At 61.0% G+C, this 54,163-nt stretch carries 59 protein-coding genes (2 of these 59 cut by a window edge); 30 read left to right on the top strand and 29 right to left on the bottom strand.

The window, feature by feature from the left end; translation table 11 throughout:
• On the top strand, positions 1-102 hold the final stretch of the coding sequence (gene guaA, locus GA0061103_RS21620) for a glutamine-hydrolyzing GMP synthase (protein WP_075856636.1). Its footprint begins 1,461 nt before the window's first position; the window shows 102 of its 1,563 coding nt (coding positions 1,462-1,563); its start codon lies off the left edge, out of view; it ends in the stop codon at positions 100-102.
• Here the strand turns inward: guaA and GA0061103_RS21615 are convergent.
• The 3 genes from GA0061103_RS21615 to GA0061103_RS21605 are packed head-to-tail and all read right to left on the bottom strand — an operon-like array spanning position 57 to position 2,300.
• The gene (locus GA0061103_RS21615) at positions 57-461 is read right to left on the bottom strand and encodes a CHAD domain-containing protein (RefSeq protein WP_425349527.1); all 405 of its coding nucleotides are present in this window, start codon (positions 459-461) and stop codon (positions 57-59) included. The genes guaA and GA0061103_RS21615 overlap by 46 nt on opposite strands.
• Positions 389-1,339, bottom strand: a complete 951-nt coding sequence (locus GA0061103_RS21610) for an RNA polymerase sigma factor (RefSeq protein WP_208603548.1) — start codon at positions 1,337-1,339, stop codon at positions 389-391. Before GA0061103_RS21610 ends, GA0061103_RS21615 begins: the two co-directional genes overlap by 73 nt.
• A gap of 28 nt (positions 1,340-1,367) precedes the next feature.
• On the bottom strand, positions 1,368-2,300 hold the full coding sequence (locus GA0061103_RS21605) for an alpha/beta hydrolase (RefSeq protein ID WP_092714830.1): 933 nt from the start codon (positions 2,298-2,300) through the stop codon (positions 1,368-1,370).
• A 165-nt stretch (positions 2,301-2,465) separates the two neighbouring features.
• Here GA0061103_RS21605 and GA0061103_RS35680 point away from each other — a divergent pair, with 165 nt between their 5' ends.
• Positions 2,466-2,657: a hypothetical protein gene (locus GA0061103_RS35680; protein WP_425349526.1), complete on the top strand. Its 192-nt coding sequence runs from the start codon at positions 2,466-2,468 to the stop codon at positions 2,655-2,657.
• Between the two features lie 303 nt (positions 2,658-2,960).
• Here the strand turns inward: GA0061103_RS35680 and GA0061103_RS21595 are convergent, their stop codons facing one another.
• A complete protein-coding gene (locus GA0061103_RS21595) occupies positions 2,961-3,401 on the bottom strand; it encodes a lipid-binding SYLF domain-containing protein (RefSeq protein WP_092714826.1) in 441 nt (146 codons plus the stop codon).
• 305 nt (positions 3,402-3,706) lie between these two features.
• On the opposite strand from GA0061103_RS21595, the gene mug reads away from it, so the two are divergent.
• The gene (gene mug, locus GA0061103_RS21590) at positions 3,707-4,288 is read left to right on the top strand and encodes a G/U mismatch-specific DNA glycosylase (RefSeq protein ID WP_092714825.1); all 582 of its coding nucleotides are present in this window, start codon (positions 3,707-3,709) and stop codon (positions 4,286-4,288) included.
• Between the two features lie 47 nt (positions 4,289-4,335).
• On the opposite strand, the gene GA0061103_RS21585 is transcribed toward mug, so the two are convergent.
• Positions 4,336-4,653, bottom strand: coding sequence for an alpha/beta hydrolase family protein (locus GA0061103_RS21585; RefSeq protein WP_208603547.1), 318 nt, complete (start codon positions 4,651-4,653; stop codon positions 4,336-4,338).
• Positions 4,654-4,700: 47 nt separating this feature from the next.
• On the bottom strand, positions 4,701-5,249 hold the full coding sequence (locus GA0061103_RS21580; RefSeq protein ID WP_208603546.1) for an NADPH-dependent FMN reductase: 549 nt from the start codon (positions 5,247-5,249) through the stop codon (positions 4,701-4,703).
• Positions 5,250-5,520: 271 nt separating this feature from the next.
• On the opposite strand from GA0061103_RS21580, the gene GA0061103_RS21575 reads away from it, so the two are divergent.
• Positions 5,521-5,895, top strand: a complete 375-nt coding sequence (locus GA0061103_RS21575) for a DUF4180 domain-containing protein (protein ID WP_092714821.1) — start codon at positions 5,521-5,523, stop codon at positions 5,893-5,895.
• A 17-nt stretch (positions 5,896-5,912) separates the two neighbouring features.
• Positions 5,913-6,464: a GNAT family N-acetyltransferase gene (locus tag GA0061103_RS21570; protein ID WP_092714819.1), complete on the top strand. Its 552-nt coding sequence runs from the start codon at positions 5,913-5,915 to the stop codon at positions 6,462-6,464.
• 36 nt (positions 6,465-6,500) lie between these two features.
• On the opposite strand, the gene GA0061103_RS21565 is transcribed toward GA0061103_RS21570, so the two are convergent.
• Both GA0061103_RS21565 and GA0061103_RS35090 read right to left on the bottom strand, forming a co-directional pair.
• On the bottom strand, positions 6,501-7,064 hold the full coding sequence (locus GA0061103_RS21565) for a methylated-DNA--[protein]-cysteine S-methyltransferase (protein WP_092714817.1): 564 nt from the start codon (positions 7,062-7,064) through the stop codon (positions 6,501-6,503).
• A gap of 139 nt (positions 7,065-7,203) precedes the next feature.
• Positions 7,204-7,341 (bottom strand): hypothetical protein, encoded by a 138-nt coding sequence (locus GA0061103_RS35090; RefSeq protein ID WP_162747748.1) that lies wholly within the window; start codon positions 7,339-7,341, stop codon positions 7,204-7,206.
• 222 nt (positions 7,342-7,563) lie between these two features.
• Here GA0061103_RS35090 and GA0061103_RS21560 point away from each other — a divergent pair, with 222 nt between their 5' ends.
• The gene (locus GA0061103_RS21560) at positions 7,564-8,181 is read left to right on the top strand and encodes a 2'-5' RNA ligase family protein (protein WP_092714815.1); all 618 of its coding nucleotides are present in this window, start codon (positions 7,564-7,566) and stop codon (positions 8,179-8,181) included.
• Between the two features lie 9 nt (positions 8,182-8,190).
• Here GA0061103_RS21560 and GA0061103_RS21555 read toward each other — a convergent pair whose 3' ends face one another.
• On the bottom strand, positions 8,191-9,831 hold the full coding sequence (locus GA0061103_RS21555) for a SulP family inorganic anion transporter (RefSeq protein WP_092714813.1): 1,641 nt from the start codon (positions 9,829-9,831) through the stop codon (positions 8,191-8,193).
• 87 nt (positions 9,832-9,918) lie between these two features.
• Positions 9,919-10,800 (bottom strand): LysR family transcriptional regulator, encoded by an 882-nt coding sequence (locus GA0061103_RS21550; RefSeq protein ID WP_092714811.1) that lies wholly within the window; start codon positions 10,798-10,800, stop codon positions 9,919-9,921.
• A gap of 91 nt (positions 10,801-10,891) precedes the next feature.
• On the opposite strand from GA0061103_RS21550, the gene GA0061103_RS21545 reads away from it, so the two are divergent.
• The 3 genes from GA0061103_RS21545 (at position 10,892) to GA0061103_RS21535 (ending at position 14,487) form a co-directional block, all read left to right on the top strand.
• Positions 10,892-11,866 carry a quinone oxidoreductase family protein gene (locus GA0061103_RS21545; RefSeq protein ID WP_092715178.1) on the top strand — a complete coding sequence of 325 codons (975 nt, stop codon included), beginning with the start codon at positions 10,892-10,894 and terminating at the stop codon, positions 11,864-11,866.
• A 262-nt stretch (positions 11,867-12,128) separates the two neighbouring features.
• Positions 12,129-13,310 carry an MFS transporter gene (locus GA0061103_RS21540; protein ID WP_092715177.1) on the top strand — a complete coding sequence of 394 codons (1,182 nt, stop codon included), beginning with the start codon at positions 12,129-12,131 and terminating at the stop codon, positions 13,308-13,310.
• A 115-nt stretch (positions 13,311-13,425) separates the two neighbouring features.
• On the top strand, positions 13,426-14,487 hold the full coding sequence (locus tag GA0061103_RS21535) for a M14 family zinc carboxypeptidase (protein WP_092714810.1): 1,062 nt from the start codon (positions 13,426-13,428) through the stop codon (positions 14,485-14,487).
• 6 nt (positions 14,488-14,493) lie between these two features.
• On the opposite strand, the gene GA0061103_RS35085 is transcribed toward GA0061103_RS21535, so the two are convergent.
• Both GA0061103_RS35085 and GA0061103_RS21530 read right to left on the bottom strand, forming a co-directional pair.
• The gene (locus tag GA0061103_RS35085; protein ID WP_167376626.1) at positions 14,494-14,646 is read right to left on the bottom strand and encodes a hypothetical protein; all 153 of its coding nucleotides are present in this window, start codon (positions 14,644-14,646) and stop codon (positions 14,494-14,496) included.
• A gap of 131 nt (positions 14,647-14,777) precedes the next feature.
• Positions 14,778-15,278 carry a MarR family winged helix-turn-helix transcriptional regulator gene (locus GA0061103_RS21530; RefSeq protein ID WP_245304839.1) on the bottom strand — a complete coding sequence of 167 codons (501 nt, stop codon included), beginning with the start codon at positions 15,276-15,278 and terminating at the stop codon, positions 14,778-14,780.
• 175 nt (positions 15,279-15,453) lie between these two features.
• On the opposite strand from GA0061103_RS21530, the gene GA0061103_RS21525 reads away from it, so the two are divergent.
• The 5 genes from GA0061103_RS21525 (at position 15,454) to GA0061103_RS21505 (ending at position 18,358) form a co-directional block, all read left to right on the top strand.
• Complete coding sequence (locus GA0061103_RS21525; protein ID WP_092714806.1) at positions 15,454-15,807, top strand: ArsC family reductase; 354 nt, start codon at positions 15,454-15,456, stop codon at positions 15,805-15,807.
• 48 nt (positions 15,808-15,855) lie between these two features.
• Positions 15,856-16,281: a putative toxin-antitoxin system toxin component, PIN family gene (locus GA0061103_RS21520; RefSeq protein WP_092714804.1), complete on the top strand. Its 426-nt coding sequence runs from the start codon at positions 15,856-15,858 to the stop codon at positions 16,279-16,281.
• 1 nt (position 16,282) lies between these two features.
• Positions 16,283-16,510: a toxin-antitoxin system HicB family antitoxin gene (locus GA0061103_RS21515; protein WP_092714802.1), complete on the top strand. Its 228-nt coding sequence runs from the start codon at positions 16,283-16,285 to the stop codon at positions 16,508-16,510.
• Between the two features lie 27 nt (positions 16,511-16,537).
• The gene (gene ybaK, locus GA0061103_RS21510) at positions 16,538-17,011 is read left to right on the top strand and encodes a Cys-tRNA(Pro) deacylase (protein WP_092714800.1); all 474 of its coding nucleotides are present in this window, start codon (positions 16,538-16,540) and stop codon (positions 17,009-17,011) included.
• A 93-nt stretch (positions 17,012-17,104) separates the two neighbouring features.
• Positions 17,105-18,358 carry an aminopeptidase gene (locus GA0061103_RS21505; RefSeq protein ID WP_092714798.1) on the top strand — a complete coding sequence of 418 codons (1,254 nt, stop codon included), beginning with the start codon at positions 17,105-17,107 and terminating at the stop codon, positions 18,356-18,358.
• A gap of 60 nt (positions 18,359-18,418) precedes the next feature.
• On the opposite strand, the gene GA0061103_RS21500 is transcribed toward GA0061103_RS21505, so the two are convergent.
• From GA0061103_RS21500 to xseA, 3 genes are all read right to left on the bottom strand, one after another.
• Positions 18,419-18,841: a VOC family protein gene (locus tag GA0061103_RS21500; RefSeq protein ID WP_092714796.1), complete on the bottom strand. Its 423-nt coding sequence runs from the start codon at positions 18,839-18,841 to the stop codon at positions 18,419-18,421.
• Between the two features lie 217 nt (positions 18,842-19,058).
• On the bottom strand, positions 19,059-19,649 hold the full coding sequence (locus tag GA0061103_RS21495; protein ID WP_092714794.1) for an NAD(P)H-dependent oxidoreductase: 591 nt from the start codon (positions 19,647-19,649) through the stop codon (positions 19,059-19,061).
• Entirely contained in the window at positions 19,649-21,265 is a 1,617-nt protein-coding gene (gene xseA, locus GA0061103_RS21490) for an exodeoxyribonuclease VII large subunit (RefSeq protein WP_092714792.1), read from the bottom strand. Before xseA ends, GA0061103_RS21495 begins: the two co-directional genes overlap by 1 nt.
• A gap of 237 nt (positions 21,266-21,502) precedes the next feature.
• Here xseA and GA0061103_RS21485 point away from each other — a divergent pair, with 237 nt between their 5' ends.
• Positions 21,503-21,730 carry a homogentisate export protein gene (locus tag GA0061103_RS21485; RefSeq protein ID WP_092714790.1) on the top strand — a complete coding sequence of 76 codons (228 nt, stop codon included), beginning with the start codon at positions 21,503-21,505 and terminating at the stop codon, positions 21,728-21,730.
• An 89-nt stretch (positions 21,731-21,819) separates the two neighbouring features.
• On the opposite strand, the gene GA0061103_RS21480 is transcribed toward GA0061103_RS21485, so the two are convergent.
• A complete protein-coding gene (locus GA0061103_RS21480) occupies positions 21,820-23,658 on the bottom strand; it encodes a hypothetical protein (protein ID WP_092715175.1) in 1,839 nt (612 codons plus the stop codon).
• Between the two features lie 237 nt (positions 23,659-23,895).
• On the opposite strand from GA0061103_RS21480, the gene GA0061103_RS21475 reads away from it, so the two are divergent.
• Both GA0061103_RS21475 and GA0061103_RS21470 read left to right on the top strand, forming a co-directional pair.
• Positions 23,896-24,909, top strand: a complete 1,014-nt coding sequence (locus GA0061103_RS21475) for a glycosyltransferase (RefSeq protein WP_092714788.1) — start codon at positions 23,896-23,898, stop codon at positions 24,907-24,909.
• On the top strand, positions 24,906-25,292 hold the full coding sequence (locus GA0061103_RS21470) for a GtrA family protein (protein ID WP_092714786.1): 387 nt from the start codon (positions 24,906-24,908) through the stop codon (positions 25,290-25,292). The genes GA0061103_RS21475 and GA0061103_RS21470 overlap by 4 nt, the downstream gene beginning before the upstream one ends.
• Before the next feature lie 66 nt (positions 25,293-25,358).
• On the opposite strand, the gene GA0061103_RS21465 is transcribed toward GA0061103_RS21470, so the two are convergent.
• Positions 25,359-26,345 carry a Gfo/Idh/MocA family protein gene (locus GA0061103_RS21465; RefSeq protein ID WP_092714784.1) on the bottom strand — a complete coding sequence of 329 codons (987 nt, stop codon included), beginning with the start codon at positions 26,343-26,345 and terminating at the stop codon, positions 25,359-25,361.
• Between the two features lie 317 nt (positions 26,346-26,662).
• Here GA0061103_RS21465 and GA0061103_RS21460 point away from each other — a divergent pair, with 317 nt between their 5' ends.
• The 4 genes from GA0061103_RS21460 to GA0061103_RS21445 all read left to right on the top strand — a co-directional run bounded on the left by GA0061103_RS21460 (position 26,663) and on the right by GA0061103_RS21445 (position 29,740).
• The gene (locus GA0061103_RS21460; protein WP_092714783.1) at positions 26,663-27,232 is read left to right on the top strand and encodes an isochorismatase family protein; all 570 of its coding nucleotides are present in this window, start codon (positions 26,663-26,665) and stop codon (positions 27,230-27,232) included.
• Positions 27,229-28,227, top strand: coding sequence for a GlxA family transcriptional regulator (locus GA0061103_RS21455; protein WP_092714781.1), 999 nt, complete (start codon positions 27,229-27,231; stop codon positions 28,225-28,227). Before GA0061103_RS21460 ends, GA0061103_RS21455 begins: the two co-directional genes overlap by 4 nt.
• Before the next feature lie 104 nt (positions 28,228-28,331).
• The gene (locus tag GA0061103_RS21450) at positions 28,332-29,282 is read left to right on the top strand and encodes an aldo/keto reductase (RefSeq protein WP_092714779.1); all 951 of its coding nucleotides are present in this window, start codon (positions 28,332-28,334) and stop codon (positions 29,280-29,282) included.
• A gap of 14 nt (positions 29,283-29,296) precedes the next feature.
• Positions 29,297-29,740 (top strand): GNAT family N-acetyltransferase, encoded by a 444-nt coding sequence (locus GA0061103_RS21445; protein WP_092714777.1) that lies wholly within the window; start codon positions 29,297-29,299, stop codon positions 29,738-29,740.
• Here the strand turns inward: GA0061103_RS21445 and GA0061103_RS21440 are convergent.
• Both GA0061103_RS21440 and GA0061103_RS21435 read right to left on the bottom strand, forming a co-directional pair.
• Positions 29,730-30,347: a hypothetical protein gene (locus GA0061103_RS21440; RefSeq protein WP_092714775.1), complete on the bottom strand. Its 618-nt coding sequence runs from the start codon at positions 30,345-30,347 to the stop codon at positions 29,730-29,732. The genes GA0061103_RS21445 and GA0061103_RS21440 overlap by 11 nt on opposite strands.
• Before the next feature lie 114 nt (positions 30,348-30,461).
• Positions 30,462-31,355: a LysR family transcriptional regulator gene (locus GA0061103_RS21435; RefSeq protein WP_092714773.1), complete on the bottom strand. Its 894-nt coding sequence runs from the start codon at positions 31,353-31,355 to the stop codon at positions 30,462-30,464.
• Between the two features lie 128 nt (positions 31,356-31,483).
• On the opposite strand from GA0061103_RS21435, the gene GA0061103_RS21430 reads away from it, so the two are divergent.
• The 4 genes from GA0061103_RS21430 to GA0061103_RS21415 all read left to right on the top strand — a co-directional run bounded on the left by GA0061103_RS21430 (position 31,484) and on the right by GA0061103_RS21415 (position 40,803).
• Positions 31,484-32,479: an aldo/keto reductase gene (locus GA0061103_RS21430; RefSeq protein ID WP_092714771.1), complete on the top strand. Its 996-nt coding sequence runs from the start codon at positions 31,484-31,486 to the stop codon at positions 32,477-32,479.
• Between the two features lie 254 nt (positions 32,480-32,733).
• Positions 32,734-38,253, top strand: a complete 5,520-nt coding sequence (locus GA0061103_RS21425; RefSeq protein ID WP_092714769.1) for an alpha-2-macroglobulin family protein — start codon at positions 32,734-32,736, stop codon at positions 38,251-38,253.
• A 9-nt stretch (positions 38,254-38,262) separates the two neighbouring features.
• Positions 38,263-40,350 carry a penicillin-binding protein 1C gene (pbpC, locus tag GA0061103_RS21420; RefSeq protein WP_092714768.1) on the top strand — a complete coding sequence of 696 codons (2,088 nt, stop codon included), beginning with the start codon at positions 38,263-38,265 and terminating at the stop codon, positions 40,348-40,350.
• 93 nt (positions 40,351-40,443) lie between these two features.
• On the top strand, positions 40,444-40,803 hold the full coding sequence (locus GA0061103_RS21415; RefSeq protein WP_092714767.1) for a nuclear transport factor 2 family protein: 360 nt from the start codon (positions 40,444-40,446) through the stop codon (positions 40,801-40,803).
• A 267-nt stretch (positions 40,804-41,070) separates the two neighbouring features.
• Here the strand turns inward: GA0061103_RS21415 and pheT are convergent, their stop codons facing one another.
• From pheT to infC, 5 genes are all read right to left on the bottom strand, one after another.
• The gene (gene pheT / locus GA0061103_RS21410; protein ID WP_092714765.1) at positions 41,071-43,494 is read right to left on the bottom strand and encodes a phenylalanine--tRNA ligase subunit beta; all 2,424 of its coding nucleotides are present in this window, start codon (positions 43,492-43,494) and stop codon (positions 41,071-41,073) included.
• Positions 43,495-43,510: 16 nt separating this feature from the next.
• Positions 43,511-44,593, bottom strand: a complete 1,083-nt coding sequence (gene pheS, locus GA0061103_RS21405) for a phenylalanine--tRNA ligase subunit alpha (protein WP_092715173.1) — start codon at positions 44,591-44,593, stop codon at positions 43,511-43,513.
• Between the two features lie 326 nt (positions 44,594-44,919).
• Positions 44,920-45,324 (bottom strand): 50S ribosomal protein L20, encoded by a 405-nt coding sequence (gene rplT, locus GA0061103_RS21395; protein WP_092714763.1) that lies wholly within the window; start codon positions 45,322-45,324, stop codon positions 44,920-44,922.
• Positions 45,325-45,361: 37 nt separating this feature from the next.
• Entirely contained in the window at positions 45,362-45,565 is a 204-nt protein-coding gene (rpmI, locus tag GA0061103_RS21390; RefSeq protein ID WP_069611026.1) for a 50S ribosomal protein L35, read from the bottom strand.
• A 322-nt stretch (positions 45,566-45,887) separates the two neighbouring features.
• The gene (gene infC, locus GA0061103_RS21380) at positions 45,888-46,424 is read right to left on the bottom strand and encodes a translation initiation factor IF-3 (RefSeq protein ID WP_174176104.1); all 537 of its coding nucleotides are present in this window, start codon (positions 46,422-46,424) and stop codon (positions 45,888-45,890) included.
• A gap of 278 nt (positions 46,425-46,702) precedes the next feature.
• On the opposite strand from infC, the gene GA0061103_RS21375 reads away from it, so the two are divergent.
• A complete protein-coding gene (locus GA0061103_RS21375; RefSeq protein WP_092714759.1) occupies positions 46,703-47,515 on the top strand; it encodes an alpha/beta hydrolase in 813 nt (270 codons plus the stop codon).
• A 235-nt stretch (positions 47,516-47,750) separates the two neighbouring features.
• Positions 47,751-48,350, top strand: a complete 600-nt coding sequence (locus GA0061103_RS21370) for a transglutaminase-like cysteine peptidase (RefSeq protein WP_092714758.1) — start codon at positions 47,751-47,753, stop codon at positions 48,348-48,350.
• 122 nt (positions 48,351-48,472) lie between these two features.
• Here the strand turns inward: GA0061103_RS21370 and GA0061103_RS21365 are convergent, their stop codons facing one another.
• Entirely contained in the window at positions 48,473-48,661 is a 189-nt protein-coding gene (locus GA0061103_RS21365; protein WP_092714756.1) for a hypothetical protein, read from the bottom strand.
• A gap of 145 nt (positions 48,662-48,806) precedes the next feature.
• The gene (gene mbfA / locus GA0061103_RS21360) at positions 48,807-49,790 is read right to left on the bottom strand and encodes an iron exporter MbfA (protein ID WP_092714754.1); all 984 of its coding nucleotides are present in this window, start codon (positions 49,788-49,790) and stop codon (positions 48,807-48,809) included.
• A gap of 263 nt (positions 49,791-50,053) precedes the next feature.
• Here mbfA and GA0061103_RS21350 point away from each other — a divergent pair, with 263 nt between their 5' ends.
• Complete coding sequence (locus tag GA0061103_RS21350; RefSeq protein WP_092714750.1) at positions 50,054-50,521, top strand: group III truncated hemoglobin; 468 nt, start codon at positions 50,054-50,056, stop codon at positions 50,519-50,521.
• A 65-nt stretch (positions 50,522-50,586) separates the two neighbouring features.
• Here the strand turns inward: GA0061103_RS21350 and GA0061103_RS21345 are convergent, their stop codons facing one another.
• A complete protein-coding gene (locus GA0061103_RS21345; RefSeq protein WP_092714749.1) occupies positions 50,587-51,144 on the bottom strand; it encodes a DUF308 domain-containing protein in 558 nt (185 codons plus the stop codon).
• Positions 51,145-51,284: 140 nt separating this feature from the next.
• Between GA0061103_RS21345 and GA0061103_RS21340 the strand changes: the two genes are divergently transcribed.
• Positions 51,285-51,869: a TetR/AcrR family transcriptional regulator gene (locus GA0061103_RS21340; RefSeq protein WP_092714747.1), complete on the top strand. Its 585-nt coding sequence runs from the start codon at positions 51,285-51,287 to the stop codon at positions 51,867-51,869.
• Between the two features lie 54 nt (positions 51,870-51,923).
• Here GA0061103_RS21340 and GA0061103_RS21335 read toward each other — a convergent pair whose 3' ends face one another.
• Both GA0061103_RS21335 and GA0061103_RS21330 read right to left on the bottom strand, forming a co-directional pair.
• Positions 51,924-52,838 (bottom strand): EamA family transporter, encoded by a 915-nt coding sequence (locus tag GA0061103_RS21335; protein ID WP_208603545.1) that lies wholly within the window; start codon positions 52,836-52,838, stop codon positions 51,924-51,926.
• 98 nt (positions 52,839-52,936) lie between these two features.
• Positions 52,937-53,962, bottom strand: coding sequence for a histone deacetylase family protein (locus GA0061103_RS21330; protein WP_092715167.1), 1,026 nt, complete (start codon positions 53,960-53,962; stop codon positions 52,937-52,939).
• A gap of 137 nt (positions 53,963-54,099) precedes the next feature.
• Between GA0061103_RS21330 and GA0061103_RS21325 the strand changes: the two genes are divergently transcribed.
• Positions 54,100-54,163, top strand: the beginning of a protein-coding gene (locus GA0061103_RS21325) for an HAD-IA family hydrolase (protein WP_092714745.1). Its footprint extends 542 nt past the window's final position; the window shows 64 of its 606 coding nt (coding positions 1-64); its start codon is at positions 54,100-54,102; its stop codon lies beyond the right edge, outside the window.

Genomic DNA, 54,163 nt, shown 5'->3' with positions numbered 1-54,163 from the left:
CTCGGCCGCGCCGCGACCCGCATCATCAACGAAGTGCGCGGCATCAACCGAGTGGTCTACGACGTCACGTCGAAGCCGCCCGGCACGATCGAGTGGGAGTAAAGGGTGTGGGATACCGTAGAGAGCTCTCGAGGGAAACAGCCTAGGAGAAATAGGGGGCTACCCTGAAGCTCCTCCATTGAGGAGATGAAACGCGTATGTCTCCGCACACCATGCGTGTCGTCAAACAGCGACGCGAAGAACTCGGCGGCATAGCGAAGTTTCTTGGCCTCCTTGCGGACTTGGTAGCGGTGTTCATCGTCGACCTCCGCCAGGGCGTGGCCATGCTTCGTCAAGGACTTCGAGGCCACTATCGCTACCACCGAGACTTTTCTCAGCGCCGCCTCCGTCATCCTCCTCCCAAGATGACCGGCTCGGTTGTGAGTTTTAAGTTGGAGTCCGCGCTGTCTCCGATGACCCACGGGCAGGCATAATAGTCTTCGATGCGATCGATAACACCGTCGGCGACATGGACTCGAACCGGCCACGCGACCTGCCACTGGACGCCTTGTTGGAAGAGCACGAGCAGGACAGGCTCTCCGTCGATCGTCCCGAACTCCATGGTCCACGTTTCTGGATTTCGCTCGTATTCGAAGAAATAGGGGGAGCTTCTGAGTAGGCCGTCGAAGCAGTCGGCGACCCGCAACCGAGCATCGGCGCTGGTGAGCCCCCTCACGCCATCCCAGTCATGACGGTTGAAGAGGTCAACATAGCGCTGCAAGAGCCGCGCAGTGTCGGGATCAAGCGGGGGACGGCTCAGTTCGCCGATTGGTTCCGCGGGCAAGTCGGCGAGCTTCGCCCGTCCACGGGAAAGCGCGGATTTAACGCCGCCAACCGACGAGTCCACGAGTTCTGCGGTCTCTTCCAGCGAATAGTCGAATACATCCTTTAGGAGGACGCAGGCGCGCTCTTTGGGCGGCAGGCTGCCAACCAGCCGTTCGATGGCGCGACGTGCATCGGCCCCCGCCGGCTCCGCAGTGACGACGCCGATGTCGTCTGAATAGACGCTCTCCGCGTGCTTGCGCGCTTCGCGGCGCCTCAGAAAATCTATGCAGCGATTGTGAGCGATGCGAAATAGCCAGGGTTTCAGCCTGCCGGGGTCGTCGAGGGTCTCGATCTTCGTGTAGGCCTCGAATAGCGTCTCCTGCATGAGGTCCTCACCGTCGAGCCGTGAGCCGGTCATCCGGGCGCAGTAGCGATGCAGTTGGGCTCGGGCGTCTGACACAGTCTCGAGGAAAGCTCGATACCGCGCGTCGAATAGACCGGTTGGTCGCTCAGTCATGTTCTTCACCTGCCACATATTGCATCATTGAGGACAAGGGTAGCCGTCATGCGACTACCTGACTTTCACCGCAGGTCGACGCGGTTCCGGTCAGGCCGAGCTTCGGGCGGACCCATTGTGCAAACCGCTCGATCGCCTCATCGGCTTCGGGCGCACGGCCAGCCATCATCTGGAATGAATGCAGCATCCCCGGAAACACGTCTAGGCGCACCTCGACGCCGGCGGCCTTTGCATGGTCGGCGAGCACCCGGCTGTCGTCGAGCAGCGTTTCGTCTCCGCCCACTTGCAGATTGATCGGTGGCAAGCCTGTGAGATCGGCGAAGATCGGGCTCGCGAACGGATTTCGGGCATCGGCCTCTCCGAGAACCAGCGATGCCAGCATATCTACTGATGCCTTCTGGAAGAAGGCATCCTTCTCGCGGTTAGTTTCGTAGGAGGTTCCACCCGCCGACAGATCATGCCAGCCGGAAATACTGAGGAGCGCAGCTGGCAGCGGACGTCCCGCATCACGGAGTTTGATTGCCGCCGCAACGATCAGACCCGCGCCAGCAGAGTCCCCTGCGCCAATTGTATGATCCGTCGCGATGCCCTGCTCAGCCAGCCACTCGAACGCGTTCACGGCCTGTTCGATCTGGCGCGGGAACTTGCTCTGAAACGAGTAGTCGTAAGTGGCGAGCAGAGCGTAACAGCCAATGGCCTTGGCGAGGTGTCCGACCATCTTGCGATGGGTCCAGATCGATCCGCCGACATAGCCACCACCGTGCAGGTAAAGCATGACCCGATCTTTAGCTGCCAGCTTTGGCTGAACCCACAGCGCGGTCTTGTCGCCGAGCTTCGTCTCGACGTAATCGACGCCGCCCGGTTCTGTCGTTAAAACAGACCACTCGGAGGCGTCCTGCGGGGACTCCCGACCGCTGCGCCAAGCCTCCGCGAGCGTTTCGTAGTGTATCTTGTTTGCCAAGCTCTGCTTGCTACTCATTGTCACGCTCCAATTCGTCAGCAGGGCGATATTGCCCGTCAATAGCTAAGACGAACGATCGCGCCGAAAGGATACGTCGCCCCATGCTCCCACCGAAACTGCCGCATTCTTACCTTTCGGTGCCAAACAACAGCTCAAGCAAGTTGGACGGTTTGATGCGATTGCATGTTAACCTCACCCGTCATTGTCTCTCATGATCAAGATGAACGCGAGGCCTCCGACAAGACCGGTGACGATGCCGATCGGCATGTCCTCGGAGGCCATGATCAGGCGCGCGATGACATCGGCCCAGATGAGCGCCAGAACACCGATCAGAGCGCTGAGCTGACGGTACTTTTAAGCGTGTTCGCACTTTGAATGTCAGGCTTAGAATGACGTGCCGAGAGCCGATAGTCGTCGATAGATGGCCTGCGGAGGTTGGCCGAAATTCTTCAGTGAAATCAGAACTATGGATTTTTGACGGTTTCTCGATCTGTAGTATTTGGATGGAGAAGTATTATTCTCAACGAATTCAAATGCTTGATATGGCTCTGAACGATCGGATGGGAATAAGAAGGGCAATCGCTCCTCTTGGTAGTTTTTCTTGAAAAAACGAAGGCCTGATCGCCAATCCAGCAAATCAGGCCTTCAGGCAATAATCATGAGGGCGCAATTGCGCCCTTACTTCACCGTGATGCTCAAGCCGCTGATATCGGCGTTGACCTGCAGGCCGACCTGCCTGCCCGTGAGTTCGAGCTGGGCGCCCTTGTCATTGGTCATAACGATCATCTGAGCACCCTTGCCGATCGCGCCGCCGCCGCCGGCGGCACCGTAGACGCCGCCAACATCCCGGGCGCGGCGAATATTGCGCACGGTGCCCTGGAAATAGGTTTTGGAGGCGCCAAAGGCGAGGCCGCCCGAGATGCCGCCGATGGAGATCGGATATTTGCGACCATGGAAGGTCAGCGTGCCCTCACCTCCCGACCCACCAACGAAGAAAGCCGCCTTGTAGACGGAGAAGCGGATTGTGCCGCTGTCTGCATGCGCGGCGCCGGCGAAACCAATCCCCGCGGCAGCAATAGCGGCAACTGCGACCGAACGAAATCCAGATGAAATATTCATATTAAGACACTCCTCAAAAGCGCCGCTTACCCAGCCGGCCGGTCACGACGTCAGCGTCGTGTCAAAGTTAGAGATAAACGGTCTCGCACGACCTTTAGTTCCAAAACACATTAAAACAAAGCGTTAGGACCTATCCCCATCGCGGCGAATGGCAGGGTCTATTTCCAACGCAATTGCCTGGTTATAAGGCTTCATGGGCTGCTTCATCAACGAAGTCCGCAACAAGTCGCACGATCTATCGGCTAGGATGACGGGACGCGGCTTTCCGCACCGCCTTCGCCTCCTCTCGCGCACGGACGTTTAATATGCAGGACGATACCCCGGCCGAAGGGCTGAGTGATCCGATAGAGAACACGGCACCGGCGGCTGGGCTTGCCGAAATCCTGGCACCGCACCTTTCCGTGGTCTTCTGCGGATTGAATCCTGCGCTTACCGCACATCGCGACGGGCATAACTTTTCCAACCGCAGCAACCGCTTCTGGCGGGTATTGCACCTTGCCGGCTTTACCCCCCGCCTGCTGCGGGCGGAGGAAGAGCGCGAGATGCTGCAATATGGCCTCGGCCTGACATCGGCGGTCTCCCGCCCGACGAAAAGCGCCAGCGAGCTGAAGAAGAGCGATTACATCGCCGCCGCTCCCGTGCTCGAAGAGAAAATCAGGAGGCTTGCGCCGGCAAATCTGGCATTTCTCGGCAAAGCGGCCTATGCGGCTATCAGCCTGCGGGCCGATATCGAATGGGGCAGGCAACCGGAAGCATTTGCCGGCACCTCGATCTGGGTCCTGCCCAATCCGAGCGGCCTCAACCGGGCTTTCGACCTGGCGAAACTGACGGAACATTATCGCGAGGTAAAGCTGGCGGTTGAGGGCGAAAGGGTTCTCATCAAATAGTGGGCGCTTCCCGGTCGGCGATCACTCAAGCCGAACTGCCGGCGCGATCAGTCATCCTTTTGCGGATCGAGCACGCCGATCGTGTGCAACCCCTGTTCCGCCAGCGCCGGCCAGTGACTGATGGGAAACTTTGTGGGACGAAGGCCGAAAGCGTGGCCGTCTTGCACATATAGATGCATTTCCGTGGGGACGCCGGCTTTCTGCAATGCGATAAAATAGGCGAGCGATTGCTCCACACCATCGACATGGTCGTCTTCGGCCTGCAACAGGTTGGTGAAGTGGAGCATTAATTCATATCGATGAACGAAATCAACTCGCTTTGGATGATGATCGATTGTAGTTTTATCGTGGCTCCAATCCGTCATGTTTCATCGATATGATCGGGAAGATCGATGCCGCAAGGATTGCGTGCTCAGAGGCGACCCAACTCGCCAAAGGCCTGTTCAAGCATCGGTCGCCCATCGGCAAACTCCGTCGTCGGGTCCACCTCGCCGGCATTCGCTTCGATGCGGCTGCGCGACAGGGTAAAGCCGGGCATGGTTTCGGTGGGTTTCATCTTCAATCCGGTCAATACCTGATGAAGCTGGGCGGCGCATTTGTTGCCGCCGTGGCCGCCATAGGTGACGATCATGGCCGGCTTGCCTGCCCATTCCCGATAGAGATGATCGAGCGCGTTCTTCAATACGGCCGGATAGCCCCAATTGTATTGCGGGCTGACGAAGACGAAGGCATCGCCGCTTGTGATCTTTTCGCTCCAGGCCTTGGTGAGATCGGTGTGATAATCACCTGTGGCCGGGATTGCGGGTTCGGCGTCCATCGGCAGGGGCCAGTCACGCAAATCGACGATCTCGAATTCGGCCGACAGGAGCTCGCGCCCGACCGCGGTCACCCATTCGGCAACGGCGGGGCATATACGGTTCGGCCTGACACTGCCGACGATAACGAGGATTCTGGATGGCATAACGTTCGCTCCATATATGTGCATAATACACTTAATTGAAGCCAGCCCAGCTTGTAAAGGTGCAAAATACACATTTTGGCGATGAAAGGCCGAAGGGGCGACCTGGTCGCGGTGCTACGCCTCTCCCGCAACAGGCTTCCAACCTCGGCGGAGCCCAGGGATTGCATCTGGTGGGCCTAGGAACGCCATGCGCTACATGATAGCTGTCCTCACCATTCCTATGGATTGATGGCGAAAGCGATACTTCAACAGCAGGCAAAGTCGAACCAGCATGTACACAGTCCAAGAATTCTCCGGCCGAAAAGTCGTCATCGGTAACGACAACGGTCCGCTCCTCGCCAGCGAAACGGAGGTGAATGATTGGATCAGCGCTGCATGGGACACTGAAGCCCAGCTGGTGGTCGTTCCGACATCCCGGCTGAGCGAGGAGTTTTTCCAGCTCTCAACCCGCATCGCCGGCGCGATCATCCAGAAATTCGTCAATTATCGTTCGCAGCTCGTCATCGTCGGCGACATCTCCGGATGGATCGCGGACAGTAATGCCCTGCGCGATTTCGTGTATGAATCCAATAGGGGTCGTGAAGTCTGGTTCCTGCCCGATCTGGATGCGCTTGCGGAGCGCCTGCAGCACGGCGCCCAAAGCTAAATCAAAGGTCTGCCTTTATGGAAGTAGCGCTTTTCCCTCCGCGACTGGAAACCGAACGGCTTGTCCTAACGGGACACACGCTCGATGACTTCGAGCCGCTTGCGGGCATGTGGAGCGATCCTCTGGTCGTGAGGCATATTTTCGGCAATGTGGTCTCCACTTCCAGGGAGTCATGGATGCGGATGCTGTCCTATCATGGTCTCTGGCCGCTGCTCGGACACGGCTATTGGGCAATCCGCGAGAAATCCTCCGGCCGCTATGTCGGCGATCTCGGCTTTGCCGATTTTCACAGGGTGATGGAACCGCCGATCAGGGGTATTCCGGAGGCCGGCTGGGCACTGGCGGCATGGGCGCATGGCAGGGGCTTTGCCACGGAGGCACTGGCGGCGGCCGTCGCCTGGCTCGACCAGCAGCCACGATTTGATCGCAGCGTCTGCCTGATCTCGCCCGACAATGCGGCCTCGATCCGTGTTGCCGAAAAGGCGGGCTATGGCGATCCGAAGCCGATGCGCCTCAATGACAAGCAGACGCTGTTGTTTTCGCGCGCCCGCCAGGGGCCGAAGGAATAGGACGAGCAGCTTTAGCCGTACACCCGATCGTCCGGCTCAAAACGCCAGCGATTGCTGGACCGGCTTAGGCGGCGCCAGCTGGACGCCTTCCAGCTCCAGCATGCGAGCCTTGGAATTGGAGCCGCCCGGCGCGGAAAAGCCGCCGATCTTGCCGCCTGCGGCCAGGACGCGGTGGCAGGGGATGATCAGCGCCACCGGGTTCTTCGCCATGGCCTGCCCGACATCGCGCGCGGCTTCCGGCCCTGCGCCAAGCTGCTTGGCCAGCGCCCCGTAGGTGGTGGTGTGGCCCCAGCCGACCTGCCGGGCCGCATCGTAGATCTGCTTGAAGAAAGCATCCTGCTCGCCGAGGTCGAGCGCGACGTCGGAAAAGTCGATCTCCTCACCGGCGAAATAGCGCTTCACCTTGGCGACCGCCTCAGTGACCTGCGAGGTCGGCGTGCCGGGCTGCGCATTCGGCAAGCGGCGCAGAAGCAGGCGCTCAGTCGCGCCGGCATCCTTGGTCGGCAATTGAAAGCGCAGCACGCCGACATCGTTCCAGGCGATGCCGCAGAAGCCGCCAGCGGTTTCGAAGATCAGGTAATTCTGCCTTGCCTCGTTCATGACGAAAGCTCCCGTGTTTCCACTTGTCATGAAAATCGTCCTCGGGAGCCTCGAATTCAACCCGATTCTTGCAAAGATCGAGAATTGCCACCGTTTTAGCGGCGATGGAGCGGCTTCAGGGCGATTGCGAGCTGAAAGATCAATATCCGCCGCCAGTCGGAGGCGCGTTCAGCGTCATGCCGCCGCCGGAATTGTGATCGCCCGAGGTGGAGCAGGCGGAAATGCCGAGCCCGATGAGGGCGAAGAGGACGACTGAAAAGATAGCTTTGGTCAACATGGACGTCATTCCTTGTTTGAGAGAACGGAAGCGAGCCTCGCTTGGAATGAACAGATCAGGCCTGCCTTTTATTCGATCGCATTTTGAAATGAGGGATACGGCCTTTTGGAATCTTGAACTCACTATATGTTCTCGTTTTGTTCTTGATTGGCCGTTCGCAATGCATTACGATGCCGCGGTCAAAAAAGAGGAGGCAAAGCAACGCGGCTTTGATGCAAACCCATGAAGAATAATGGGCAGCTTTCGCTCTATCTCGCAGGCGGATCACACACGCGGACACCGCCGCCAATCGATCAACGGCCTGTCAACGAGTTCTATTTCGCACTCCTGCCCGATGCGGCGATCGCCACGTACAGCCATGAGCTGGCTGGAAATTTTCGCAGGCAGTACCGTTTTTCCACGAAGCCGCGTCGGGCCGATCTCTTTCATGTGACGCTCTACCCGATCGGCTCGTTTCGCTGCCTGCCCGAGGACGTGGCATTTGCGGCGATGGAAGCTGCGTCGAGGGTGAGGAAACCGCCCTTTCCCGTCGTCTTCGATCGGGCTGTCAGCTTCGGCAACGGCAACAACCGTCCGCTTGTCCTATGGAACAAGGACGGCAATGCAGAACTGAAGGCGCTTCATCGGGAACTGGCCGATGCCATACGGCTCACGGGCATCGCGCCAACTAAGGAAAAGCCCGTCGAGCCGCATATGACGCTGCTCTATCAAGGACACCTCGTTCCCGACATCATGCTCGAGGAACCTGTGAGTTGGACCGCCAGGGACTTCGTCCTCATTAACAGCCTGCAGGGAGAGGCCAAGCACGATCATCTGTGCTATTGGACTTTGCATGATTGAGCGGCCTCTTCACGCCATCGGCTGCTTCTGATCCGCCATCACTGCCGTCACCGCATCATCGACGCTGAAGCTGCAGCGCTTGTCGACCTCCGCAACACCGGCGACCGTCATGAGATCGCGAACACGGTCATGCACACGGGCAAACTGCACGCGGAGACCGGCTCGCTGCATCGCGCTGTCGAACTCCATCAAGGCGTCCATCGCCGTGCTGTCGATATCGGAGCTTTCTTCCAGGCTGAGAATGGCTGCCTGCAACCCGGCTTCACTGCGGCTGCCGGACAATATCTCGCCGAAGATCGTATCGGCATTGCCGAAAAACAGGGTTTCGCCGGGGCGCCAGATGGCAATGCCCGGTATCTCGGACGCATCGTCATGCCTGCTGACATCGACGAAGTCATGGCTGTTGTTGAGCCGCCCCAAACGGGCGACATGCGGCGAGGCCAGGCGATGCATCATGGCGGCAAGCGAGAGCGCGATCGCCAGCAGCATGCCGTTGAGGACGCCGAAGGCGAGCACGCCGACAGCAGCACCCACTGCCACGTAGAAATCGCGATGCAGGCGGCGCAGACGCAGGATGGGACTGGGATCGAGCGCGTGCGTAAGAGCCGCGATCACGACGGCGGCGAGCACCGGCTCAGGCAGAAGCGCAACGAGCGGCCCGGCACAGGCAATCAGGATCGCCAGGCCGATCGCGGCAAAGATGGTGGTCGCCCGCGTCTTCGCGCCAGCCGCCTCGCTGGCGAAGCCGGCGGAAAAACCGGCGCCGACCGGCATGCCCTGAACGACGGCGCTGGCGAGATTGGCAGCACCCAGCGCGCCAAGCTCGCGATTGACCTCCAGCGTTTCGCCATAACGCAGCGCCAAGGCCCGCATCGTGCCCCAGGATTCGGCAAAGAGGATGAGGACAAGAGGCACGGTGAACTGCACCAGCCGCGAATAGGCGGTCCAGTCGGCGTCCGGCAGCGACGGCCATTGCGGCAGGATCTCGATCGGGCCGACCAGTTTGACGCCATGACCTTCCAGGCCGAACAGATAGGAGGCGAAGATGCCTGCGACGAGCACGAGGAAAGCGCCGGGAATGCCCGGCAATCGCTTCAAGAGCAGCAATGCCGCCAGCGCGACGATGCCGAATATGACGCTGATCGGATTCCACTGCAGAATAGCGCCGAAGAGTGCTGTCGCGTAGGTCAGGATATTCGAGCCCTGCACCGGTACGCCGACGAGGATCGGCAGCTGATGCAGGATGATGGTGATCGCCAGCCCGAGCGCAAAGCCGCGCAGGACCGGCCGCGAGATGAAACCGGTGATGCCGCCAAGGCGCAATGCGCCGGCGATGACGAAGAGAATGCCGGCGAGCGCCACGGCAACCGTGGCAAGCCCCGCCTTGATCGTGGCATCGCCCGGCACCACCGCCAAGGTGGCGGCGAGAATGGCTGCGGACGAGGATGTGGGAGAGACGATGGCAAAGCGGCTGCGGCCGAATATCGCATAGACAAGACATCCGGCGATGCCGGCGAGGATCGCACGATGCGGCGGCAGGCCGGCAATGCCTGCGTAAGCGACCGCTTCCGGCAGCATCAGTCCGGCAACCGATATGCCCGCGACCAGATCCGCCCTGTCCACCACGAACCAACTGCCCAGCTTCGTCATCGATCACCGACCATAGGGATGGCGCATCCATTTATGGATAGAGATTCGCGGCGAAGCTGCAACAAGAAAATATGACCCTGAGTTGCCCTACGTCCCCGCGCTTACGTCATCCCGGATAGGACAGCTTTGGCCGATCACATCGCAGACAAAATCCATGACGGCGCGGACAGCCGGTAAACGGCGCAAATCCGGATAAGTCACTAGCCAAAGGTCTCGCGTAGGGGACGGAACCGCTACCGGAAGGCGCGTCAGAGCGGGTTCGCTATCCCCCAGGAAAGTGGGAAGCACGAGAACGCCAATGCCGGCGCGCGCAGCTTCGAGCTGCCCGAAGATATCGGCGGCGCGGAATACGATTGGCCGGCCGGCCAGCAGACCGCGCAACCAGGTCTCCCGTGTCAGATGCTCAAGGGCTGCATCATAGCCGATAAAGACCCAGTCTTCTTCGGGCATCTGCGCAAAGGATGGGACGGCGTAAAGACCGAAGCGCATCACGCCGATGCGCCGAACCAGCAGATCGTTCTCCTCCGGCCTCGTCGTTCTCACAGCAATATCCGTCTCGCCGTAATCGATCGCAGCACGGCGCGAGACACCGGCGACGGTCAAGGTAATGTCCGGATGGTCCATGCGAAACAGCGCGGCTTTCGGGGCGAGAAGATGAGCGGCGACCGATGGTGGCGCACTGATCTTGACCGCTGCGGAAAGCCCGGCGACGGCACTTTTCGAATAGCGCCGGATCGCCTCGACATTTTCATCGATACGTCCCACCAGTTCGGCAATGGCGCGGCCGTCCGCCGTCAAAGGCGAGGTACGCGGCCGCCGGTCGATGAGGCGCAGATCGAGCGAGCGCTCCAGCGCGGCAATGCGCCGGCCAACCGTTGCGTGATCGACTCCGAGCTCCCGCGCCGCCGCAGACAGCGAGCCGGTTCGTGCCAGGGCGGCGAAATGGTGAAGGTCCTGCCAGTCTATCATCGGTGCATTATTGCACAGGTATGGTGAGTTCATACCGAATTTATTCAAGCCGGGCTTTATGGTCAAAGATCTCCTGAAAGGAGACTTCCGCATGCCCCTAGCGATTGCCATTACCGGCCCTGGCGGACCCGAGGCCATGAAAGCCATCGAACTCCCTGCCACTGAGCCGGGCCTGGGCCAAGCCCGCATCCGCCAGAGCATTTCCGGCGTCAATTTCGTCGATATCTATGTCCGTTCCGGACTTTATCCGCTGCCGCCAGGGCAAAGCGTGCTCGGCTTCGAGGGCGCCGGTGTCGTCGACGCGGTCGGCCCCGAAGTCGCAGGATTGAAGGTTGGCGACCGCGTCGCCTATATCGGCCATCCGCTTGGCAGCTATGCCGAGGTGCGCACGCTTTCAGCCACCCGACTGGTGAAACTGCCCGAAGGCGTCAGCGAACGCGTTGCCGGCAGCACGATGCTGCGCGGATTGACGGCACAAATGGTACTGCAAAAGGTCTATCCCGTGAAAGCAGGCGAATGGGTGCTGGTGCATGCTGGCGCCGGCGGTCTCGGCCAGCTCGTGACGCGCCTTGCCAAGCGGATTGGCGCAAACGTCATCGCCACGGTCGGCTCCGAAGCCAAAGCGGGCTTCGCCTATGAGGCAGGCGCCGACGCGGTTCTTCTGCACACATCCGAGGATTGGGTGGAGGAAACGCGCTGCATTGCCGATCGTCGCGGCGTGCATCTCGCCGTCGATGGGATCGGCGGCACCATGCTGTCGCAGACCCTTGCCGCCGTACGCCCCTTCGGCATGGTCGCAAGTCTCGGCCAGGCAGGCGGCCCCATTCCACCGATCCAGATCGAGGAACTGACCGCGCCCCGCGCGATCGGCCTGTCGCGCCCGAGCGTGTTGACCTATGCCAGCGATCCGGAGCTCTACCGCCAGGGCGCCGCCGCGTTGATGGCTGCGCTGCAGGCAGGCCTCGTCAATCCGATCGGCGCCGAATACGCGCTCAAGGACGCAGCCCAGGCCCATGCCGACCTTGAGGCGGGCAGAACCACGGCCAGTGTCGTCTTGACAATGTGATAACCTGTGAGCGGAGCCTCCCGGCAGGGCTCCACTCATTGCGATGGGGTGTTTTAGCTTCGACGCACAATCCATTCATCCCGTCAATGGCTTTTGCTGCAAGGCAGCAATTCGTTGACCATGCCTGCTCCTGCCTGATACCGGTTGCATATGGCGGCGCACGGCTCTCAGGCCGCCGCCGTCATGGCTATCCGATACGAAAACCCGATCCTTCGTGGCAAACAGCATGGACACCGCTGCCGGTGCCCGCAGGCGATATCCCGTGAACACTGCTTCCCAGACCATCCGGTCCACTTCGACCCTGTCTCTCATCTCGATCGTCGCGCTGACATTCTTCGGCTACCTTGCCATCGGCCTGCCGCTTGCGGTTCTGCCGACTTATGTCGACAGCAGCCTCGGCTTCGGCGTCGTCTGGGCCGGCATCGCCGTCAGCACGCAATATGTGGCGACCATCGTCAGCCGGGCGCATGTCGGGCGGCTCTGTGATCAGTATGGGCCACGCCGCTCGGTCTTCCTGGGCTTCCTTGCCTATGGTTTGTCTGGCGCACTCACCATCGCCTCCACCTTTACGATCCAGGTCCCGGCAGCAAGCCTTGCTCTTCTGCTTGCGGGCCGGCTGGCGCTCGGCATCGGCGAGAGCTGGGTGAGCACGGCGGCGATCACCTGGGCGATCGGCCTGATGGGATCACGCGAGACCGTTCGCATTATCTCCTGGAATGGCATCGCCACCTATGGCGGTATAGCGCTCGCCGCGCCGTTCGGCGCCTGGCTGCAGGGGCAATACGGCTTCTTCGCCATCGGCGTCGTCACCATCATCCTCGCGGTTGCCGGCTTCACGCTGGCGCAAACGCGGCCCCCGGTTCCGGGCGTGAAGGAAAAGGGCATCGGTACCGGCCAGGTGCTGAGCCGCGTTGCACCGTACGGCGTCGCGCTGGCGCTCGCCTCGAGCGGCTTCGGCGTCGTCATGGCCTTCGTCGCGCTATTCTTCCATAGCCGCAACTGGGACGGCGCCTCCTTCGCGCTCAGCGCCTTCGGCCTTGCCTTCATGGGCGTGCGCCTGGGTCTTGCGCAGGCTGTCGCCCGCTTCGGCGGCCTGCCGCTGGTGCGCATTTCGCTTGTCATCGAAATCATCGGCCTCGCCGCACTCGCCTTTGCACCCTCACCAACGGTTGCCATCATCGGCGCGGCTCTCGCCGGCGCGGGCTTCGCGCCCGTCTTCCCGGCACTCGGCAACGAGGCCATGGAGCGTATCCCTCCGCAGAACCGCGGCGTTGCGCTGGGGCTCTACTCGATCTTTCTCGATGTATCGCTCGGCTCGACCGGCCCGATCGCCGGCCTGTTCGCCGATCACCTCGGCTATGCCGCGCCCTTCTCCTTCGGCGTCGGTGCGGTGCTGCTCAGCCTGATCCTGAGCTTCTGCCTGCGCAGGAACGGCAGCCGCTAGAGCCGTTCAGGCTGCCCTTCCCGATCCGCATGCCGTCGTCAGGCGACAAATGGTTGCGGCCTGCAGCCAAGGCTTGATATGGGTCTGCGATGATCACAAAGCAGGAGGCCCACATATGAACATCACCGAAATCGTCATCGAAGGCGATACTCCGGGGATCGCATGGCGGCTGCCCGTTCTGCATTTTGCCGGCAGCAAGCCCGATGCGCCGAAGATCTACATTCAGGCCGCTTTGCATGCCGGCGAGCTGCCGGGCACGGCGCTGGTGCATTTTCTCTGCGAGCGGCTTCGAAAAGCGGAAGCCGAAGGCGCCATTCTGAGCGATATCGTCGTCGTCCCGCACGCGAACCCGATCGGCGCGGCGCAATCGCATTTCGGCGAGATGCAGGGCCGCTTCGATCTCGGATCGCGCACCAACTTCAACCGCGACTTTCCACTGATCTCGCTGCGTGACCGCGATCTTTTGATCGAAAATCTGGAACGCTACCCCGCCGTCGACCGGCTGAAGCGTCAGCTGATCCATATGGCGCTCGGTGCCGATCTGGTGATCGACCTCCATTGCGATGACGAATCCCTGCAATATGCCTATATCGACGAGGCATTCTGGCCGGAGGCTTCCGATCTTGCGGCAGCGCTTGACATGGATGCCGTGCTGCTCTCCGACGGCGAAAGCTCGGCCTTCGAGGAGGCCGTCAGCTTCGCCTGGAAATATGAAGTGCCGGGGGAAAAGAAGGCGAGGCTGCCGGGCAAGCTTTCGGTGACGGTGGAATTACGCGGCACGCGCGACGTCTATCCCGAAATGGCAAAGAACGATGCCGAAGGGCTCTGGCGCTTCCTCGCCGTGCGCGGTGCGGTACGGGACGACGGTGTCGCGCCTGGCATCTTTAGCGGACCGGCCGTGCCGCTCGACAATGTCGAGATGATCCGTGCGCCACAGGCAGGCACCGTGCTTTTCCATCGCAATATCGGCGAACGGATCGAAGAAGGCGACCTGCTGGCGACCATTATCACTGCGCCCGGCATGGTGGACGGCATGATCGATGTCCGCGCGCCGCAGGCGGGCCTGATCGTCACTCGCGTCTCGGACCGGCTGGTGCGCCGACGCGGCGATCTGATGAAGATCGGCTCGGACAGACCAAGCTCCGTCGCCCGCAAGCCGGGTACGCTGGAAGATTGATTTCCTTTAGCGGCGATCGATCACCTTGCAGCGCATGGTGAAGGCGATCGCCGCTGATACCCTGAGAAGAATGCCGAAGCGACCGATATGATGCAGCGCGCTCGCAAGAGCCGCGCGATGGCTATCCATTAGCCGGATAATAATTGAACGGTTTCCCATCACGATCATGCCTCCGATCGAATTGATGCAGGCAATGTTCAGATTATCGAAGGTGGCAGTTATTGCTCTTCGAAGTATATGTATGTAGTGTGCATATATTTGATGAAAATGTCAAGGCTCCTATCCTGAAGTTATGTCATGAAGGCAATCGGGCAGCGATCCTGGTCGCAAACGCCTTGATCGCAAACACGGCAGACCACATCCTGGTCATCACCAAGATCGACCAATGCCGGCAGCAGCTTTTCGATGAGACGACCGAACTGCGCTGTCTCCTCCCGTCCCAGCACGCCAAAAGCCCGATGGATAACGGCCCGGCGGGCGGCAAGGCTCCTGTCAAAGAGCTGGCGGCCTTTCTCCGTCAATTGCAGTGACCGGGCGCGCTTATCTCCCTCGACACCACCTGCACGCAGCACGAGATCGGACGTCACCAGCTGATCGACGAGGCGCACGGTGGCGGAATGGGAAAGCGCGATCATTCGGCGCAAGGTCTCGATCGTCAGGCCGGGCTCGGTGCCGATCTGAACGATGGCGGCAATGGCGCTCGGTCCAAGGCCGGTTTCAGCGACAAAAGCCTTTTCCATCTTATCCACCAGAGCAAGGCTCATGGCGCCAAGGAGGTTTTCCAGTCGCATTATTTCCTTGTCCGTCGCCATGCTCCAACCCGCACGATAAATATGCATGCTGCATATTTACAGGATTATCGCCGGTAACTGCAACGGATGAGAGAACCGCTTCTCCATCTGGCCGGCTTTCATCCGCCTTTATTCGCATGCTATGCGCTACCGGACAGCAAGAGACGGATTCGCCATGACGATCACCATTTACGGCATCAAGAACTGCGACACGATGAAGAAGGCCCGCACCTGGCTCGAAGGCCATGGCATTGCCTATGACTTTCACGACTACAAGGCCGTCGGCATCGATCGGGATCATCTGGAACGCTGGACGAAGGACGCCGGCTGGGAAGTCGTGCTCAACCGCGCCGGCACGACTTTCAAGGCCCTGCCAGAAGCCGATCGCACCGATCTTTCGAAGGACAAGGCCATTCAGCTGATGATGGCGCAGCCTTCGATGATCAAGCGCCCCGTGCTGGAAGCGGACGGCAAACTGCTCATCGGCTTCAAGCCGGATATTTATGCGGCCGCGTTCGGCAAGGCTTGATCAGCCACCACACTTTGAATTTGATAGCATATATGCTATCAAATTCGCATGAAGGTTGTCATTGACACGAACATTTTCGTTTCTGCGATCATGAACGCCGATGGTGCGCCGCGACAGGTGATCCGCCTCTGTCTCGAAGGGCGCCTGGCTCCACTGATCAGCAACGCGTTGTTTGCCGAATACGAGGATGTTTGCGGAAGGGATGCCCTTTTCGACAATCGATTCATCTCAAGAGAAGATCGCTCCACACTCCTCGATGCATTCCTTTCAAGCTGCTTGTGGATTCCCATATATTACCTATGGCGTCCAAACTTGCACGACCAAGGAGACAATCATTTGATCGAACTGGCGGTCGGTGGCGGCGCTTCGGCGTTGATAACGGCAAACAAAAAAGATTTCGCCCAAGCGGAATTGCTATTTCCGCAGCTGAACATTCATACAGCAGGTGAATTTCTTATTCAGAGGAAGCTTTGACATGAGCACGCTGACAATTCGTCTTCCAAACGACCAGCATGAACGGCTGAAGGCTCTTGCCGCCTCTCGCGGGACAAGCCTCAACAAGCTTTTCGAAGAACTGACCACAAAAGCACTCACGGAATTCGATGCAGAGACACGGTTTCGGCTCAGGGCAGCCAAGGGCGACAAAGCTCGTGGTCTGGACATTCTTGAAAAGCTTGATCGCGTTCATTCCCAACGCGGATAAAGCCGCACGCCTGGAAATATTGCTCCCATGTCCAAAACCACCCGCGCCACGCAAGTGCTGACCCAGGCGAAAGTCGCCTTCACCGTGCATGCCTATGACTATGATCCGAATGCGGAGCGTGTCGGCCTGCAGGCGGCGGAGGCACTGGGCGAGGAGCCGCATCGTGTATTGAAGACCTTGATGGCCGAGGTGGATGGCAAGCCGGTCTGCGTTGTCGTGCCCTCGGATCACGAAGTCAGCATGAAGAAGCTCGCCGCTGCCTTCGGCGGCAAATCGGCTGCCATGATGAAGCCCGTCGATGCCGAGCGCCTGACGGGCTATCATGTCGGCGGCATCAGCCCCTTCGGCCAGAAGAAGATCGTGCCGACGGCGATCGAAGCACAGGCGATGACCGAAGCCTATGTCTATATCAATGGCGGCCAGCGCGGCCTGCAGGTGCGGTTGAGCCCACAGGACGCTTTGGCCGCGCTCAAGGCCAAGGCCGCGCCGCTGATTGCTTGACCTTCCCCAAGATCGGACAAACCGCCTTCAATTTCGCCGCAAACAGGTCTAAGTCTTCTGACCATCTTCGAAAGCAAGCAAGCAGGTTTTGTCATGACATCAGCCTCCCCCAACCATCATCCCGTCGATCACGCCAAGCTGGAAAAGCTTGCGGAAGTGGCCGTAAAGGTCGGGTTACAGCTGCAGGCCGGCCAGGATCTGCTGATGACGGCGCCGGTCGCGGCGATGCCGCTGGTGCGGCTGATCACGCGCGAGGCCTACAAGGCCGGCGCAGGACTCGTCTCCACCTTCTATTCAGACGAAGAGACGACGCTTGCCCGTTACGAATACGGGCATGATGCCAGCTTCGACCGCGCCGCAAACTGGCTCTACGAGGGCATGGCCAAGGCCTTCTCCAGCAACACGGCGCGCCTCGCCATCGCCGGCGACAACCCGATGTTGCTCTCCAACCAGGACCCGAACAAGGTGGCGCGCGCCAACCGCGCCAATTCGGCAGCCTACAAGCCGGCACTCGAAAAGATCTCGAATTTCGACACCAACTGGAACATCGTTTCCTACCCGAACCCGTCCTGGGCAAAGCTGGTCTTCCCGAACGATCCGGAAGCGATCGCAGTCGCAAAGCTCGCCAAGGCGATCTTCTCGGCTTCGCGCGTCGATGTCGAAGATCCGATCGCGGCCTGGGCAGAGCATAATGCCAATCTGCACAAGCGTTCGGCCTGGATGAACGGCCAGCGCTTTTCCGCCCTGCATTTCCAGGGACCGGGCACCGACCTGACGGTTGGCCTCGCCGACGGCCACGAATGGCATGGCGGCGCCTCCACAGCGAAGAACGGCATCACCTGCAACCCGAACATTCCGACGGAAGAGGTCTTCACCACGCCGCATGCGCTGCGCGTCGAAGGACATGTCTCCTCCACCAAGCCGCTCTCGCATCAGGGCACGCTGATCGACAATATCCAGGTACGCTTCGAAGACGGCCGGATCATCGAGGCCAAGGCGACGCGCGGCGAGGAAGTACTGAACAAGGTGCTCGACACCGACGAAGGCGCCCGCCGGCTTGGCGAAGTGGCGTTGGTGCCGCATTCCTCGCCGATTTCGGCGAGCGGCATCCTGTTCTACAACACGCTGTTCGACGAAAACGCCTCCTGCCACATCGCGCTCGGCCAGTGCTATTCCAAGTGCTTCATCGACGGCGCCAAGCTCAGCCAGGAGCAGATCAAGGCGCAGGGCGGCAATTCCAGCCTGATCCACATCGACTGGATGATCGGCTCCGACAAGGTCGATGTCGACGGCATCAATGCGGACGGCTCGCGCGTGCCGGTGCTGCGCAAGGGCGAATGGGCGTAAGCCGGATTTGACGGCAATCTCAGCGTAGGGAAAGCGGGCCACGAGCCCGCTTTCCTGCATTTAGATGCCGAACGTCACCAGGCCGTTTTCATCGATCGGCCAGAAGGGATTCCAGGCGATTTCCCAGGCGTGATCGTCTGGATCGGCGACATAGCCGCGAAAGCCGCCATGCGGCGGCGCATCGGCCTTGCGCAGCATGTGCCCGCCTGCCTGGATCAATTGATCCATGACGACATCGACCTCCTCACGGCTGGCGACATTATGCGCCAGCGAAAAGGCGCCCGGTGACTTCAGGCCGGATCGGCCCATATCCTCCTCCAGCGACGGGAGCCTGAAGGTGCCGAGGACGAAGCCGTTCATTTGGTAGAAAATGATCTCGTCGTTCTCGAAGACGGGTGTCCAGCCAAAGCCTTCCACATAGAAGCGCCTGGAGCGATCGAGATCGAGAACACCGATGGTGATGACGGAAATCTGCTGCTGCATAACCAAGTCCTTTCGTTCGCCCGCGAGATTGCGAGGCGCTCAAGGTCTTGGGCCGCTACCGAAGTAGTGGAAGGACCCGCACTTAGCGGGGGTTGGGCCAACCGCACCAACCTAACCTGTTTCAGACAGAGCAAGCTTCTCAGATTTGGAAAGCCGACGCAAGATGGGCGCGACAGACAGTGCCGATAGGCATGGCTTCAACATGCCCAAGCGTAGGTCAGATACTTGCCAAGGCTTTCCTGACACGGTCGAGATGCGCCTTGCGTCCGGCATCGGTGACACGGTCCATGTCATGCAGCGCCAGCATACGGAAATTCAATCGCTTGGCGCAGAAGGCGGCGATGCCGCGCTTCAGCAGCCGCCGCACCGGATTGCCCATGTAGAGATGGACGATCCACCAAGGCGAGCCCGTCGTCGTCAGCGCCCAGAACAGGCGGATATTGGTGAGCTTCGGCACGATGCGTCCGCCGGCAGCATCGTGGATGAAGGCAACACCGGGCGCGAAGGCGCGATCGAAGAAACCCTTGAGGATGGCCGGGAAATTGAACCACCACTGCGGAAAAACCAGGATCAGGCCCTCGGCCGCCTGCAGCCGCGCGACGATGGCGTCGACGCCTGACACATCATAGGGCTGGTCGAAATAGCCGCGCCGCTCCGCCTCCGACAGACGCGGATCGAAACCCTCGCGATAGAGATCGAGCAGATCGACCTCGTGGCCGCCGGCGACAAGCGTCTCCTGCGCAAGCTTCGCCACGGCGGCGGCGAAACTATCCTCGAGTGGATGGGCCAGCACCAACAGAATGCGCATCAGAAGAGACTTCCCTGCTTCGGTGGGGTGGCAGGGGCTGCCGGCTTGCTAGCGCGCTTCTTCGAAGGCGCGGTAGCTGAGGGTGGCGCGGTCGGCGATGGCGATATCCCGCCCTCGCTGGTGACCGCACCAACACGGCCATCCGCAAACTCGATCGAGATGGCGGCACCGGTCGAAAGCGCCGCTGCCAGCGAAACGGGACGATCGTCTTCGTCGCGCACGACGGCATAGCCGCGCTTCAGCACGTTCTTGTAGGAGAGCGACTGCAGGATGCGCTCCTGCGCCGTAAGTTCGCTGCGTGCCCGGGTCAGCTGATGGCGGATGGCGGTATCGGCGTGTCGCACGAGATTGCCGAGACGGTCGCGCGCGCGGCCGGTCTGCGCCTCGAGGCGCGAGGGTAGCGTGGCGAAGACGGCATCGGCCCGTTCGATACGCGCGCGAGAACGGTCGAGCATGCGCTCGATGGTCCGCTCCGCACGGGTGATCCGCTCGCTCAACTGCTGGCGGCGCTCGGCGATCCGGTTCGACAGGATATCCGGCCGCAGCTGCGAGGCCGGGCGTTCGAAGGAACGGCGCTTGTTCAGCGTGTTCAGCTCCAGGCCGCGGCCGAGACCGGCGGCTGCCTCATCGAAGCGGCGGCGCGGCAAAGCGAGAATCTGATCGAGCGACGGCAGAGCGCGTAGCAGCGCCCGCACCACCTGCCTGCGTTGGTCCATCTGCCTGCTCACTCCGCCCTGCAAGCGAGCGGCGAGGCTTGCAAGCTGCGCTTCCAGCTCGGCTTTGACCGGCACGGCCATTTCCGCCGCACCCGTCGGTGTCGGAGCGCGCATGTCGGCGGCATAGTCGATCAAGGTCCAATCGGTCTCGTGGCCGACGGCCGAAATCAGCGGAATGTCGCTCGCTGCAGCGGCGCGGACGACGGCCTCGTCGTTAAAACTCCAGAGATCTTCCAGGCTGCCGCCGCCGCGCGCGACGATCAGCACGTCCGGACGTGGGATCGGGCCGCCGGGGACAAATTCGTTGAAACCGCGAATGGCGTTCGCCACCTCATCGCCGGAGCCATCCCCCTGTACCTTCACCGGCCATACCAGCACGTGCACCGGAAAACGATCGGAGATGCGGTGCAGGATATCGCGGATGACGGCGCCCGTCGGCGAGGTGACCACACCGATCACCTTGGGCATGAAGGGAAGCCTGCGCTTGCGCTCGGGATCGAACAGGCCTTCGGCACCCAGCTTGCGCTTGCGTTCCTCCAACAGCGCCATCAGGGCGCCCGCGCCGGCGGGTTCCAGGGTTTCGATGACGATCTGATATTTCGAGGAGCCGGGGAAGGTCGTCACCTTGCCGGTCGCGATCACTTCCATCCCCTCCTCGGGTCGGAATTTCAGCTTGGAAAATGTGCCCTTCCAGATCACGGCATCGATGCGCGCCCGGTCATCCTTCAGCGAGAAATAGGCATGGCCCGAGGAATGCGGGCCGCGATAGCCGGAGATTTCCCCGCGCACGCGCACCTGATCGAATTCATTTTCGACCGTGCGCTTGATCGATCCCGACAGTTCCGAGACGGAGTATTCCGTCAGGTTCGAAGGCGAATCATTCTCAAAAAAGCTGCTCATGTGCTCCTTCTACCCGATGTCGCGGCAAATGCGGAGCCTGATGCATACCGCTTAAGTCTGAATCGATCGAGGGAACGGATTGTGCGCATACTTTCCGTGCCTCCGCCTCCTTGCATGTCCCATAAAGGGCGCGGAGCCTATTGCTTCATCAAGCGTTAACCCTGCTGGCAAAGCATTTCTTAGCCATCCATGCGTAAACCTGTGCAAACTGATTCTTGGTAAAGAGGACATGGAGCGATGATATTCGCGACCGCCACGATCATCGGAATAGCCGCCGGCTTGCAGCGCTCGACGATCGCCGCGCTGCTCGGCGTGGCACTCGTGAGCATCGCTTTCATGGTCGCCGTCGCCACATCGATCGTTCCGCCGCCGCTGACGACGCTGTTCATCGCGCTCGGCGGCTACAATCTCGGCTTCATCGGCTATCTCGTCACCGCCGACATGGTGGAGCATCGCCGCGCCTAAAAGCAACGTCAGGAAGGATTTGGCGATTTCCCTGAAATTGTGTGACTCGGAGCAGTTCAAAAACCCGGCAGGAGCTGAAATGCTCCAACTCAATTCTGCGGCTTGAACCGGAAGAACTGCACACCCGATGCCGCCGACGCCGCAATGGGCTCCAGATAAACGGGTACACGCCCGGCGCTTAGCTGCGCATAAAATCCCTTGGGCGCCCGCTCGCTCATGATTTCCACTTGCGGATCATCTTTGCAGAAAGCGACAATCGTCACCTTAGCCTCACGCAAAAGCACCTCGGCCTGTTTCGGCTCCGCAAGACCGATATGCAGCTCGGCCAGCATCCCGTTGGGATCGCGATGATAGGGGCCAGAGAGGGTACGATGGGGCGTGAAGCGCAAAATCGGCGCCCCCATGTTTGAGGCGGCCGCGACGACCCCAGGTTCGAGCCCAGCAATCGGCGCCAGGGCCTCCTTGGAGGCACAATTGGAGGTCTCCTCCGCTTTGGCCGGGGTCGCGACCATAAAGCCGTTGACAATCCCCTTGTTCGCAAGCGCACCGCCCACGGCCCAAACCGCCGGAACGGAAGCCAATAGCGTCGCTGCATAAAGCAGAACGGAGCGAAGATTTCTCGTATCGGCCATGTAGCTTTTGCGCAGTTCGGCGATCACCAATGCCAATGGCGGTATGGCCAGGAGATTGGCGAATTCTGCGCCGCGCACCTGCACCAGCGTAATCATCCAATTGATCGCGATCAGAGCCACCAGCATTGCATGGAGGCTCGCGCGATTGCCCCGCAAAATACGAACCGCGCAAATGAGCATCGCCAGGAGACCCGTCGCATAGAAGGCGCCGAGCGTATCGGGCTGTCGATGGGCCACGGAGATGATCGATTGTGCCTCGGTCACCCTGCTGAGCCAGAGATCCACCAGCATGGGGTCCAGATCGGCAAGCGGATTGCGCAGACATTGCGGCGCAAGGGCGACGGTCGTCGCAAACACGAATGCGCCGTTGACCGCGAGAATTGCAATGCGCCAGGGCCGGGAGAGACGGCTGCCAAAGAGAGACGACAGGAGAAGCCCGACGCAGCCGGCGCTGGTGATGCCATAAAAGCCCAACGAAAGATTGTCGCAGGTGACCATGGAATAGAAGCGCGGCGGCACCAGCGAAAAGAAGGCGGCGCTGACGGCAACCGTCAGCGTCAGGGCAAAGGCTTTCGCGGCAGGTGCGAAGACTTCGCCTTTCCAGGCCCATAAACAGGCAACCGACACGCAGGCGACGGCGACAAAGGGTGTCGTCTCCGCGCCGATACCGAGCTGGATGGCAAGCGCAACGGCGGCAATCGCGAAATTGTGAGGCCTGTAGCTTTCGTCGACCAGCATGGCGACGGCAAGGGCAACGAGGCCAAGCTGAACATTGTCGTGATCGATGGATCCCGGCACGAAACGCGGCGAAAGCAGCACGAAGAATGCTGTCAGGATCAGTGAAAAATGCATGCCTTGCGGACCGGCGATGCGCCTGCCTGCAAGACCCATGAAGAACATCAGCGGCAGGACGAGCATTAGCGGCCAGACGGTCAGTGCCGCCGCCTCGGCGCCTTCGGGTGAAAAGAACATCCGGAAGAAGAGGATAAGGCTTGCGATCGGCAGATCGATGAAGCGCGACCAATGCATCAGCGTCCCGCCCTCAAGGCCGAGGCGGTACTGCATCATGTCGAACCAGCCCTGGCCAGCGAGAAAATCGCGCACTTCGACAAGACGCATGGCGTCGTCATTATCCGGGCCGACATAGTCCGTGAGGTTACGATGAATGATGAGCTGCGCGACGATGACGACGACGGCGTAGACGAACGCAACGAGAGCAGGATGAGACCAGCGCAGAAGCGCCTTCTTCTCTGCCGTTCCGGCTGCCTCGGGCGGCAATGCCAGCGTCTGCACCATCTCGATAAACCCCATGTTGGAAGGATAGTCGGGGATACGCTAGCGGCTGCCGATCAAAAAAAAGTAAAGCCTATGCCCGTTGCCACTTTCATCACGATAATGTTTTTCGCAGCGCCGATATCCCGCCATTTTTGTTTCGCAGCCATAGGGTCTTATTAACAGCCAACGGGATAAGCTCTCGTCCGGATCGTCAATCGGGCCTCAACTTGACTTCACGCGTAGCAACCGGCCAAGACCATGTGGAATGAGAAGCTGAACATCGCCGTCCTCCTGCCCTGCTACAATGAAGCCGCAACGATCGGCGAGGTCGTATGCGGTTTCCGGAAGGCGCTGCCGCAGGCCGCGATCTATGTCTACGACAATAATTCGACCGACGGCACAGCACTGCATGCCATGCTTGCCGGTGCGACCGTCGTGCGCGAGCGCCGGCAGGGCAAGGGACATGTGGTACGCCGCATGTTCGCCGATATCGAAGCCGACATTTATCTGATGGCCGATGGCGACGGCACCTATGCGCCCGAAGACGGGGAAGAGCTGATCCGCACGCTGCTGACCGAGGGATCCGACATGGTCGTCGGTACGCGGCGCAACGTGCATAACGATGCCGGCCGCCAGGGTCATGCCTTCGGCAACCGCATTTTCAACTGGCTCTATCGCACCATCTTCGGTGCCGATTTCACCGATATCTTCTCCGGCTACCGCGCCTTCTCGCACCGCTTCGTCAAGAGCTTCCCGGCCGTTTCGGGCGGCTTCGAAATCGAGACCGAGATGTCGGTGCATGCTTCCAGGCTGAAGCTGCCCGTCAGCGAGCTGGAGCTCGATTACGGCCGGCGGCCGGAAGGCTCGCACTCGAAGCTTTCCACCTTCCGCGACGGCTGGAAAATCCTCTGGATGTTCGCCATGCTGATGAAGGAAACGCGGCCTTTCGCCTTCTTCGGCATCCTGAGCGCCGTTGCCATGGAGCTCAGCATTGGCTTCTCCATCCCGGTTTTCATCGAGTATTTCGAAACCGGACAGGTATTGCGCATGCCGACCTGGGTGCTTTCCGTAGCGTTGACGATGATCGCCTTCATGCTGTTCACGGCCGGTATCATCCTCGATTCCATGGCGCGCGCCCGCGCCGAACAGTTGCGCATCCACTATATGAGCCTGCCGAAACCGTCCTCGCGTGACAGCGGCGATGACCGGACCGTTTACATGACGCAGCTCGAAAAACCAGCAAGCCGGAAGAGAAGGGCCAAGGCCGCATGAAGAAGCTGTTTCGCTTCCTGATCGCCGGTAGCATCGGCTTCGTCGTCGATGCGGGCGTCCTGCATCTCTTGCTGTGGTTCACGCCCGTCGGCCCCTTCATCGGCCGCGCCATCTCGATCCCGAGCGCACTGCTTGCTACCTGGGTGCTCAACCGCAACTTCACCTTCGGCCGATCCAACCGCTCGCTGGCGGCGGAGGGCTTCCGCTACGGTTCGGTCGGCTTGACCTCGGCCCTGCTGAATTATGCTCTGTTCAGCTCGCTGCTGATGACCGAACCGTCACTGCGGCCGATCATCGCGCTGACGCTTGCATCGGCGGCAGCGACTGCGTTCAGCTTCTTCGGCTATTCGCGCTTCGTCTTCCGCCACCGGCAAAATTCCTGAAGCAATTCCAGGAAAAGTGTGCAGCGGTTTTCCGTCCGGAATTGCGTCAGAAAATAAGGAACGCCCTCAGACCGGCTCCCAACCATCCTTCTCGCTGGCGCGGTAGATGGCGTCGATGACCTTCTGGTTGAGCTTCGAGCTTTCCAGCGACACGATTTCCGTGCCCTCCCCGAGTGCTGCGGATGCGAAGGCCTCCGCCTCGCGCTTGTACTGGCGGCTGTCGGGGAAGCGAAAGATCTGCGATTCCGAATGGCCGCGATTGGTCAGTTCCAGCTCTTCCGCGCCGTAACGATCGGCATTGAAGGGCGACTTCACCTCGATGAATCCTTCCGTGCCATGGAAGACCATGACCTGGCGGTTGGCCATCTGCGTCGAGATATAGAAGGTCAGTTCGAAATCGCCGAAGTCTGCCTTGACGCTGGAGTAGATGTCCGTGCCGAATTCCGGATCGCGCTCGGTGACGGCCTGAATGCGCAGAGGCTCGCGGCCGGTGACGAAACGGGTGCTGATTGTCGGGTAGACGCCGATATCGGGCAGACCGCCGCCGCCAAGCGCGGGAATATTGCGCATATTGCCGGCATCGCGGTTGAAATAGGTGAAGGCGCCCTGGATGTGGCGCAGGCGGCCGATGGCGCCATCGGCGAGCAGCGAGCGAACCTTGCGCCAGACCGGCGCATAGGTGACCATATAGGCTTCCGTCACCAGCACCTTGTTGCGATCGCGAGCCGCAATCAGGCTGTCGATCTCATCTGCCTTGAGCGCGATCGGCTTTTCGCACAGCACGTGCTTGCCGGCATCGGCAGCCTTGATCGTCCACTCGACATGCTGCGAGGTCGGCAGCGGAATGTAGACGGCATCGATGGTGTCGGAGGCGAGCATTTCCTCATAGGAACCGAAGGCGTGCGGCACGGAGAAGCGGTCTGCCATCTGCCGGGCGCGATCGAGGTCACGGCTGGCGATCGCCGTCACGACGCAGTTTTCCGCATCCTGAATGGCGGGGACGACCAGATCGCGGCCGATTTTGGCCGTCGACAGAATTCCGAAACGCAGCATGCTCTCTCTCCTGAAGCATCGTCCCGAAACAGACGGCCGCATGGCGATGATCGCAACATGGCCTTTCCGGCGGGATCCTTTGTGAACACGGTGGGGTAAAGCGAAACAGGACATTCCGCTCTGAACGAAATCGACGCCAACCTTATTCGGCCCTTGACGAAGGCGCAACGCCCGAGACGGCCTGCAGGCGCGAACCGGAGGGCATAAGGACCATCACATCATGTCCGTATTTGTCCCCTTTCTGTCTGCCAGATGGCTTTCGAAGCTTTCAAGCGACGCCTACTGTCGGCTATCCTTCAAGCACAGGAGATACGAAAATGTCCCATGCGGATACCGCACTGCTCGTCATCGACGTTCAGGAATCCTTTCGCCAGCGTCCCTACTGGCGAACGGACGACCTGCCGGTCTTTACCGCCCGCCTGCAGGCGCTGATCGATGGAGCCAAGGCGAAAGGCATTCCCGTCGTCCAGATTTTCCATGTTGAGGATAACGACGCACATTTCAGCCTGAAGAGCGGCTATGTACGCAAGCTCGATGAGATCTCGCTGGAGGCCGATGCCGTCTTCCACAAGCGCCGCCACTCAGCACTCGTCGGCTCCGGTCTCGATGTCTGGCTAGTGGCAAACGGCATCCGCAAGGTGATCGTTTCGGGCATCCGCACCGAACAATGCTGCGAGACAACAACACGGCACGCGTCCGATCTCGGCTATGAAGTCGACTACGTCACCGAGGCGACGCTGACCTTTCCGATGACGCATGCCTCGGGCACCGTCTTCAGTGCCGACGATATCAAGAAGCGCAGCGAGCTGGTGCTATCGGGCCGTTTCGCCCGCATCGCAACCGTCGAAGAGGCACTTGCCGACGCATCAATCCGGAGTGCCGCATGACCCAAAGCGACCGGCGCCTCCATCGGCGGATCATTCCCGTCTACGTCCTCCTGCCGCCCTATACGCTGCTGATGGACGTGGCCGGGCCGGTAGAGGTGTTGCGCCGCGCCAATATCGAACAGGGCGACGTCCTGTTCGATTATCAGTTCATCGCCGCCCAGCCGTCGCAGACGACCTCGGTCGGGCTGATGCTTGCCGATCTCAGGCCATTGCCCGATCTCATTCCGGATGACGCCTATGTCATCCTGTCCGGCAGCGTCACGCCGCCCGACGATGCCGAGGATGTCGAGCCGGAGCTCGCCACGCTCGCGGCGTGGCTGAAAGGCGCGATCCGTCCAGGCATCACCCTCGTCACCATCTGCTCGGGAGCCGTGCTCGCAGCCCGCGCCGGCCTGATGGACGGCTATGCCTGCACCTCCCATGCCGCCTGCCTCGACGACATCAGGCACTATGCCCCGACAGCCAGGGTTCTCGACAACCGGCTTTATGTCGAGGACCGGGACCGCTATTCGAGCGCCGGCATCACGACAGGCACTGACCTGATGCTGCACCTCGCCTCCAAGCTGACCTCGCCGGTGACGGCGCTGACGATCGCCCGGCATATGGTCGTCTATATGCGCAGGACCGGCGCCGAGCCGCAGCTCTCGCCCTGGCTCAGCGGGCGCAACCATGTCCACCCCGCCATTCATCGCGTTCAGGATGCGATCATGGCCGATCCGGCGCATGGCTGGTCGCTTTCCGAGCTTGCCGGCATCGGCGCCATGAGCGCACGGCATATTTCGCGGCTGTTCCAAGAGCATGCCGGCCTGTCGGTGACGGCCTATATCAATCTGATGCGTGTGACGCTGGCGCGTGACGTGCTCGCCAATTCACGACTGGACATGGAGCGCGTGGCGGAAAAATCCGGCTTCGCCTCGCCGCGGCATATGCGGCGCGTCTGGTCGAAATACAACACGCTGCCGCCCAGCCACTATCGGCGCTCGACGGCGGAATAAAGAAATTGTGTGTGGTCTTCGCCGCGAAAGGCCGATAGCCTGCCTTGTCCCTTCCTCCGGCGTCCGCTCGCCGGTTTACCTTTCAAATGACCTGGAGAAACAGCATGGACACGCGCAAGCTTGGACGAACAGACCTGTTTGTCGCCCCGATCGTTTTCGGCGGCAACGTCTTCGGCTGGACCGCCGACGAGAAAACCTCCTATGCACTGCTCGACGCCTTCTTCGATGCCGGCTTCAACACGATCGACACGGCCGATGTCTATTCCCGCTGGGTTCCCGGCAACAAGGGCGGCGATTCCGAGGAGATCATCGGCAAATGGCTAAAGCAGGGCCGCGTTTCGCGCGACAAGGCTGTCATCATCACCAAGGTCGGATCGGAGATGGGTCCGGGCAAGAAGGGCCTCAAGGCCGATTATATCATCGAGGCGGCGGAAGCCTCGCTGAAGCGGCTGCAGACCGATCACATCGACCTTTATCTTTCGCACTGGCCGGACCCCGAGACGCCGCATGAGGAATCGCTTGCCGCCTATGCCAAGCTGAAGGAACAGGGCAAGATCCGCCATGTCGGCTGCTCGAACCTCGATGCGACGCAGCTTCAGGCATCGTTCGATGCTGCCGAAAAGGCTGGCCTGCCGCGCTATGACGTGCTGCAGCCCGAATATAACCTCTATGCCCGCGACAGTTTCGAAGGTCCGCTTGCGGATCTCTGCGTCAGGGAAGACATCGGCGTCATCACTTATTTCAGCCTCGCCGCCGGCTTCCTGACCGGCAAGTATCGCACCAAGGCGGATACCGAGGGACGGGCACGCGAGGGACGGGTTTCCGCCTATCTCGACGACAAGGGCCTGCGCATCCTCGCAGCACTCGACAAGGTCGCGGCCGAAACCGGCGCGAAGCCGGCCGAGATCGCGCTTGCCTGGCTGCTGCGCAAGCGCGGCGTCACCGCTCCGATCGCCAGCGCCACTAGTCTCAGCCAGCTCGACGCGCTCATCAATTCGGCGAAGCTCTCGCTTTCCGATGACGCCATGCGGCTACTCGACGAAGCCGGTAAGTAAGCGGAGGCTGGCCGATGACCGTGACGATCCGAGACGCGAGACCCGACGACGAAGCCCGTTGGCGCACGCTTTGGGATGGCTATCTGGCCTTCTACGGCGTTACCGTCGCCCCCGACATCACCGATGCGACATGGCGCCGGGTCTTCGATCCGGCGTCGGCGATCTTCATGCGCGTAGCCGAGGTCGATGATGAGGTGAAAGGCTTTACCCTCAGCCTCACACATGAGGGCACCTGGGTCCGTGCGCCCGACTGCTATCTGGAAGACCTGTTCGTCGATGAAAGCGCCAGAGGCCACGGTGTCGGCCGGGCGCTGCTCGACGATCTCGTGGCGCTCTGCAAGACGAACGGCTGGGCGCGGCTCTATTGGCACACGGAAGAAGGCAATGCGACGGCCCGCAAGCTCTACGATACCTACGTCAAGAGCGACGAGCATATTCGCTACCGCATCAGCTTCTGAGCTTCGGAAAGCCGTCGTAATAAGCTGAATGATCGCCCTCCCAGTTGGCCATGCCCGGCTTAGTCAGCATGCCGCGCGGGCTGACAAAGCTCTGGATGGTCCGCTTGGGCCGCTCATGCCACTGGATGTTGAAAGCCCAGAGCTTTGGGAAGAAGCAGAGCGACGCATAGGGCAGATGATCGTGAATCCACCAGGCGAGCTTCTGCCAATCGCCTTCATGGCTGTGATGATCGATCAGCCAGGGGACGACGATGCAGACGGCCGAGCCCATGCAGCCGTCGAGATCGCGCATATCCCAGATGTGGTGCGCGGCGGTGTGAGGATTGGTCGAGCAGTTCAGCCCATGCTTGTTGCCGAAAGCGTTGACCTCGGGCGAGCGATAGCCGGAACGGATATGTAGCCGGCCAAATGTCGCCTCCAGCGGTTCCAGCAATTCCTCGCAAAGCCGGCGGCCCGACTCGATCGCCAGATCCGGGTCTTCCGGGATATTCGGGATGCGATAGAAATCCGCAATTTCCGAATGCAGGAAATCGCGAAAGAAGAAGTTCTTCGACAATCTCACGCGGCCGAGATCCTCCAGCCCCTTCATCGATCCCGGCTTTCTCATGGTCTCAACTCCTTCTTCGGTCCGTCCGACTAATGCAGACCAGATATCACATGGACGCCACCCGATTTCTGTCAGCAGTATCGATCATCGGCCATTAGCGGCGACGCCTGCTCGTTAAGGTCCTGTGTATTTGAAGAAATCGATGAAGGCCCGGAGCGCCGGGCGCATCTGGCGGCGGCTTGGATAGTAGATGCAGAAGCCGGGATAGGGCGGACACCAATCCTCGAGCACGCGAATGAGCTTGCCCTCGGCCAGTTCCTGCTGCACGCGGATGTCGAAGAGATAGGCAAGACCGGCACCGTTGACGGCGGCCAGAACTCCAAGCCGATCCTCGATCACGATCAGAGGGCCATCGACGGCAACGACCAGTTCGCGCCCATCCTTTTCGAACTCCCAGCGATAGAGCGAGCCATCGGTGAACCGGCGCTTGATGCAGCGGTGATGGACCAGATCGCGCGGATGATGCGGCTTGGGATTTTTCTCGAAATAGGCCGGCGAGCCGGCAATGACCGTGCGTATGTCAGGCGAGACCTTCACCGCGATCATATCCCCTTCGATGCTCTCCGCCAGCCGGATGCCGGCATCGTAACCTTCCTTGACGATATTGCTGAAGCCGTCTTCGTTGGCGATCTCAAGCGTGATGTCGGGATAGGTGTTGAGGAAATCGCCAAGCCGAGGTGCCATCAGGAGGTCAGAGGCAAAGCGTGGCGCGGTGATGCGCAGTGTTCCCGCAGGGCGGCCGCGGGTGGCAAGCGTATCCTCAAGCGCGATATCGATTTCCTCCAGGGCAGGCGCGAGCCTCTGGAGCAGTGCTTGGCCCTCCTCGGTCGGGAGCACGCTGCGTGTGGTACGGGCAAGCAGCCGCACGCCGAGGCTTTCCTCAAGACTGGAGACGGCGTGGCTGACCGCGGACGGCGCGATCGACAATTCCTTGCCGGCGGCACGGAAGCTGCGATGGGCGGCGACGGCGGCAAAAACCGCAAGCTGAGAGAGTTGTGTTCTGTTCATTGATCTAAATTATAGAACAACCTGTAAGGATTTGCATGGATTTTCATTCATTGTCCGGAATCCTAATTTGAGCATGTCGGCAGCGGAAATGACCGCCGCCGCTCCCATAAGTTCAAAAGGAATAGATCATGAAAACCCGCAGGCTTGGTAAGGATCTCACCGTTTCCGCCGTCGGACTCGGCTGCATGGGCATGAGCTTCGCCTATGGCCCGACGGACGAGGACGAATCCGTCAAAACGTTGCATCGCGCCGCCGATCTCGGTGTCACCTTTTTCGATACGGCCGAAACCTACGGCCCCTTTACCAACGAGGAATTGCTCGGCCGGGCACTCAAGCCTGTGCGCGACCGCGTTGTCATCGCCACCAAATTCGGCTTCAAGCTCGATCACACGAAATCGGGCCTCGCCGCCATGATCGGCGTCGATAGCCGGCCCGAGCATGTGAAGGAAGTCGCCGAAGCCTCGTTGAAGCGGCTTGGCACCGATGTCATCGACCTCTTCTATCAGCATCGCGTCGATCCGAATGTGCCGATCGAAGACACGGTCGGCGCCATGGCCGAGCTGGTAAGAGAGGGCAAGGTGCGCACGCTTGGCCTTTCCGAAGCAGGCTCCGCAACCATCCGCCGCGCTCATGCGGTGCATCCGATCGCTGCGGTGCAGAGCGAATACTCCCTTTGGAGCCGTGATCCTGAAGAAGGCGTGCTTGCCACCTGCCGTGAACTCGGCATCGGCTTCGTGCCCTACAGCCCGCTCGGCCGCGGCTTCCTGACGGGTGCGATCCGCCAGACGGGCGATCTCGCCGACGACGATTTCCGCCGTTCACTGCCACGCTTTCAGAGCGAGAATTTCGATGCCAATGCAGCCCTGGTCGCAAGACTTCAGGCTCTGGCCGCCGAAAAGGGCGTCACGGCCGCACAACTGGCGCTCGCATGGGTGCTGCATCAGGGCGACGACATCGTGCCGATCCCCGGCGCACGCAAGCTGCACCATCTCGAGCAGAACGCAGCAGCTGCCGACATCGTGCTTTCGGCGCAAGAGGTGACGGAACTCGGCGAGATCATCACGCCCGAGACCGTCATCGGGAAGCGGTATACGGATGCCGCATTGGCCATGACGAATATATGACAAATGGGCTGCTTTTGACGCTCAGACAAAGACACCGGCCGTTGAGGCCGGTGTCATTTTGAGACTGAAAAGAAAAGTGAAGCGCAACCGACGCGTCTCCGAACATGCGAATCGCCTGATTTGCAGCCTCTTTCAAGCGTCTAGACGAAACGTCATGGGCGTAAAGCGCATGCCGGCGCTCGACGCTCGGTTGACAAACGGGCCTGAAATTTGAAGATTGCCGCCATCAAAAACGGGCAGCGTTGGGAGGACTTATGTCTAAGCGCGCGTTTATCGGCTTTTCCGCTTTTCTTCTCGCCACTTTCACAGCTTTGAGCCCCTCGGCCGCTGCCGACATCAAGCGCCAGGTGGTCACCACCAAGGATGGCGATTACTTCGGCTTCGATCTGCGCACAGAGCAGAATGTGACGCTGGATCAGTGCTCCGCCTCCTGCATCGGCGACAAGTCCTGCAAGGCCTTCACCTACAATCCCAAGGTGAAGTGGTGCTTCATGAAGTCGGACTTCAACCAGCTCAACAGCTTCCCCGGCGCGATCGCCGGCAAGATTGTCGAGACGGCCGCCACCAGCGAGCCGGATATCGGCGCAGCCCCTGCCCTTTCCTTCCTTTCTGACAATTTCGTCCAGAGCGCGCGCGATGCAAGGAACACGCTGACGCTCGGCAACGAGCTGAAGGGTCAGGGCGTCGAAAGCCTGATTGCGCTCGGCCGCATCGAGCTGACCTCGGGCAATGTTAACGATGCCCTGAATGCTTTCCAGGGCGCGCTCTCGCTCAGCCCTGACAATGGCGACCTGTGGGTCGAGATGGCGCGGGCCGCCAATACGATCACGAATGACACGTCTGTCGCTACGCGGGCTGCCTATGCCGCGCTCAACGGCTATCAGCTGACCCGCACGACGAGCAGCCGCGCCGATGCGCTGGCCGTGCTTGCCGAAGCGCTGAAGAATGCGCAGAACTACCGTCCGGCGCTCAGCGCCTATAAGGCAAGCCTCAACCTCGTCAGCTCTGCCGCCGTCCAGGCAGCCTATAACGATCTCCTGGCCCGCCAGGGCTTCCGCGTCACAGGCAACACGCTCGACAACGACAATGCCTCGCCGCGCGCCTGCGTGCAGTTCTCCGAAAAGCTGGTGAAGACCGGCGTCGACTACACGCCCTTCGTCACCCTCAACGGTGCCGCGCCGAAGGGCGTCGACGCCAAGGACAATCAGATCTGCGTCGAAGGCCTGGAATTCGGCCAGCATTACCGCATTTCGCTGCGCGCCGGCCTGCCCTCTTCCGTCGATGAAAACCTTGCCTCGCAGGTCAATGTCGACGTCTACGTCAAGGATCGCGCCGCAACGCTGCGCTTCACCGGCGACAATTTCGTGCTGCCCTCGACCGCACGCCGCGGCATCCCGATCGTTTCGGTCAATACCACCTCCGCCAATCTCAAGCTCTACCGCATCGGCGACCGCAATATCGCGCAGCTGCTGAACAACTCGCAGTTCCTGACGCAGGTAGACAGCTACAGCGCCCAGACCATCCAGGACACCAATGGCGAGCTGGTCTGGCAGGGTTCGATCGAGATTCAGCAGGAACTCAACAAGGAAGTCGCCACCAGCTTCCCAGTCGACGAGGCGCTGCCGCAACGCAAGCCCGGCGTCTATGTGCTGACGGCGGTTGCGCCCAATGGCGGCCACGAGTGGGACCCGCAGGCGACACAGTGGTTCGTGGTCTCCGATATCGGCGTCACCACCTATGCCGGCACCGACGGGCTCAACGTTTTCGCCCGCTCGCTCGGCAGCGCCAAGCCGCTTGCCGGCATCCAGCTGCAGCTGCTTGCCAAGAACAATGAAATCCTCGGCACGGCAAAGACCGACGAAAATGGCCGCGCCGTCTTCAGCGCCGGCCTGATGCGCGGCACGGCGGGCATGACGCCGGCCGTCATCACCGCCCAGAACGGCGATCAGGATTACGTCTTCCTCGACATGACGCGCGCCGGTTTCGACCTTTCCGACCGCGGCGTCGCCGGCCGAACCGCGCCCGGCGCGATCGACCTTCTGACCTGGACCGAACGCGGCATCTACCGCGCCGGCGAGACGGTGCACGCTTCGGCGCTTGCCCGTGACATCAGCTCGACGGCGGTGGAAAACCTGCCACTCACCTTCGTCTTCCTGCGCCCAGATGGCGTCGAGGACCGCCGCATCGTCACCGATGGCGGCAAACTCGGCGGCTACAATGTCGATCTGCCGCTGCAGCAGACCTCGATGCGCGGCACCTGGACGATGAACATCTATACGGATCCGAAGGGTTCCTCCATCGGCTCGCAGACCTTCCTCGTCGACGACTTCGTGCCGGATCGCATCGAATTCGACATGAAGAGCGACGCCAAGGAGATCGAAGTCGGTCAGCCGACGCCGGTCAACGTCGTCGGGCGCTATCTCTATGGCGCACCGGCTGCCGGCCTTAACCTCGAAGGCGAAGTGACGCTGAAGCCGACCCGCCAGAGCGACGCCTTCAAGGGCTATCAGTTCGGCCTCGCCGACGAAGGCGCCGGCAAGGCAAACGCAAACAATGACGACGACGACAGCAGCAGCGGCGACAGCAAGGCGGAGAGCACGCAGGTGCCGCTCGAAGACCTGCAGGCCCTGGACGAGGACGGCAAGACCACCTTCGATGTCACCATCAACGACACGCCCTCGACCACGCAGCTCCTGAACGCCAACATCACCGTGCGCATGCAGGAAGCCGGCGGCCGCGCCGTCGAGCGCTCGCTGACACTGCCCGTGAAGGCAGACGGGCCGCGTATCGGCATCAAGCCGGAATTCGACGGCGATCTCGGCGAAAATTCCGTCGGCAACTTCCATGTCATCGCCGTCGACGCCAATGGGCAGAAGCAGGCCATGCAGGGCCTGACCTGGAAGCTGCTGAGCGTCGAGCGCAATTACCAATGGTACCGCGACGGCAATAGCTGGAAATTCGAGCCGATCATGTCCACCAAGCAGGTGGCGGTCGGCACCTTCAATGCCACGACGGATGGTGCTGCGATTTCGATGCCCGTCACCTGGGGCCGCTACCGGCTCGAAGTGTCGACGGCCGATACCAACGGCCCGCAGTCCAGCGTCGAGTTCAATGCCGGCTGGTATGTCGCCGCAAGCTCGACCGAGACGCCCGATGCGCTTGAGATCGCGCTCGACAAGGCAAGCTACCATGTCGGCGATACCGCCAAGCTCAAGGTCACCTCGCGCTATGCCGGCCAGCTGATGGTCACGGCCGGCTCGGAAACGCTGATCTCGGTCACCAATGCCGATATCGGCGCGACCGGCGGCGAAGTCGACGTTCCCGTAACTGCGGACTGGGGTGCCGGCACCTATCTGACCGCCACGCTCTTCCGTCCCGGCGAAGCCCAGGAAAGCCGCATGCCGATGCGCGCCATCGGCATCAAATGGGCACCGGTCGACCCTGGCGAGCGCAAGCTGCAGATCAAGCTCGACGCACCGGAAAAAACCTTGCCGCGCCAGCCGCTGAATATCGGCCTGCAGGTTTCAGGCGCAGGCGCCAATCAGGACGCCTATGTCACGATCGCCGCAGTCGATGTCGGTATCCTGAACCTGACGCGCTACCAGCCGCCGGCACCGGATGACTGGTATTACGGCCAGCGCCAGCTCGGCCTGGAAATCCGCGATATCTACGGCCGCCTCATCGACGGTTCGCTCGGCGCAACCGGCAAGTTGCGCACCGGCGGCGACGGCGGACAGGCAGCGCTGCAGGCGAGCCCGCCGAAGGAAAAACTGGTCGCCTTCTTCTCCGGCCCGGTCAAGCTCGACGCCAACGGCAAGGCCAATGTCAGCTTCGACATTCCGCAGTTCAACGGCACGGCGCGGCTGATGGCCGTTGCCTGGTCGAAGGCGGGCGTCGGTCACGCGACGCAGGATGTCATCATCCGCGATCCCGTCGTCGTCACGGCAAGCCTGCCGAAGTTCCTGGCGCCCGGAGACAAGGCCAACCTGCGTCTCGACGTCGCCAACACCGACGCGCCGGCCGGCGAATACACGCTCGCCGTGACCGGCAACAGCGCCGTCACCGTAGACGCAAGCGCCACCCAACAGAAGATCAATCTGCAGACCGGCGGCAAGTACAACATCACGCTGCCACTGACCGGCGGGCAGCCGGGCGACGGCACGGTGTCTATCAAGCTGTCGAATGCATCGGGCATGTCGCTCGACCAATCGGTCGATATCCCGGTTCGCCCGTCGCAGCTGCCGCTGACCGAACGGCGCGTCATCGCGCTTGCCCCCGGCAAGAGCCTGACCGTCAACGCCGACCTTCTCGCCGACAGCGTGCTGCCCGGCGCCTCGGTCAGCGTCAATGTCAGCCGCTCCAGCGCCTTCGATGTGCCGGCGCTGTTGATGAGCCTCAGCCACTATCCCTATGGCTGCGCCGAACAGACGGCAAGCAGCGCCATGCCGCTGCTCTATTTCAGCGACATGGCGATCAAGAACGGGCTTGCCGACGACGCCGAAATCCAGAAGCGCGTGCAGGACTCGATCTATCGCGAACTGTCCTACCAGTCCTCGACCGGCAGCTTCGGCCTCTGGGGGCCGGGCTCGGGTGATCTCTGGCTTGACGCCTACGTCATGGACTTCCTGACCCGCGCCCGCGAGCAGAAGTACAACGTGCCGGACCAGGCCATGGTGCAGGGGCTCGAAAACCTCCAGAATGCGCTCAGCGCCAACACCAACGTCAAGGATAATGGCAACGAGATCGCCTATGCGCTCTATGTGCTGGCGCGCAACAAGAAGGCCTCGATCAGCGATCTGCGCTACTATGCGGACACGATGCTGAACGACTTCCCGACGCCGCTCTCCAAGGCGCATTTGGCCGCGGCCCTCGGGCTTTACGGGGATGCTCAGCGCTCGCGCAATATCTTCGTGGACTCGCTGCAGATGTCGCAAAAGGCGGCGGTGACCAAGGTCAGCTTCGTCCGCTCGGATTACGGTTCGTCGCTGCGCGATGGCGCTGCCGTTCTGGCGCTGGCGGCCGAAAGCCGCCCCGTGCCGCCGATCATTCCGGATCTCGCGAGCGTCGTCGCCAAGGATTGGCAGAGCCGGAAATATACCAGCACACAGGAACAGACCTGGATGCTGCTCGCCGCCCGCGCCCTGCAGAACGGTGATGACGGCCTGACGCTCGACGTCAACGGTGCCACCCATAGCGGCACCTACATGGCGCAGATGTCCGGCGATGCGCTGATGGGCCATCCGCTGACCGTCACCAACACGACGCGCCAGCCGCTGTCTGCCGCCGTCACCACGGTCGCGGCTCCGGTTGCGCAGCTGCCGGCCAGCGGCAACGGCTTCAAGATCGAGCGCAAGTACTACACGCTCGATGGCGAAGAGGCGAATGTCAGCCAGGCACAGCAGAACGAGCGCTATGTCGTCGTGCTGCACGTGACCGAAGACAATGACTGGCCGCAGCGTATCCTCGTCACCGATCTCCTGCCCGCAGGCTTCGAGATCGACAATCCGAGCATCGTCAACAGCGCCCAGCTCTCGAACTTCGACTTCCTCAGCGAAGTTCAGCCGGCCCATGTCGAATTCCGCAACGACCGTTTCGTCGCCGCCTTCGACCAGGGCTCGGGAGCCGATAAAGACATGACCTTCGCCTATGTCGTGCGCGCCGTAACCCCCGGCGTCTACGACCATCCGGCCGCGAGCGTCGAGGACATGTATCGTCCGCAGTTCTCGGCCCGCACGGCGATGGGCCGCATGGAGGTGCTGGGCGCCCAGCAGTAAGAAGCAGCCATGAAGGCGCGTTGGAAGATTGCGATCGGACTTGGAGCCACTGCCCTGACGGCGGTGGCTCTGGTCTTTGGCTTGGAAGCCGCAGACCGAGCCTATCCGCCGCCGCTGGACAATGCCCGCGTGGTCTCGGCCGAGGTGCTCGACGCCAATGGCGATCTGCTGCGCGCCTTTGCCACGCCCGAGGGGCGCTGGCGGCTGAAGACCGATTTTGCCGATGTCGATCCGCAATTTCTGCGCATGCTGGTCGCCTATGAGGACCGGCGCTTCTACGATCACCACGGCGTCGATCCGATGGCGATCGGCCGCGCCTTCCTGCAGCTCGTCACCCATGGCCGCATCGTCTCAGGCGGCTCGACGCTTTCGATGCAGGTGGCGCGCCTGATCGAGCCGCGCAGTGAGCGCTCGATGACGGCGAAACTTCTGCAGATCGTTCGCGCCATCCAGATCGAGCGCCGGCTGACCAAAGAGCAGATCCTCGACCTCTATCTGACGCATGCGCCCTATGGCGGCAATCTGGAGGGTGTTCGGGCCGCAAGCCTTGCCTATTTCGGCAAGGAGCCGCGTCATTTGACTGTCGCGCAGGCGGGCCTACTGGTGGCGCTGCCGCAGCTGCCGGAAAAACGCCGGCCGGATCGCAACCTCGCCGCCGCGCAGGCTGCCCGTCATCGCGTGCTCGAACGCGCCGCCGTTGCCACCGTCATTGGCGAAGGCGAAGCGGAACGGGCTTCGCTTTCGCCTATTCCGGCCGAGCGGCGACAGTTGCCGGCCTATGCGGCCCATGTCGCCGAATTGGCACTGCGCAAGCAACCCGGTATCATCAAGCACAAGACGACGCTGCGGCGCGACGTGCAGCAAGGTCTCGAAGCCGTCGCCGATGCGGCGGCGAAACGGCTTGGGCCGAAAGTGTCGGTTGCCATGATCATGGCCGACGCCAAGACCGGCGAGATCATCGGCGAGGTCGGCTCTGCCAATTATTTCGATTCCTCGCGCGCCGGCTGGGTCGACATGACCCGCGTGCTGCGCTCGCCCGGTTCGACACTGAAGCCCTTCATCTACGGGCTTGCCTTCGAGCAGGGCTATGTGGCGCAGGAAACGATCATCGAGGACCGCCCCGCCGATTTCTACGGCTACCGCCCTCGCAATTTCGACATGAGCTATCAAGGCGATGTCAGCGTGCGGCAGGCACTGCAATTGTCGTTGAACGTGCCGGCCGTGCGCCTGCTCGACGCCGTCGGGCCGACGCGGCTGCTGGTGCGCTTCCGCCGCGCCGAGGTGAAGCCGAAGCTGCCGCCGAACGAGGCGCCCGGTCTTGCGATCGGCCTTGGCGGCGTCGGCGTGACGCTCAAGGATCTCGTGCAGCTCTATGCCGAGCTCGCCAATCGCGGCAAGGCGATGCGGATCGGCGATGGCGTTCAGGACGAGCCGGGGCCGATCGACGGCGAGCCACTGATGGAGCCGGTGGCGGTCTGGAACATCACCGACATTCTTTCCGACATCATCGCGCCGCGCGGCAGCAAGCAGCTCGGCATCGCCTACAAGACCGGTACCAGCTACGGCAACCGCGACGCATGGTCGATCGGCTATGACGGCGCGCATGTGCTCGGCGTCTGGGTCGGCCGCCCGGACAATGGTGCCGTGCCGGGATTGGCCGGCTATGTTTCCGCCGCTCCGATCCTGTTCGAAGCCTTCGCCAAGTCAGGCGTTGCCATTACCCCCTTCCCACCCGCTCCCATGGGCGCCGTCCGCATCGCGCCGACCGAGCTGCCGATCAGCCAGCGGCGCTTTTCGGTGACTGCCGCCGGGCTGCTGGCTGCGTCCAGCCGCGAACCGGCGCCGCAGATCGTCTATCCGCCGGAAGGCGCGCGCGTCGATCTCGGCGCAAGTGGCAGCGGCAACGAGATCATGCCGCTGGCGCTGAAGCTGCAGGGCGGACGGGCGCCATTCCGCTGGCTCGCCAATGGCAAGCCCCTGCCCGATATGTCGCGCCGCCGCACCAACCAGTGGACACCCGATGGCGCCGGCTATTCGACGCTGACCGTCATCGATGCTGCCGGACGCGCGGCAAGCGTGCGCGTCTTCGTGGAATAATATCCTTCAAATCATTGCGAGCACGCAGCCCGCATTTTTGTCAGCCGGCGGCGTCCATGATATCTTAGCCATAACTCAAACGAGGATGACGAGATGTCGGAAGAGCAGGCAATCCGTGCGGTTGTTCATCTCTATGTCGATGGCATGGCATTCGCAAACGAGCCGGCGCTCCGCAAGGCTTTCCATCCGCGGGCAACGATCATCGGCAATTACCAAGGTGCAGTGGAATGGATGACGCGGGATGAATTCATCGCCGCGATCGTCGAGGAAGGGAGCGCCCCGCCCGACACCATACCGCTGATGGATATCGAGCTGATCGACATCGAAGGCGATGCGGCCTGCGTCAAGGTCGTCGACGAATTCGCCGGGATGAAGTTTTCGGATTATCTGTCGCTGGTGAAGATCGATGGGCGGTGGAGCGTGGTGAACAAGGTTTATCATTTGCATCGGTAGAACCGGTTGCTTTTGATATGCCGCACCTCTGATACCCCCCTCTGTCACTTCGTGACATCTCCCCCACAAGGGGGGAGATTGTTGGGAGTTTGACGCACGCTCTTTCAAACCTAAAAGCTTCAGCGTCTGCAGCTTCGATATTTGATTGAAGCAGGGGATTTTCGCGAGTTACCAATCTCCCCCCATGTGGGGGAGATGTCCCGACAGGGACAGAGGGGGGTGTTGCACTATCAGCAAAAGCAAAGCTGCTGATAGTGATAAGCCGCCTTACCCTCTCAACACACCACCCGTCGACTTCGTGACATTCGCCACGATCTTCTGGGTCAACGCCTCGAAATCCTCGTCGGTGAGCGTGCGCTCGGCCGGCTGGATCTGCACTTCGATGGCAATCGACTTCTTGCCTTCGCCGAGCGATGCACCCTCGAAGATATCGAAGACATTGACGGCGGTCACCAGCTTGCGGTCGGCACCGACGGCAGCGCGGATGATGGCGCCTGCTTCCACCGACTTGTCAACCACGAAGGCGAAGTCGCGTTTGACCGCCTGGAACGGAGAAAGCTCCAGTGCCGGCTTGGTGCGGCTCGCCTTCTTCTTCGGTTCGGGCATGGCATCGACATAGACCTCGAAGCCGGCGAGCGCGCCGGAGACATCAAGCGCTTCCAGCGTCTTCGGATGGAATTCGCCGAAATAGCCGAGCACGACCTTCGGCCCCATCTTGATGGTGCCGGAGCGGCCGGGGTGATACCAGGCCGGGCCGCCCTGCTCGATCTGGATATTGGTCATCGGCAGGCCGCAGGCTTCGATCACGGCGAGAGCATCGGCCTTGGCATCGAAGACATCGACCGGCTTGCCACCGCCCTTGGCGGCGTTCGACCACATGCGGCCGGCGCCCGCAAGCGTTGCCGTGCCGCGACGGACACCGCCAGCAACGCGACGCTGGCCTTCGGGCGTGTCGTTCTCATAGGTGCCGGACACTTCGAAGATCGCGACGTCGCCATAGCCCTTGTCGGCATTGCGCTGCGCGGCCGAGAGCAGCCCCGGCAGCAGCGAGGGGCGCATATCGGACATATCTGATGCGATCGGGTTGGCAAGCTTCAGCGCGTTGGAGCCGCCGCCGAAGAGCTTGGCCTGGTCTTCGGAGATGAAGGACCAGGTGACGGCTTCCAGCATACCGCGTGAGGCGAGCGCCCGCTTGGCGGTGCGCGTGCGGATCTGCAGCGTCGTCAGGATCTTGCCGTTGACGGCAGCATGGCTGCTAAGCGGCTGCGGCTTGATATTGTCGACGCCGTGGATGCGCATGATTTCTTCGACGAGATCGGCCTTGCCGTCGACATCCGGCCGCCAGGAGGGAACGGCGACGGAGACACGCTCGCCCGAGCCGGACACCGAGAAGCCGAGCTTCGTCAAGATGGACTTGCTCTCATCGGCCGAGACTTCGAGGCCGGTCAGGCGCTTGACTTCCGACAGCGGGAAATCGACGACCTTGGCCTCGTAGCCCTTGTAGCCTTCGACGCGGGCCTTGGCGGCAGTGCCACCGCAGCAGGCAAGCACCAGCTCGGTGGTGCGCTCGAGGCCGGGCACCATATATTCCGGATCGACACCACGCTCGAAGCGGTAGCGCGCATCGGTGATGATACCGAGGCTGCGACCGCTTTTGGCGATGTTCATCGGGTCCCAGAGCGCCGATTCGATCAGCACGTCCGTGGTGTTCTCGTCGCAGCCGGAATGCTCGCCGCCCATGATGCCGCCGATCGACTCGACGCCGTTGTCATCGGAGATGACGACATTGCTCGGGGTGAGCTTGTATTCGCGCTCGTCGAGCGCCAGCACGGTTTCGCCGTCCCTGGCGCGGCGCACCACGAGATTTCCCTTGACCTTGGCGGCGTCGAAGACGTGCATCGGACGGCCCTGGTCGAAGGTCATGTAGTTGGTGATGTCGACCAGGGCGCTGATCGGGCGAAGACCGATGGCAAGCAGGCGCTGCTGCATCCACTTCGGGCTCGGGCCGTTCTTGACGCCGCGCACGAGGCGGAGCGCAAAGCCGGGGCAAAGGCGCTCGTCATCCAGATCGATCTTCAGCTCGGTCGTCGTCTCGCCGGCGATGGCAAAGGACGGCGTGTTCCGTGGCTTCAGCGTCCCGAGGCCGGAGGCGGCGAGATCGCGAGCGATGCCATAGACACTGGTGCAATCCGGACGGTTCGGCGTCAGGTTGATCTCGATGACCGCATCGTCGAGGCCGGCATAGGCGGCAAAGCTCTTGCCGACGGGCGCATCTTCCGGAAGATCGATGATGCCGTCATGGCTGTCGGAGATTTGCAGTTCCTTTTCCGAGCACATCATGCCGCGGCTCTCGACGCCGCGGATGTTGCCGATGGCAAGCGTCACGTCGATGCCGGGAACATAGGTGCCGGGGGCCGCGAAGGCGCCGACGAGGCCGGCGCGCGCATTGGGAGCGCCGCAGACGACCTGAACGGGCGTGCCGCTGCCGATATCCACCATCAGCACCTTCAGGCGATCGGCCTGCGGGTGCTTTTCGGCCGAGAGAACCTTGGCGATGACGAAGGGCTTGAACGCGACCTTGTCGTCGACATCTTCCACTTCCAGCCCGATCTGTGTCAGGCGGGTGCAGATCTCGTCGAGCGTGGCGTCGGTTTCCAGATGCTCTTTCAGCCAGGAGAGTGTGAATTTCATGTGCTTTATCCCTTCCTTACGCGCTCAGACCACCGAACAGGGTCGGCATGTCGAGCGGGCGGAAGCCATAGTGGTTCATCCAGCGGACATCGGCATTGAAGAAGTCGCGCAGGTCCGGCATGCCGTATTTCAGCATGGCGATACGATCGAGACCCATGCCCCAGGCAAAGCCCTGATATTCGTCCGGATCGAGGCCGCCATGGCGCAGCACGTTGGGATGCACCATGCCGCAGCCGAGGATTTCCATCCAGTCGGTGCCTTCGCCGAACTTGACGATCGGGCCGGAGCGGTCGCACTGGATATCCACTTCGAAGGACGGCTCCGTGAACGGGAAGAACGACGGGCGGAAGCGCATCGTCACATTATCGACCTCGAAGAAGGTCTTGCAGAATTCTTCGAGCACCCAGCGGATATTGGCGACATTCGCCGTCTTGTCGATGACGAGGCCTTCGACCTGATGGAACATCGGCGAATGCGTGGCGTCCGAATCCTGGCGATAGGTCTTGCCGGGGATGATGATGCGGATCGGCGGCTTCTGCGCTTCCATGGTGCGAATCTGCACCGGCGAGGTGTGCGTGCGCAGCACCTTGCGCTCACCCTTTTCATCCGGCTGGAAGAAGAAGGTGTCGTGCATTTCGCGGGCCGGATGCCCTTCGGGGAAGTTCAACGCCGTGAAGTTGTAATAGTCGGTCTCGACATCGGGGCCTTCGGCGATCGAGAAGCCCATGTCGCCGAAGATCGCCGTGATTTCGTCGACGATCTGGCTGATTGGGTGAATGCGGCCGCGTTCGGCAGGCGACGAACGGACCGGCAGGCTGACGTCAACGGTCTCGGCCTTCAGCTTCGCGTCGATCGCTGCATCCCGCAACGCGCCCTTGCGGGCATTGATGGCGTCGGTGATGGAATTCTTGAGGGCGTTGATGGCCGCGCCGCGTGTCTGCCGTTCTTCCGGCGACATCGAGCCCAGCGTCTTCAGCAGCTCCGAGACCGAGCCCTTCTTGCCGAGCGCGGCAACCCTCACGGCCTCGATCGATTGCTCGTCGGTCGCCGCGGCCACGTCGGCCATGAGTTGGGTTTCAAGTGTTACGAGTTCCGTCATCTGATCCTGCCTTGCGGGCGGCGGGCTTGGAACGCCGCTCATTCCGCGGAATAATGGATGAACGCCCACATCAGACAGCTTGTGGCAACGATAAGGCGCTGCAGATCACTATCCATGTGCAGGCGGCCAATCAACCGGGCAAATGACAAAAACACGCCAAGAATGCGGTCCTTGGCACTTGTCGCCCGATGCGCGACCCATTTTCGAGCCTCGCTCACAAGGAAGCCTGAGACGATGGAAAAGCATCTGCTGCAAAACACAAAACCCGCGCCGGTTTCGCCAGCGCGGGTTTCATAATGAATTTACGAAAGACGTGCGAGGCAGCGTTAGTTAACGGCTGCTTCGAACTCGTTCTTCGTGCCGGCGTCCTTGAGGTACTCGAGAGCCTTCTTGGAGGCCGCAACCAGTGCGCCGAAAGCTTCCGACTCATGGATTGCCATGTCGGAGAGAACCTTGCGGTCGACTTCGATGCCAGCCTTGTTCAGACCGTCAATGAAGCGGCCGTAGGTCAGGCCGTGCTCGCGGACGGCAGCGTTGATGCGCTGGATCCAGAGGGCGCGGAAGTTGCGCTTGTTGACCTTGCGGTCGCGATAAGCGTACTGCTTGGAACGGTCGACGGCGGCCTTGGCGGCCCGGATGGTGTTCTTGCGACGGCCGTAGAAGCCCTTGGCTGCCTTCAGAACCTTCTTGTGCTTGGCGTGGGCGGTAACGCCTCTTTTTACGCGTGCCATTTCATGATCTCCTTAGTCTATAGCGTTACGAATAGTCTTAGAGACCGTTCGGCAAGTAGTTCTTGACAACCTTACGGCCATCCGGTTCTGCGAGAACCATGGTGCCGCGGGCATCGCGAATGAACTTGTTGCTACGCTTGATCATGCCGTGGCGCTTGCCAGCAGCGGCTGCCTTGACCTTGCCGGATGCGGTGATCTTGAACCGCTTCTTGGCAGAGGACTTCGTCTTCATCTTGGGCATTTTGCTACTCCTTCGATGCTTCCTGGCGCGCTTTGCTTAAAAGCCCTTCCCACAGATCCGGACTGGCCGGGCTGCAACAAGGTGCCGGAGCGTTTGTTGTTGAACGGCGGATACGGTGACGAACCGCTCCACCAGCATTCTGAACTGCCACGGCATGCCCTGCCGGTCAGTTCGGACGCGCGCTTATAACCGCACTTGCCCTGAAGTGCAACGGTGCGAATGCGGGAATCTTTGCAGATCGATGACAAGCATCGATCCCTGCCGCAGAAAAGGAAAAAGCCGTCCAAGGGACGGCTCCGGCCTCTCTACTCCGACTTGCGCCTCACTTCGGCGCAAGCACCATCATCATCTGGCGGCCTTCGAGCTTGGGCTCGGCCTCCACCTTGGCAATCTCGATCGTATCTTCCTTGACCTGCTGAAGCAGCTTCATGCCAAGTTCCTGGTGGGCCATTTCGCGGCCGCGGAACTTCAAGGTCACCTTCACCTTGTCGCCTTCCTCGAAGAAACGACCGATCGCCTTCATCTTCACCTCATAGTCATGGGTGTCGATGTTGGGACGCATCTTGATTTCTTTGACTTCGACGATCTTCTGCTTCTTGCGCGCCTCGGCGGCCTTCTTCTGGTTGGCGTATTTCAGCTTGCCCAGATCGAGGATCTTGCACACAGGCGGTTCAGCATTGGGGGAAATCTCTACCAGATCGAGACCGGCCTCCTCTGCCATTCTCAATGCCTGGTCGGTCGGGACGATGCCCATATTCGCGCCATCGGCAGCGATGAGCTGAACTTTGGGAATGCGAATTTCCCTGTTGGAACGTGGCCCGTCCTTTACGGGCGCATCGGTTTTAAAGGGTCTGCGAATGGTCGTATTCTCCACGAATTGTTTCGGATAGCTGCAGCCTCTCGCTCCCCGTCGGCGCAACTGACGGAAATGTCGTAAAAGCTGTGTTGAAGTCAATAGCATGACAGCGGGAAAAAAGCACCTCCCGCGTGTCAATAGAGTGTCATGGAAGCGCGAGATGCGCGAAGGACACAGTATCCTTCTCCATTTATATAGAAACCCCAGCGAAAAGATCGAGGATTTTTCAGGCCACGCGGACGCGAATCTGTTCTATAGGGCAGAAAATCCGGGAGCTTTCCATGTCCGAGACCGCCGCATCCATCCAACCGACCTTCCTTCCCGTTGGCACGGGCGAGAGCGAGCGCCAGATCGCCATCGTCCAGCGCGCCGCCGGCAAGGGTGCCAGGAATGTCAGCTTCGTCTGGTTGTCCGGCTATCGATCCGACATGAGCGGCATCAAGGCCGTGGAACTGGACGCGCTGGCGGAGCGGCTTGGTATCGGCTGCATCCGCTTCGACTATTCCGGCCATGGGCAATCAGGCGGGAAGTTCACTAACGGCACGATTTCGCGCTGGCTGGAAGAAGCGCTTGCGGTCATCGACCATACCAAGCCGAAGAAGATCGTTCTCGTCGGCTCGTCGATGGGCGGCTGGATCGCACTCAGGGTCATTCAGGAACTGCGCAAACGCAAGAAGGCAGCCGCCATCGCCGGCCTCGTGCTCATCGCGCCCGCTCCCGATTTCACCATCGACCTCATCGAGCCGAACCTTTCCGATGTCGAACGGCGATCGCTGGCGGAACGGGGCTATTTCGAAGAGCCCTCGGAATACAGCCCGGAGCCGAACATCTTCACCCGCGCCCTCATCGAGGACGGGCGCGCCAATCGCGTGCTGACCGGCATCATCGAAACCGGCTGCCCGGTGCATATATTGCAGGGCATGCAGGATGCAGACGTACCTTTCTCCCATTCGTTAAAGCTGGTCGAGCACCTGCCGGCCGACGATGTCGTGTTAACGCTTGTGCGCGACGGCGATCATCGCCTGTCACGGCCGCAGGACATCGAGCGCATGCTCGCTGTGGCGGAGACATTGGCACTACATAATACGCCATAAAAACAAATAGATATCTGCGAAATACTCAAAGCGCGGGCTGCTTTTCCTGCCGCCTCATGCGTGCGCCTGCGTAATCGCAGGCAGCAAAAGATTATGGCAACTATCTCCTTGATTGTGCCGAAATTAACCATATGAGCCGGTTCCGGTGTTAACACTTAAGTAACGATTGACTTCGCGCACCCCCCTACATTAACAATTTGTTAACAAATGCAGGGACGATACAAGGATAGTGGGCGTGCGTATTAAGGGCTTGTTGATTGCCTTCGCTGCTATAGTTGCGATGTCGTCGGCGGCGATGCCGGCACCTCAGCAGGGTGTTTCGATGACCGTCGGCAACGTGACCTCCCAGCCGATCGGGCACTACGACTTCTGCCAGAGACATACCGACGAGTGCGGGCCGACCCGCAATATCGGTCCCGTCGACATGAACGCGGCCTCCTGGGCTCTCGTCAACCAGATCAACCTGCGCGTCAACAAGACGATCCGCCCGGCGACCGACATGGAAGTCTACGGCCAGGAGGAATATTGGGAATATCCGAAGACCGCCGGCGACTGCGAGGATTTTGCCCTGCTGAAGCGCAAGCTCCTGATGCAGAGCGGCATTTCCGCCTCCAACCTGTTGATGACGGTCGTTCGCAAGCCGGATGGCGAAGGACATGCGGTGCTGACGCTGCGCACCAGGCAGGGCGATTTTATCCTCGACAACCTCGAGGACGAGATCAAGGTCTGGACCAAGACCCCCTATTCCTATCTGAAGCGTCAGGCGAGCTTCAATGCCGGCCGCTGGGTCACCATCGAGAACGGCAACGACGTCCTGGTCGGCGCCGTCAAGTAAGCGCAAGCCAATTCTCATTACGCGAGAAGGCCGGTCCATCGGACCGGCCTTTCGCTTTTTCGTCATGTAATAAAAACCGTCCTCACTCTTCGGTGCGAACGAATTTGCTGCGACTGCGAGCGTCAATGGTTCTTATGGCTCTGCTGGCCTGCCTTGACGTGTTGCTCGTGGGTGCCGCCACGCGAGCTTTCAGAGTGCTGCTCGCGGGAGCCGGTGGACGAAGCATTCCTGGTGTTGTCGTTGTCCATGCGCTTGTGGCTCTGCTGGCCAGATTTCACATGCTGCTCGTGGGTTCCACCTTGGTTTGCCATTGGATCATCTCCTTTGGTTTGCAGACGAGGCCAAGAGCGGCCTCGTGTTGCTAACCGGTGGCGGCGGAAGGCGTTCCGAAATTTAACATTTCGTGATGACAGGTTATCTTCGCTCGACTCGTGGAGACAGAAGATCCTTCATGCCTCACCCATTTCCGATCAGAATGCCGGCGCCGAGCACCAGCGAGCCGCCGAGGACGACCTGGAACGCGGCGCGCAGGAATGGCGTCTCCATATATTTGTTCTGGATGAAGGCGATGGCCCAGAGCTCGAAGAAGACGACGACGGCGGCCGTAATCGTCGCGGTCCAGAAATGCGGGATGAGGTAGGGCAGCGCATGGCCGAGGCCGCCGAGCGCCGTCATGATGCCGCAGGCAAGGCCGCGCTTGATCGGCGAACCGCGGCCCGAGATCTTGCCGTCGTCATGGGCCGCCTCAGTGAAACCCATGGAGATGCCGGCGCCGACCGAAGCCGAAAGGCCGACGAGAAAGGTCTGCCATGTCTGCTGCGTGGCGAAGGCGGCGGCAAAGATCGGCGCGAGCGTGGAGACTGAGCCATCCATGAGACCAGCGAGGCCAGGCTGCACATAAGTCAGAACGAACTGGCGGCGTGCCTGCGCATCCTCCTCGTGCTTGACCTCTTCCGGCGTATGCTTCTCGCCAAGCATGCGGGCGACGTCTTCATGCCCCTGCTCGGCCAGCGCGAGATCGCCGAGAAGCTGGCGCGTCGAGGCGTCAGAGACCTGCTTGGCCGCTTCGACATAGAAATTATAGGCCTGCTGCTCCATCGCCTCGGCCTCGTCGCGCATGGCATCGAGAGAGAGATTCTTGCGCAGCCAATCGGGTTTGCGCTCGTAAAAGCCGCGCACATGCTCGCGCCTGATCAACGGAATTCGCTCGCCGAAGCGGCGGCGGTGCATGTCGATCAATGTCTTGCGGTGCGTATCCTCGACCTCGGCCATGTCTTCGAAGACCTTGGCGGATTCGGGATAATGCGGGCGGAGCGTATCGGCATAGGCGAGATAGATGCGTGAATCGTCTTCTTCTGCCGCGATGGCGATCGCCAGGATCTCCTGTTCGGAAAGAGAGGTGAAGGGACGTTTCGACGGGCGGAATAGGCCTAGCAGCATCGGGGCAACCTCATAACTTTAGAATTATTCTAAATCTAAAGTGGGCAATTGCGCTGGTCAAGCACGGAGACGTCATTGCGGAGGGAAAATCGTGCCGGAAAATTTGTGGCCCGCCGAACGAGGCCGCGGAAAATGGCAGCGCGACTTTGACAGATTGCCGCAACATCTCCATGACGTCTTGGCCGCGCTGGGAAATTGCATACATAGGGACCTGAAAGATGCCGGAGCAGCGGACTTCCACGCGCCGGCACTCGGAGAATATTATGGAAAACGAGATACAGGCTCGCGCCGCCCATCTTGCCGGCATCCGCGAAAAGGCCGAGGCGGAGATGGCGCGGATGGGCATCGATGCCGCCTTCATCGACAGGCTGGTCGACACGTTCTATGGGCGCGTTCAGGCGCATCCCCGGCTCGGACCGGTCTTCGACGGACGCCTTGCCGGGCGCTGGTCCGAGCATATGGAAAAGATGAAGCGCTTCTGGTCCTCCGTCGCCTTCAAGAACGGCGCCTATGGCGGCAAGCCGGTACAGGCGCATCTCGGCGTCGAGGGCATGGCCACGGACCTCTTTCCGGAATGGCTGGCGCTTTTCTCCGAAACGCTTGCCGATATCGCGCCTTCCAAGGAGGCAAGAGACTGGTTCATGGCGACGGCCGAGCGCATCGCCAAGAGCCTGACGCTCTCACTCTTTTATAATCCGGCGTTGGACGATCCCGCGAAAACGACGGCTTAAGGCAGGCCACGCGAAAATACGGCGGCAAGTTACTTCAAACTCGCCGCCGCAAGATCAGGCAGCGCCTACGCATGTGCTTTGCGATAGGCCGCGACCGCAAGCCAGATTGCGGAAAGCAGGAAGTAGAACGCTCCGAACGCCGCATAGGGGACGATATCCAGAATCGTCGGCGCGACCGTGCCGAGGGACCGGCTGAGCATGAAACCGCCGGCAAGCGCCGACTGCGCCCCGCTCAGGATCATTACCCATTGAGCGCCATAGGTACGCCAGCGCCTTACGCCGGTGTAAAGTTGCAGCAGGCCCGAGAGGATCGCCCAAGCCCCAAACACGGCCAGAACGGCATAGGTGCTATTGTAGGTGGCTACGACAACGGCGAGCGCCGTGGCGATACTGACGACAACATTCAATGTTTGGGACGGATTGACCTTCAGACCGCCGTTGACCCGGGCGTCGACCAGATTGGCGAGGGCATCCCAGACAGGATAGATAACCAGCAGAAACGCGACGGATGGCGGCTTTGCGCTGAGGACGATCGCGGCTGAAATCCAGGCGATCGAGAACAGGGCACGTGTAAAATAGTAGGACTGCAGCCAGTTGGGCTGGGGTGAAATGCGGCTTTGCATCGGGAGGCTCCTTGTATTTGCCTACCTACTAGTAGGAAGATGCACTCATCGAGTCAACATGAGGCTCGAACACCGTTTCGTGAGAGCCGGAAGCGGTGCGGCAATCTTGACAACTAGCCTACCAAAAGGTAGGCAACGACATGAAATCAATAACTTCGACTTCAGAAAAAATTCTCGACATCGCGCAGGCTCTTATCGTGGCCGGAGGCTACAACGGCTTCAGCTATGCCGACATCTCCGCTGCGATAGGCATCCGGAAAGCGAGCATCCACCATCACTTTCCGACAAAGGCCGAACTGGTTTCGGTGCTGGTGAACCGTTACAGACAGCAGACCGAGGCGGGTCTGAAGTCTTTGCGCGAAGGGACCTCGAGCCCCCCGGAACAGCTGCAAGCCTATGTGAACTATTGGCATTCATGCATTCGGGACGCCTCACTGCCCTTTTGCGTTTGCGCGATGCTCGCCAGCGAGATGCAGATGTTGCCGGAAGAGGTCGCATCCCAGGTGCTTGGCCATTTTCATAGCCTCGCCGGATGGCTTACGTCAGTGCTGCAGGCGGGAACCGAGAATGGCCTCTTCCGGCTGAACAAGCAGCCCGAGGAAGAGGCGCAAATGCTGATGGCCTCCGTTCATGGAGCAATGCTCTCGGCGAGAGCTTTCGGCGATCCACGACTGTTCATCGCAATCGTTGCGCCCCAGATCGCCAGGCTTCAAGCGCCGGATTGACGGCGGAGCTGCCGGGGCAAAACTCAAAGCAAAGACGACTTACGCTCGCCAGTCTCAGGCTTTCGTAGCGAAGATCGTTGCCCCGATGCTGGCGGAAACCACCAGTGCCGTGCCGAACATCTGCGACGGCGTCATCGGCTGCGCCAGGATGATGAAGCCGGCAAAGGCGCCGATGGCGGGCTCGAGGCTCATGAGGATGCCGAAGGATGACGTCGGCATACGCCGCAGCGCCACCATTTCCAGCACATAGGGCATCAGCGGCACGAGCAGCGCCAGTCCGGCAATTTCGAGCAGACCGTAACCCGTCAGATGCGGGACGGCCGAGGCAAAGCCGAAGGGGGTCGAAACGACTGCCGCGACCAGCAGCGACATGGAAAGCCCTTCGAGGCCCTGAAAGGCATTGCCGACCTTCTTCGTCAAAAGGATATAGCAGGCCCAACCAGCGCCAGCGCCGATGGCAAAGAGGATGCCGGGGAGATTGCCGACCCACTCCTCGCCGTCATAGGCCAAGAGCAGAACGCCGATGGCGGCGAAGATCGGCCAAAGAAGCTGACGGCTCAGCCCGAAGCCGAGGGTTGCGACCAGCAGCGGCCCGAGAAATTCGATGGCGACGGCAAGCCCCAGGGGAATGCGCGCGATCGCCGAGAAGAAAGAGGTCGTCATCAGCGCCGAGACGGTGCCGAGCGCCAGCACGCCGAGCCATTGCGAGCGGCTGTAGCTCATGATCTTCGGGCGAACGATGATCGCCAGCGCGATAGAGGCGAAGACAAGCCGCAACCACGTGGCGCCCGCCGGTCCATAGGCGTTGATGATCGGAGCCGACAAAGCCGAGCCGAACTGGATTGACGACATCGACATCACGCACATCAGCACGCCGGCGACAATGCCGCCGGTCGATGGCGCGACATCCGGATGCGGCATCAGCGCCACGCCGCCATCCGATCCGCTGTCGACAAGCTTCTGTTCCATAAACACCCCCCAACCAGGCGGCGTTTGTAGAGGCGTGGCCATGCAGTGGCAAATTCAAACTTTTCATCCTGCGATCAGGCACTTTGATGCAAGAGGCCTCAGGCTTCGAGGCCCTGCAGCACATTGGCGACGTTCAGGCCGATTTCCGGCACGCCGTAACCGCCCTCCATGCAGACGAGGACAGGCAGGCCCGCGGCAGAAACCCGCTCGCCCATGCGGATAAAATCCTGCGACGTCAGCTTGAAGAAGGAGATCGGATCGCGCTCGAACGTATCGACGCCGAGCGAGAGCACGATCGCCTCCGCGCCGAAGGCCTTGATGCGGGCAAGCGCATCGTCGAGTGCTGCCGACCAGACTTCCCAAGGCGTGCCGCGCTGCATGGGGTAATTGCGGTTGGCACCCAGCCCATCCCCCTCACCTTCTTCGTCGGCATGGCCCAGGAAATAGGGAAAGGCATGGATGGGATCGCCATGCAGCGAGGCGGTAAAGACATCGCCGCGCCGGTAGAAAATGTCCTGGGTACCGTTGCCGTGATGAAAGTCGACATCGAGCACAGCCACTTTCGCAGCGCCATGGTCGCGCAGGCGCTGCGCTGCGACGCCGGCATTGTTGATGAAGCAATAGCCGCCGAAGAGATCGAAGCCGGCATGATGGCCGGGCGGGCGGCAGAGCGCAAAGGCGAAGCGATTGCCGGCGTTGAGCCAGTCGGCACCGGTCAAGGCGCAGCGCATGGAGGCGAGCGCCGCCTCATACGAGCCCTTGGTGATCGAGGTATCCGCGGCATTGGCATAATGGCCGATCATGCCGACGATATTGTCAGGCACGCGCTGGCTGGTGCGCCTGATGGGAAAGGAATTGGCGATCGCCTCGCCCGTGTAACCGGCGGCGACCCAGCGCTCCCAGACGGTGCCAAGGAAATCGAGATAGGCCGGATCATGCACCTTGCGCGCCGTCTCCAGCCCATGCGCTTCCGGCGCGACGACATCGGCAAAGCCGGCCTCCCTGATGGCGGCAAGAATCCATTCGGCCCGGAACGGCGCTTCGAAGGGCGTGACGAGCTGGCCATCATGCAGCTCGGTCTTGGCATCCCTGAGCTTGTGATCTTCCGAGTAAATGACCCGCATGTTCGCCTCCTCCGTTATCTTGCTGGAGCAAAGGCTTACATGGATCGCGGTAGAGAAAAAAGAGCGGCATGCGGTCTTGAACGCCATTGCAAACGACGGCACCTTCCGCCTGCATTTGAAGAATCGAGGACAGGCGCATGAAAATCCTGATGGTCGATGTCGACGGTGTTCTGGTCCACGGCCGGCCAAGCGACAGGCTGC

Origin of the sequence: Martinezella multihospitum, from assembly GCF_900094585.1 — a bacterium.
In the GTDB taxonomy this organism is placed as follows: domain Bacteria; phylum Pseudomonadota; class Alphaproteobacteria; order Rhizobiales; family Rhizobiaceae; genus Rhizobium; species Rhizobium multihospitium.
Note: the sequence above shows the minus strand (reverse complement) of the source record. Positions and strands in the feature narration are given on the sequence as shown.

What these genes read in the sequence shown, in the direction of transcription:
- GA0061103_RS21610 (WP_208603548.1), bottom strand. Translation starts at nt 1,339, where the DNA reads ATGTGGCAGGTGAAGAACATGACTGAGCGACCAACCGGTCTATTCGAC.
- GA0061103_RS21605 (WP_092714830.1), bottom strand. Translation starts at nt 2,300, where the DNA reads ATGAGTAGCAAGCAGAGCTTGGCAAACAAGATACACTACGAAACGCTC.
- GA0061103_RS35680 (WP_425349526.1), top strand. Translation starts at nt 2,466, where the DNA reads ATGTTAACCTCACCCGTCATTGTCTCTCATGATCAAGATGAACGCGAG.
- GA0061103_RS21595 (WP_092714826.1), bottom strand. Translation starts at nt 3,401, where the DNA reads ATGAATATTTCATCTGGATTTCGTTCGGTCGCAGTTGCCGCTATTGCT.
- mug (WP_092714825.1), top strand. Translation starts at nt 3,707, where the DNA reads ATGCAGGACGATACCCCGGCCGAAGGGCTGAGTGATCCGATAGAGAAC.
- GA0061103_RS21585 (WP_208603547.1), bottom strand. Translation starts at nt 4,653, where the DNA reads ATGACGGATTGGAGCCACGATAAAACTACAATCGATCATCATCCAAAG.
- GA0061103_RS21580 (WP_208603546.1), bottom strand. Translation starts at nt 5,249, where the DNA reads ATGCCATCCAGAATCCTCGTTATCGTCGGCAGTGTCAGGCCGAACCGT.
- GA0061103_RS21575 (WP_092714821.1), top strand. Translation starts at nt 5,521, where the DNA reads ATGTACACAGTCCAAGAATTCTCCGGCCGAAAAGTCGTCATCGGTAAC.
- GA0061103_RS21570 (WP_092714819.1), top strand. Translation starts at nt 5,913, where the DNA reads ATGGAAGTAGCGCTTTTCCCTCCGCGACTGGAAACCGAACGGCTTGTC.
- GA0061103_RS21565 (WP_092714817.1), bottom strand. Translation starts at nt 7,064, where the DNA reads ATGAACGAGGCAAGGCAGAATTACCTGATCTTCGAAACCGCTGGCGGC.
- GA0061103_RS35090 (WP_162747748.1), bottom strand. Translation starts at nt 7,341, where the DNA reads ATGTTGACCAAAGCTATCTTTTCAGTCGTCCTCTTCGCCCTCATCGGG.
- GA0061103_RS21560 (WP_092714815.1), top strand. Translation starts at nt 7,564, where the DNA reads ATGAAGAATAATGGGCAGCTTTCGCTCTATCTCGCAGGCGGATCACAC.
- GA0061103_RS21555 (WP_092714813.1), bottom strand. Translation starts at nt 9,831, where the DNA reads ATGACGAAGCTGGGCAGTTGGTTCGTGGTGGACAGGGCGGATCTGGTC.
- GA0061103_RS21550 (WP_092714811.1), bottom strand. Translation starts at nt 10,800, where the DNA reads ATGATAGACTGGCAGGACCTTCACCATTTCGCCGCCCTGGCACGAACC.
- GA0061103_RS21545 (WP_092715178.1), top strand. Translation starts at nt 10,892, where the DNA reads ATGCCCCTAGCGATTGCCATTACCGGCCCTGGCGGACCCGAGGCCATG.
- GA0061103_RS21535 (WP_092714810.1), top strand. Translation starts at nt 13,426, where the DNA reads ATGAACATCACCGAAATCGTCATCGAAGGCGATACTCCGGGGATCGCA.
- GA0061103_RS35085 (WP_167376626.1), bottom strand. Translation starts at nt 14,646, where the DNA reads ATGGGAAACCGTTCAATTATTATCCGGCTAATGGATAGCCATCGCGCG.
- GA0061103_RS21530 (WP_245304839.1), bottom strand. Translation starts at nt 15,278, where the DNA reads ATGCGACTGGAAAACCTCCTTGGCGCCATGAGCCTTGCTCTGGTGGAT.
- GA0061103_RS21525 (WP_092714806.1), top strand. Translation starts at nt 15,454, where the DNA reads ATGACGATCACCATTTACGGCATCAAGAACTGCGACACGATGAAGAAG.
- GA0061103_RS21520 (WP_092714804.1), top strand. Translation starts at nt 15,856, where the DNA reads ATGAAGGTTGTCATTGACACGAACATTTTCGTTTCTGCGATCATGAAC.
- GA0061103_RS21515 (WP_092714802.1), top strand. Translation starts at nt 16,283, where the DNA reads ATGAGCACGCTGACAATTCGTCTTCCAAACGACCAGCATGAACGGCTG.
- ybaK (WP_092714800.1), top strand. Translation starts at nt 16,538, where the DNA reads ATGTCCAAAACCACCCGCGCCACGCAAGTGCTGACCCAGGCGAAAGTC.
- GA0061103_RS21505 (WP_092714798.1), top strand. Translation starts at nt 17,105, where the DNA reads ATGACATCAGCCTCCCCCAACCATCATCCCGTCGATCACGCCAAGCTG.
- GA0061103_RS21500 (WP_092714796.1), bottom strand. Translation starts at nt 18,841, where the DNA reads ATGCAGCAGCAGATTTCCGTCATCACCATCGGTGTTCTCGATCTCGAT.
- GA0061103_RS21495 (WP_092714794.1), bottom strand. Translation starts at nt 19,649, where the DNA reads ATGCGCATTCTGTTGGTGCTGGCCCATCCACTCGAGGATAGTTTCGCC.
- xseA (WP_092714792.1), bottom strand. Translation starts at nt 21,265, where the DNA reads ATGAGCAGCTTTTTTGAGAATGATTCGCCTTCGAACCTGACGGAATAC.
- GA0061103_RS21485 (WP_092714790.1), top strand. Translation starts at nt 21,503, where the DNA reads ATGATATTCGCGACCGCCACGATCATCGGAATAGCCGCCGGCTTGCAG.
- GA0061103_RS21480 (WP_092715175.1), bottom strand. Translation starts at nt 23,658, where the DNA reads ATGGTGCAGACGCTGGCATTGCCGCCCGAGGCAGCCGGAACGGCAGAG.
- GA0061103_RS21475 (WP_092714788.1), top strand. Translation starts at nt 23,896, where the DNA reads ATGTGGAATGAGAAGCTGAACATCGCCGTCCTCCTGCCCTGCTACAAT.
- GA0061103_RS21470 (WP_092714786.1), top strand. Translation starts at nt 24,906, where the DNA reads ATGAAGAAGCTGTTTCGCTTCCTGATCGCCGGTAGCATCGGCTTCGTC.
- GA0061103_RS21465 (WP_092714784.1), bottom strand. Translation starts at nt 26,345, where the DNA reads ATGCTGCGTTTCGGAATTCTGTCGACGGCCAAAATCGGCCGCGATCTG.
- GA0061103_RS21460 (WP_092714783.1), top strand. Translation starts at nt 26,663, where the DNA reads ATGTCCCATGCGGATACCGCACTGCTCGTCATCGACGTTCAGGAATCC.
- GA0061103_RS21455 (WP_092714781.1), top strand. Translation starts at nt 27,229, where the DNA reads ATGACCCAAAGCGACCGGCGCCTCCATCGGCGGATCATTCCCGTCTAC.
- GA0061103_RS21450 (WP_092714779.1), top strand. Translation starts at nt 28,332, where the DNA reads ATGGACACGCGCAAGCTTGGACGAACAGACCTGTTTGTCGCCCCGATC.
- GA0061103_RS21445 (WP_092714777.1), top strand. Translation starts at nt 29,297, where the DNA reads ATGACCGTGACGATCCGAGACGCGAGACCCGACGACGAAGCCCGTTGG.
- GA0061103_RS21440 (WP_092714775.1), bottom strand. Translation starts at nt 30,347, where the DNA reads ATGAGAAAGCCGGGATCGATGAAGGGGCTGGAGGATCTCGGCCGCGTG.
- GA0061103_RS21435 (WP_092714773.1), bottom strand. Translation starts at nt 31,355, where the DNA reads ATGAACAGAACACAACTCTCTCAGCTTGCGGTTTTTGCCGCCGTCGCC.
- GA0061103_RS21430 (WP_092714771.1), top strand. Translation starts at nt 31,484, where the DNA reads ATGAAAACCCGCAGGCTTGGTAAGGATCTCACCGTTTCCGCCGTCGGA.
- GA0061103_RS21425 (WP_092714769.1), top strand. Translation starts at nt 32,734, where the DNA reads ATGTCTAAGCGCGCGTTTATCGGCTTTTCCGCTTTTCTTCTCGCCACT.
- pbpC (WP_092714768.1), top strand. Translation starts at nt 38,263, where the DNA reads ATGAAGGCGCGTTGGAAGATTGCGATCGGACTTGGAGCCACTGCCCTG.
- GA0061103_RS21415 (WP_092714767.1), top strand. Translation starts at nt 40,444, where the DNA reads ATGTCGGAAGAGCAGGCAATCCGTGCGGTTGTTCATCTCTATGTCGAT.
- pheT (WP_092714765.1), bottom strand. Translation starts at nt 43,494, where the DNA reads ATGAAATTCACACTCTCCTGGCTGAAAGAGCATCTGGAAACCGACGCC.
- pheS (WP_092715173.1), bottom strand. Translation starts at nt 44,593, where the DNA reads ATGACGGAACTCGTAACACTTGAAACCCAACTCATGGCCGACGTGGCC.
- rplT (WP_092714763.1), bottom strand. Translation starts at nt 45,324, where the DNA reads ATGGCACGCGTAAAAAGAGGCGTTACCGCCCACGCCAAGCACAAGAAG.
- rpmI (WP_069611026.1), bottom strand. Translation starts at nt 45,565, where the DNA reads ATGCCCAAGATGAAGACGAAGTCCTCTGCCAAGAAGCGGTTCAAGATC.
- GA0061103_RS21375 (WP_092714759.1), top strand. Translation starts at nt 46,703, where the DNA reads ATGTCCGAGACCGCCGCATCCATCCAACCGACCTTCCTTCCCGTTGGC.
- GA0061103_RS21365 (WP_092714756.1), bottom strand. Translation starts at nt 48,661, where the DNA reads ATGGCAAACCAAGGTGGAACCCACGAGCAGCATGTGAAATCTGGCCAG.
- mbfA (WP_092714754.1), bottom strand. Translation starts at nt 49,790, where the DNA reads ATGCTGCTAGGCCTATTCCGCCCGTCGAAACGTCCCTTCACCTCTCTT.
- GA0061103_RS21350 (WP_092714750.1), top strand. Translation starts at nt 50,054, where the DNA reads ATGGAAAACGAGATACAGGCTCGCGCCGCCCATCTTGCCGGCATCCGC.
- GA0061103_RS21345 (WP_092714749.1), bottom strand. Translation starts at nt 51,144, where the DNA reads ATGCAAAGCCGCATTTCACCCCAGCCCAACTGGCTGCAGTCCTACTAT.
- GA0061103_RS21340 (WP_092714747.1), top strand. Translation starts at nt 51,285, where the DNA reads ATGAAATCAATAACTTCGACTTCAGAAAAAATTCTCGACATCGCGCAG.
- GA0061103_RS21335 (WP_208603545.1), bottom strand. Translation starts at nt 52,838, where the DNA reads ATGGAACAGAAGCTTGTCGACAGCGGATCGGATGGCGGCGTGGCGCTG.
- GA0061103_RS21330 (WP_092715167.1), bottom strand. Translation starts at nt 53,962, where the DNA reads ATGCGGGTCATTTACTCGGAAGATCACAAGCTCAGGGATGCCAAGACC.